The sequence below is a fragment of the Chryseobacterium tongliaonense genome (assembly GCF_041224435.1).
In the GTDB taxonomy this organism is placed as follows: Bacteria; Bacteroidota; Bacteroidia; order Flavobacteriales; family Weeksellaceae; genus Chryseobacterium; species Chryseobacterium tongliaoense.
Genome location: NZ_JBGFFD010000004.1, coordinates 1 through 57,671 on the forward strand (window position 1 = coordinate 1; position 57,671 = coordinate 57,671).

Here is a 57,671-nt window from a genome sequence, read left to right on the forward strand (position 1 = left end):
AGTTCGTTATATAAAAATACCATTACTGATGAAGATGGAAATAAAACCATTGAATTCAAGAACGGACAGGGTCAGGTGGTATTAGTTAGAAAAGTTTTGAGTGCTACAGAAAATGCAATTTCTGCTATCAGTACCGTTATGATGGCAGAAACCGCCTTGTAGAAAAGAAACTTCCTGGAAAAGGTTGGGAATATATGGTGTACGATAAACAGGATAGATTAATTATGACCCAGGATGCCAATATGAAAGTATCCGGAAATTGGCTGTTTACAAAATACGATAAATTCTCAAGAGTGGTTTATACGGGTACAGCTGACATTGGAGCCCAGTTTAATAGAGGGCAGGTTCAGTTTAGTGCAGACTATTATATCGACCAGGGACAGCCTTCTAATGAAGAGCGAAATACAACAGGATTTACAAACAGTGGAATGACTGTATACTATGGTAATGCAGTATACCCAACTACCGTAGCAAAAGTTTTAAGTATCAATTATTATGACACCTACCCAACGGGTACTCCAACAATTCCGACTCAGGTTTTAAATCAGAATGTATTGCCACAGAATGCCCAAAGTTCAAATGTCAGTACCAAAAGTTTACCAGTAGCCTCTTATGTAAAAAACATAGAAGATGATAACTGGACAAAAACCTACACATGGTATGATATGAGAGGCAGGGTAATCGGGACTCATACAGTCAATCATTTGGGCGGGTATACCAAAACAGAAACCGAGCTTGATTTTGCAGGCATTCCACAAAAGGTGAACACTTATCATAAGAGACTGGCAGCAGACACGGAAAAGATCATTAAAGAAGTTTTCACCTATGATAATCAGAACAGGTTTCTAACTCATACCCACCAGATAAACAGTGGTAGTGTTGAGTACCTTGCACAAAATAAATACAATGAGCTTTCTCAATTAGAAAGTAAGAAAGTGGGTGGAACAAGTGCTACAGAACCCTTACAGACGGTTGATTATAAGTACAACATCAGAGGGTGGCTTACACAGATCAACGATCCTGTGACTTTAGGAACTGATTTATTCGGCTATAAAATCAATTATAACCAAGTAGAAGGTTTAGAAACTCCTGATGCTTCAGATACCATGTTAAAAGTCATGCCTAAATACAATGGCAACATTGCCGAAGTATCATGGAAAACCTTAACCCAGGAAAATGAACCCCTGAAAAGATATGGTTATGTTTATGACCCTCTTAACAGGCTTACAGCAGGTTTCTATCAAAAGGCAGGAAGTGAGTCGGGAAGAGAATATTTTGAAAAACTGGAGTATGATCTTAATGGGAATATTACAAGGTTAAAAAGATCTGAAGCCCTTCTTGCTGGAAGTACAACAGCCCTGATGATTGATAATCTTAAATATGATTATACGGGCAACAGGCTTACAAAGGTTACCGAAGAGCAGACAGGGAACAGCAAAGGTTATCCGTCTCTGGCTACCCACAGCACCATTGAATATGATAATGGAAATGCAAACGGTAACGGAAATATGACCAAACATTTGGATAAAGGCATTTCTTCAATTCAATATAATTATTTAAATTTACCTGTACAGATCACCCAAAACTCAGACGTGACCAGTCACATTTACAGGGCAGACGGGGTCAAAGTAAAGAAGCTCTTTAAGGATTTAGAAACCAATTATCTGGATGGGTTCCAGTACAAATCTACATTTTTAGTAGAATCATGGGATGGTAATGGAACTTTCCATCCGGATCCTAGCGAAGTCCCGGAATTGAAACTGAGGATCATTCCTACATCTGAAGGCTATTATGATGCCCTTCTAAATAAGTATGTGTATAATTTTACCGATCATTTGGGAAATGTAAGATTAAGCTATACCGATACAAATGCAGATGGAATCATTCAACCGAGAGATTATAATGTAACTACATGCATGCCTAAATTAGGTTGTTTAGATAATTGGAAGCCCGGGGAGATTGTAGAGAACAATAATTACTACCCATTTGGAATGCTTCACAATTATATAGCAACTACACAGAACGCTTATCAGTACAAGTACAACGGTAAGGAATTACAGGAGACCGGAATGTATGATTATGGTGCAAGGTTTTATATGCCGGATATTGGTAGATGGGGTGTGGTGGATCCTTTAGCAGAAAAAATGCGCCGTCACAGTCCGTATAACTATGCTTTTAATAATCCTTTAAGATTTATTGATCCAGATGGGAGAAAACCTGATCAATTTATGACTATTCATGATTTAATGAATGATAGCTTTACCCCAACTGATGATATTACTGTAAACAGCAAGGGGAAGATTACAAATATTGTACGCAACAATAAGTCTAATCGATTTTTTGATGAAAAAGGAAAACAATTGTTTTTTAATGACCCAAAAGGAGTTGATAAAGATAATTTAAAACCTGGAAAATACTATAAAGGTGAGCAATTGTTTCATTCTATATCTAAAGGACGTTTTGCTCAATTCATGAAAACTGCTGGTTTTGATGCATTGAGATATAATATGAAAGCTCAAGCTTCTTTAAAAGAAGGAGATTCTGATGATGCTATGAATCATAAAATTACAGCTTTGGGTATTGCTAAAAAAGAATCTTATGATAAAGCTGACTTTGCCACATCTGCTTTAGGACCTAGCTACACCTATCCAGAGTACGCAACTGATAGAAGACGACCTTGGCAAGATACTTTAGTTGAAACAACTGACTATTTTAGATTTGGAGAGTCAAATACTTTATATAATTTATACGATGGAGGAAACTATATGTGGGGCGGTTGGATGCATTTAAATGGGTTTGATAAGAATTCAGTTAAATTCGGATCAAATTTAAATGAATTAATGAGAGGAAACATGGGAGATACTGCTGCAGATCAAAAAGCTATTTTTCATGGATTTAATTTCACAGGTTATTAAAATTAAAAAAAATGAAAAATAAAATTCACCATATCCCAATACTATTTTTTTTAGTAAATGTTTTTATTTATTTAATATTTCATTTTCTATTTAATTATGATTTAAATAGAAAATTATATTATGAGTTTCATACTAATATTCTGACAATATTGGTTTTTGTCAATATTGTTGTTTCTATATTGGTTTTTATAATACTTTATATGAAAAGAATATATGAGAAGATGTACTATTCGTTAATTCCTGTTCTTATATATTTAATACTCTTTATTACATCACTTGTTATAGTATTTAAATAGTTGAGATTTTATATCAAAAAAGTTGGTGCGAGCGTCTCGCTCGTGCCTTACAATAAAAATAGTATAAAGATCATTTAGGAAATGTAAGAATAAGCTTTTCAAAAGGTAGCACAGGTGTTCTTGAAATTACAGATGCTAACGATTATTATCCTTTTGGAATGAATCATTTAAAGACAGGAAACTCTTTCTTTAGTCCTTCGGCATATAAAAGTTATAAGTACAACGGTAAAGAATTACAGGAGACAGGAATGTATGACTACGGAGCGAGAATGTATATGGCGGATATTGGTAGATGGGATGGGGTGTTGTGGATCCATTGGCGGAGAAGATGAGAAGATTTAGTCCTTATAATTACGCTTGGGACAATCCGATTAGATTTATTGATCCTGATGGAATGTTTGCTACACCTCCGGATGATTATTTAGATGTTAATGGGAGATATTTAGGAAGTGATGGAGCTGCAACAAAAAATGTAAGAGTAATAAATAGAACCGACTGGAATACTATAAGTTCTGATAACGGGGGATCTTTGTCAGCTACTGCAACAACAGCTTTACAGGCAAGCAGTTCAATTATTACAATAAATAACACTCAAATAAATTCAGATATCAATAATGCCAACAACGAAACAATAGCTGACCAAACTAAAGAAAGACAAGTTTGGATTGGTATTGAGGTCACAAGAGGAGATATTCCAACTGCACAAGTAACTTCTGTAAGAGGTCCTGACGGAACAGATGGTGAAACAGTAATATCTACTCCTTCTCGTTCAGATGCTTCCGGAAATGTTGTAAAAACGAATTTTGATGGAACTAATTTAATTGCTGCATCTCAAGTTCATACTCATAATGTTTCCCAAAAGACAGATACAAAAACTATTCCTGGAACATCACCTCAAGATGCAAATACATCTAAAAGTTATAAAATGCCAATATATGCTGTAGATTCATATACCGGAAGCCAAAAAAGCGGAAATAGAATAAGCAGAGTGATTCTAAATGGGACTACAAATACAGCAGGAACAACAGCTGCTCATAATATAGGTCAGGAAACTTTAAATCAGTTCGTTAATAAACAAAAATATCCATAATGAAAAAGATTATATTAATATTGCTATTCAACTTTTGTTTTTTGAGTTGTTACTCACAGAAAACTAATTCAGATATAATCTACTTCTTGCCACCTCCTGTTACTGAAATTCTTAATAAAGAACTTAAGAAAAGAAATTGGGACGACAAAACTTATATAGTTTTAGATAAAGAAAATACAGATACTTATATTTTATATTTGAGTAGCGTTGATTCTTCTAAAAATTTTTGGGTAGAGCATTCAAACAGATCGGTATTTTTACAAGGCAAATTAATACCTCTTTATTTTTATTCAGATGAATATTTTTCATATGCTGAGAAAGGAGAAACTGTATTAAAGAAATTAGGTACAGAAGAAGGAATTAGAAAAATTATTACTATTAGAGATAATGTTTTCAATGTAAAATTTAAACTTAATGGAGAAGTCGTAAAATAATTCCCCGCTTCCGCACGATTTTATCGTGTGGCAGATAATAAGTGACCTCGTATTTTATGGGGTTATTTATCAATATAAGTACAACGGTAAAGAATTACAGGAGACAGGAATGTATGATTATGGTGCGAGGTTCTATATGCCGGATTTAGGGAGATGGGGAACTCAAGATGATTTGAGTGAGCTACAACTGCATTACAGTCCTTATTCTTATGTATATAATAATCCAATTTTCTTCAATGACCCAACAGGAATGATTGGTGAGTCATGTGAAGGTTGTCCAGATAAAAGTAAAAACCCTGAAATAAATCCAAATGCAAAAGGAGGTGTAAATAATCCGATAAACATTCAAGAAGTAGTAATTACTGGTTATAAGAAAATTCAATCGGTATTTACAAACATTGATTTAAACAAAGTAGCCACTATAATGGCTCCCATAAGACCTGTAACTCCAAATGAACAAGCTCTTATAGATGCAAGGTATGGAAAAGCAGATGGATTCATGGGAAATCTAAATTTAATGTGGAGGCAAATTAAAGATGTTCCAAGCAATTTAGCTGATACATGGGAAAGTCTTAAATCTATTGGAGAAAATGAAGATAAAGAAGAAGTAATAATATCAACAGTAATTTTACTGGTTAGTTTGAAAAAAGGGAAAATTGGTAATATTGCTAAAATGGGTGTTGGTAAAAGCACTTCTGGTTGGGTAATCAGTAAAGTTTTTAATTCTTTAGATACTGCAATACAAACCAAAATTAAAAATGCAATTAGCAAAGGAATAGTTGCTCCAACAGGACAACAAGGGATAATAAAATTAACAGCAACAGAAGCCGCACAAACAGGATACCAATACAAGATAAAAATATTAGGTAAGTGAGGAGATATCAGAATTTATGGTAATCCAAATGCAAGCGGACATATTGTTTTTGAAAAAGTAATGGGGCATTAATCTTAATTTATAAAAAATGTTAGACAAAAATATAGATACAGAAGTTTTCTTCAAGCTTTCATCCGAGTATATAAAAAATATTTTAAAAGATGAAGAAGTTTTACAGGAGTTAAAAGAATCTTGTGAAGATGAAGATTTACAGTTAATAAACAAAAGTGTTACTTATGTTTTATACCACAAGAATGAACTATTTCTAAATAGTTATGAGATTAAAATAAATATAGAATGTAAAAGAAAAGATATTGGTTCTTATGTTTTATATTTAGATAAGGATCAAAATTTTATTGACGAATTCTTTGTTGTAAATTAAATCCCCCCCCGCTGGAGTTGCTATCTTTTTTGAGACAAAATTAATATACTCTTTTACCACTACACAGATCATTTAGGAAATGTGTGGGTAAGCTACTTTAATAACAGCAGCAGCGCAGAAGCTCTTGAAGAAAACAATTATTATCCTTTCGGGATGAATATCCCACGAGAAACCAAGGCAGTCTTTGGAACAGCAAGCATGTATAATTATAAGTACAATGGTAAAGAGCTTCAGCAATCTGGGTTACGAGTTCTGTTGAAGTTGCTGGAGGAGCTAAAGGTTCTGTCGGGGTTGGAGTAACGCTCTCTAATACAAGATTGGGTGTTGGTTTTGATGGAAAAATAAGAGTGGCTGATTATACAGGTGCCGTAACAGGAAAAGGATCATATTAATATGGAGCTAAACAAAAGAAATATTATTATCGTTATAATAATTATTTGTATAAGTGTATTATTTGTATTTTTTTGGAATTTAAATAAGCACAATAAATTTTACAGTTCAGAACTAACCGGTATAATTAAAGAGATAAAATCTAATAGAAAATTCGAAAACTCTAAAGTTGCTAAATTTGTTGGAGATAGTGATTTTAACTATACTTTTTGGATTTATGCTTCTGATGAGAACGACTTAAAAATAGGTGACTCAATTTATAAGGCGAAAAACTCTGAAGATTATCAGATTTATCGACAAGACGGTTCAGGAAATTATAGTTTCTATAAAGTGTTAAAAAACAAACCATAACAAAAAACCGCTACTCATTCGAGTGGCGGTTTTTATTAATTAGGAAAACTCATATAATGTTTTCCCTGCTGACATGAACGTCTCGCTCGTGCCCTAGAATTAAAACAAACCACTGTAGTTTGCAGTGGCTTTTGTTTTATTATTTGCAAAAGTTTTTCTAATTATGCCTCTTATATTTATCCAAACTCAGATATACATTTAGAAAAAGATACAATTTATTTTAGTTTTGTTACCATATTAAGTGCGAGCGTCCCGCTCGTGCCTGAAAATTTATAAATGATATAAGACAGCATTCTTAAATTGAAAATCAGCGGCACCAAAGGTGCCGCCGATTCAAATTAATATTTTCACACTAAAATAATAAGGCCGGAGCAAAAGCTCCGGCCTTATTCCATATTTAAAAAGCAATTCTAAAACTACTTCTCAGTATCATATTTACTGATCACCTTTTGAGTAACCCCTGAACTGCTGAATCCGCCGTCATGGAAAAGATTCTGCATCGTTACTTTCTTGGTAAGATCAGAGAAAAGGGTAACGCAATAATCAGCACATTCAAGAGCTGTAGCATTGCCCAGTGGTGACATATCTTCTGCGTATCCAAGGAAACCTCCGAATCCTTTTACTCCGCTACCTGCAGTTGTCATGGTAGGGGATTGGGAAACGGTATTGACACGTACTTTTCTTTCACCCCAATAGTTTCCGAAAGTTCTTGCGATGCTTTCAAGATAAGCTTTGTTGTCAGACATATCATTGTAATCCGGGAATGTTCTCTGAGCTGCGATATAGGTAAGTGCTAAAATGCTTCCCCATTCATTCATACAGTCTTTCTCCCAGGCTACACGCATTACTTTGTGGAAAGAAACAGCGGAGATATCCCAGCCTTTTTCCAACCAGTCGTAGTTCATTTCTGTATAATGTTTTCCTTTTCTCACGTTTACAGACATTCCTATAGAGTGAAGGATGAAATCGATTTTCCCAAATTTTGCAACAGCGGCATCAAAAAGCTTTTCAAGATCTTCAACTGAAGTGGCATCTGCACCAATTACTTCAGAACCTGTTTTTTCTGCTAAACCGTTTAATTCTCCCATTCTAAGAGCGATAGGAGCATTAGACAAGATAAATTCGGCACCTTCTTCATGACATCTTTCAGCAACCTTCCATGCGATTGATTGTTCATTAAGGGCTCCAAAAATAATTCCCTTCTTGCCTTTAAGTAAACCGTATGACATAATTTTTTAATGTTTATTTATAATACAAATGTAGCAATAATTTTGTGTTTACCACATAATAAAAAAACAGAGCCCTATAAAAAGACCCTGTTTTTCTTGAAAATATTTATAACTGAAATTTTTAGTTGGTTTTCTTATTCCATTCTGCTTTTACATCTTCTGCTGCATCTTTGGTTTTTTCCCACGCTTCATTGGCTTTATCTTTAACGTCATCCCAGGTTTCAGAAATATTGGATTTTACTTTATCAAACCAATCTTCCTGACTGGCTTCCTGATCATTATTTCTTTTTTCATTAATATAATCCCGGGCTTTATCTGCCAATTCATTGATTTTCCATTTTGCCTTATCCGCTGCATTCTCTAAAGAGTTCTCCGTGTTGTTTACTGCATTTTCCGCTTTGTTATATTCTGAATTATTCATAATGTGATATTTTGTGTGTTGCTATGAATTAAACAAGAACTATTCCTAACGGAAAACGATTCTGTTAAACTTTTCATAATCTTTTGTTATCATTTTCTAAATCAGGCCTATCTTTGTTTAAATAACGATCTTATGGAAAAAATACGTTGCGGCTGGTGTGAAAAAGACGACCTGTACAGAAAGTATCATGATGAAGAATGGGGCAGGCCTGTATATGATGACAATACCATTTTTGAATTTTTAATTCTGGAAAGCTTCCAGGCCGGATTGAGCTGGTACACGATCCTATCCAAGAGAGAGAATTTCAGAAAAGCTTTTGACAATTTCAATTATAAGAAGATTGCAAAATACTCCGAACAGAAAGTTGAAGAACTGATGCAGGATACGGGAATCATAAGAAACAGGCTCAAAGTTCTGGCTACCATTACCAATGCACAAAGATTTCAGGAGATTCAGAAAGAATTTGGGAGCTTTTCCAGCTATATCTGGGGATTTGTTGACGGTAAACCGATAGACAATCAACCGGAACATTTAAAAGATGTTCCAGCCACTACGGAAATTTCAGATGCATTGGCAAAAGACCTGAAAAAAAGAGGTTTTAAATTTATGGGATCTACAGTAGTTTATGCCCACATGCAGGCAACGGGAATGGTCAATGATCATCTCAAAGATTGCTTTATCAGATCATAGTGTAATTTCCTTTGATTTGGAGGGTGTTTAAAATATAGAAAGTAAAAAAGGATTCCAAAATTTGAAATCCTTTTTGTTTATTTAATAATTCTTTCCAGTACCCATTCAATAAGGTTCTTTTCAGAAGCATGGTGATCGGCGGAGAATTCCCCTCGTCTTCTGTTGGCAATAACGTTGTTTACCGTAATGGCTTTGTGTCCCAGCAACTTTGAAAGTGCATAGATCGCAGAAGTTTCCATTTCAAAATTGGTGATTCCCAGATCATTCAATGTTTCAAGGAATTTATCATCTACAGCTTTCAGACGGAGTTGTCTTCCCTGTGGTGCATAAAACCCCGGGAAAGTAGCTGTGTTACCGTGATATTTTGCATCTTTATAATAGTCTGCCATTTCTTCAGCCCATTCAGCAAAATAGAGCATCGGTTTTATTTTTTCATAAGGGAATTTCTCTGAAAAGTTTTTAGAAAATTCATTTTCAAAATGATAATCCTGGTAAAAGTGCATTAACCCGTCTAAACCTACAACATTTTGGGTGACAAGCATATTGTCAACCTGCACATCAGGGTTTACACTTCCACAGGTTCCCATACGGAAAAGTTCCAGTGCTGTATGTTCCGTTTTAAACTCTTTATTTTTCAGATCGATGTTCACCAGGGCATCCAGCTCATTCATTACAATATCAATATTCTCCGTACCGATTCCTGTAGACATTACGGAAATCCTTTCACCACGCAATGTTCCGGTATGGGTATAAAATTCCCTCTTGTTTTTTTTAACCTCTACTTTGTCAAAGTACTGTGAAACTTTGGGAACCCTGTCCGGATCTCCTACTAGGATTATTTTTTCTGCAATATCTTCAGGTAAAAGATTTAAGTGATATACACTTCCGTCATCATTCAGAACAAGCTCTGAAGCTGCAAGTTTATTGATCATAAATTATTTTTTTAGTTAATAAAAATAGCGTCTTTATAAGGAGAAGAGATAAGATCAAACAAAGAACCGTATTCTTCAACAATTCTCTTTTGTCCTTTGAACACCTCGTAAACGGTTACCGTTGTTTTTTCAATATTGTTCGGGTCTTTTCTCTGGGAAGTGATCTCATAAAAATGATCACCCTTTTTTAATACGGAAATAAGCTCTTCTTTAGTTGAAGTGTTGGCTTCCATCATTCCCGGAAAATCCATCACAACATCTTTAAGCTCTGTGTAATTTTTGTAAGGTTTTGTAACTCCGTCAGAATAAACGTAAACTTTAGGTACCTGTTTGTCTTTTACAAGGCGTATCAGATAATAATTGTTGTCTTTCTTTTCTGCATACACAGCCATTTCACTGGCTTCCTGCGAAAATGCGGACAGTGAAAAGAGACTTACCACAAAGGCAAGCAATAATTTTGTTTTCATAATTAATATTTTAGTTTAAGATGTGAAAAAATCCTTTAAAATCCTCTGCCAATAATCGTTCATCATCATTTTAAAGAGCCTTGGAATTTCAATGGCTTTTCAGTATAATGAATTTGGTTTCGGGGTTTAAAATTAATAAAAAATCCTTTATCTAAAATATAAACATTATTTAATCTAAATTTAAAACTGCGATAACTTCGGAATGATACTTTTGCAGCTAAAAATTAATGAGATATTCCTCTTTGTGTATTATCGTTGTACTGATCGGTTTTGCCGTAATGTCTTTTAATCCTCCTTACAAAGGCATAGTCAATGAAAATACAGTTGTTAATAAAGGATTAACTGATTTTAAAAACAAACTGGAACAGCTGAAAACAAACGTTGATCAGTTTGCAGAAGATAAAATACCTCTTGAAGAATTACAGAAATCATTACGCAATACAAGGAATTCTTACAAAGAAATTGAATTCTATATTGCTTACCACTATCCGGAATTTACAAAAACCCATCTGAATGCAGCTCCGTTGTTTCACATAGAAGCGGCAGGAACGTCAGCCTACACACTTCCGCCTGAAGGATTACAGGTTTTAGACGAACTGATCTTTTCTGAAGAAGCCAGTGAAGAGAAAAAAAAGATAAAAGAAATCACTGTTTTTTTATACAACAATTACTCGAAGTTTTATTTAAGTACCCTTAAAAACGGCTTGAGCAAAGGAAATAATAAAACATTACCGCTGCGGATTGAGCTGATAAGAATCTATAGCTTAGGAGTCACGGGTTTTGATACTCCCGGTTCCCTGAATATTTCCGAAGAAGCTTCTTATGCATTTTCAGGAATTCAAAAATACATCAATGATGATGCTTATTTTAAAAATTTCAATCTTCAGAAAGCCAATGCTATTTTATCCAACAGCTTAGATTATCTGTCAAAAAATAAAGATTTTGAAACTTTTGACCGTATAGAATTTTATAAGGATTTTATCCAGCCGTTATATGAAGAATTCGGAAACTGGGATGGTAAACCGGATGATCTTAAAGAATTCTCCGGATGGAATGTCAGTAATAAAAACTTTTTCAGCAGCGATTTTTTAGATCCGTACTTTTATACTTTATTAAAGTCTTCCGAAGATAATCCGGATCTCAGGAAATTAGGAAAAGATATTTTTTATGATCAGAATTTAAGTGATAATGCCAGAATGAGCTGTGCAACCTGCCATTTACCCGAAAATGCATTCACCGATTTAAAAACAAAATCCCAAAGCAATGTAGAAGGAAAAACGGTATTGAGGAATTCGCCGTCACTGTACAACGCAGTATTTGCCAAAAGATTCTTTTATGATATGCGTGCATTTTATATTGAACAACAGGCAGAACATGTCATTTACAATAAAGACGAATTTAATACCAGCTACGAAAGCATTATCAAAAAACTGAAGACAAAGCCTGAATATAAAAAAGCCTTCCGTGCCGCTTTTAAAGATGGTAAAATAAACAGGGAAAATTTTTCCAAAGCATTAAGTTCTTATGTTGCTTCATTGTATTCTTTCGAAAGTGATTTTGATAAATTTATGAGAAATGAGAAAAATATTTCCGAGGCTGCTAAAAAAGGTTTTAACCTGTTTATGGGAAAAGCCAATTGTGCAACCTGTCACTTTGCGCCACATTTTTCAGGATTGGTTCCGCCTTTTTATAATGAAAATGAATCTGAAGTTTTAGGAGTAACCAAAAAGCCTTTAAACCAATTGTCGATAGAATTAGATTCAGATAAAGGAAGAGTAAACAGTCCCGTAAAGAAAGAAAACTCATGGATTTATGAAAATTCTTTCAAAACAATGACCGTAAGAAATATAGCCCTTACCAAACCTTATTTCCACAACGGAGCTTTCAGTACTTTAGAAGAAGTTCTGGATTTTTACAACGAAGGTGGAGGAGAAGGAGCCGGCCTGAAAATGAACAACCAGACTTTACCACCGGATAAATTGAACCTTACCCCAACAGAAATAAAGCAGGTCATTGCTTTTTTAAATTCTTTGACAGATGTAAGTAAGAAGTAGTTGAGATATTAATTAGTTATTGAGATAAAAAATAATAAAATGTTAATGTAAACTATGATTCCGAACTCTCAACTCTCAACTGTCAACTCTAACTCATTCTTAACAATATCTTAACTCCCTTAATATTGAGTTTTTAATTTTGTAATATTAGTTCGTGTTTATTTAAAACTCAATTAATAGAGTGCTCGCAATTAAAAAATAGTTTTGCTACATCTAATAAATCAAATTTAAAATGAAGAAAAAACTACTCACAGTTGCAGCTCTTGCACTTATGACAAGTTCTGTATTCCATGCACAGACTTTTGTGTTCAACAAAAACTCCACATGGAGGTACAAAGACAACAACCAGGCACAGGTAGATCAATGGAAGGATGCTAATTTTGACATTTCAACATGGTCTACAGGAGACGGTCCGCTTGGATATGGTGATCCTGTAACAACAAGTACAAACACAGGGCTTACAACGGCTTATTTTGCTAAAGATTTTACGGTAAACTTGGCAAGTCTTAGTGACAACATGGAATTGGGTGTGATGAGAGATGACGGTATCGTAGTATACCTGAACGGTCAGGAAGTGTTAAGAGATAATATGCCTGCAGGGGCTATTACATTCAGCACTGCATCCAGTACGACAATCGATGGGGCTGCAGAAAGTGTATATAATGTTTTTACAATTCCAAAATCAAAATTCGTAAACGGAAACAACAGAATTTCTATCGAATTGCACAACAGATCAGGACAAAGCTCTGATTTAAGAATCGATGCTTATCTTAAAACAATAAACAATACAACGGTGCCTTGTAATGCTGCCCATATCAGCTGCTTTACTTCAATTATTCCGACGGCACAAACCAACAAATTAATCATTCCTGCAGAACATAAATATCAGCTTATCTTAAAAGAAGGTGACAGCTATACTGAAGGTGGCGGACTTGTAGGAGGACAGAATGACTTTACCGCTTATGTCCCTAAAAATGCAAGCGCAGTAAACGGTTATCTTTCCGTAAACCATGAAACAAACCCGGGTGGAGTTACCATGGCGGAAATCAATTATAATGCTGCTACAAAACTTTGGCAGTTAACGAGATCCAGAGCAGTAGATTTTTCAACACCAAGCTTGGTACAGACGATCAGAAACTGTTCAGGTGGAGTTACGCCTTGGGGAACGGTAGTTACGGCTGAAGAGCAGGTAACTTCTAATGATACCAATGTTGACGGCTACAAAGATTACGGCTGGCTGGTAGAAATTGATCCGGCTACAGCACAGGTTATTTCTCACAACACAGACGGTTCTAAAGGGAAATTATGGCAGATGGGAATTATGAATCACGAAAACGTAGTGATAAATAATGCAGGAACTACTGCGTATTATGGAGAAGACGGCGGAACTCATCTTGTTTATAAATATGTGATGGATACTCCGAATGACCTTTCCTCAGGAAACCTTTATGTATTGAAATTAGACCAGGGATTAAGCAGTGGAGATCCTGTTGCAACAACCGCTACATGGATCCAGGTTCCTAATAAATTAAAAGCAGACCAGAACAATACGGCATCTTTGGCATCATCATTAGGCGGAACTTCTTTCAACGGAATAGAAGATGTGGATATCAGCCCGATCGACGGTAAAATTTACTTTACGGCAAAAGGTCTTAATAAAGTATATCGTTTAAAAGATGACGGTGCTACGGCTTCACAGGTTGAAACTTTCGTAGGAGGCCTTAACACGACTTATTCTTTCGATACTGCTCAGGGAGTAAAATCTGAAGCATGGGGTGATGGGAATGATAACCTTACTTTTGATGAATTAGGAAATCTTTGGGTATTACAGGATGGTGGTAAAAACTACATCTGGGTAGTAGCTCCGGATCATACACAGGCAAATCCGAAAGTGAAACTTTTTGCTTCAATGCCGGCAGGATCTGAGCCTACTGGGCTTACCTTTACTCCGGATCATAAATTTGGTTTCTTCTCTATACAGCATCCGGATGCGACGATCTCTACAGATACCGACGCTACAGGAAATGTCATAGATTACAGAGGGAAATCAGCTACAATTGTTGTTGCCTTAAAAAATAACCTTGGATCAGATGCTACGTTAGGAATTATCGATCATCAGGCGGAAAACACCGTTACTGTTGCTCCAAACCCTACTTCAGGAATGGTAAAGATCAACTCTGTAAAAGGATTAAAAGACCTTTCTGTAACAGCATACAGCATGGACGGTAAAATTGTTTACAGCAAGAAGTTTACAGGCTCAAACTCTTCATTGGATTTAGACCTTACTTCACAGCTTGATGCATCCCGTGTATTGGTTTTAAATATTGAAGCGGATGGTTTCCAGAAAACAGTGAAACTTCTGAAAAAATAATAATTAATAACTTTCTGCTGCCGGTGGTTTTTATCGCCGGCAGCTTTTCTTTATCTATGAAAAAGCTGGTTCTACTGATTGTTTTATTATCCCTCAATTTTGTTAAAGCACAGATTGACCCTGTAAAATACCCAACGTATACCAATGTTGACGAAGCCTTAAAAAGCGGAACAACGGTTTACAGCGTGAGTTTCAGGGATAAAGGGCTTTTTAACCTTCCCCCGGAAATAAAAAAACTGAATTCTTTATTCTTTCTGAATCTGATGGGAAACAATCTGGAGAAGATGGATGCCGAAATTTTCTCTTTGAAAGAATTGGAAACCCTGAACATCAACAAAAACAGCATTAAATTTATTCCTGATGAAATTGCTGAGCTTAAAAAACTGAAATCATTCTCAATCAATCTGAACGGTTTAACCTCTGTAAACCCTAATGTTGCAAAGCTTCAGAATTTAAAAGTAATTCATCTTGATGCCAACAGCCTGAGTGTTTTTCCGGAAGCACTGACCCAGATTGCCACCTTGGAAGAAATTAACCTTCAGGGAAATCAGATCAGTTTCATCTCTGAAAATATCGACAAGATTAAAAACCTGAAATTCCTTAATCTTTCGGCCAACCAGATCAATGACCTTGGAAGTCTGGAATTTCCTAAAAACCTGACTTATCTTGAGCTGCAGCAAAATGCGATTTCCGTATTGCCGGAAACATTATTCAGATCAAAAAAACTTGAATTCCTAAACCTGAGCCAGAACAATATCAGGGAAATTTCACCTGAAATTAAAGGACTGAAAAATGTAGTGAGTATGAATTTAGCCAACAACGGGTTAAAAGATCTGCCATCAGAAATTTCACAAATGAAAAATCTTAAAACATTGATTCTCACAGGAAACCCTATTGAAAAAACAACTTTAGAAAAAATAAAAAAATTACTGCCCGGCACGCAAGTTTATTTCTAATTATCCGCCGACTCTTTTGGTTTTATAACCCATTTCTTTAAGGATATCCATTATTTTGTCGCGGTTATCCCCCTGAATAATGATCGTTCCGTCCTTTTCAGAACCGCCTATTCCTAAGGTGGTTTTTATTTTTTTTGAAATTTTTTTCAGCTCTTCCTCGCTGCCTTCCCAGCCTTCAACAATCGTTACAGGCTTGCCATTTCTTCCTTTCTTTTCAAATTTGCATACCAGAGGTTCCTTTTGCTTGAATTGCTCTTCAGGCATTTCAAAATCCTGTTCTTCATGCTCAGGAAAAAGGTTCTTAAGTTGATCTCGTAAATCCATAGGACAAAATTAAATAATAATTGATAAAACTGTTACAATCGGTTGGAAAATTCTCAGACAGCTCTTGAGAAAACTATTTAACCTGAGTTTGGGATAAGAAGTTAAGATTAAAAGGCTGGAAGCTGGAAGATAGAGGCTGGAAGTTACTGTTAGGCAATAATATTAAACAGCTGCCTTTAAATTTGATGAAGCGGATTAACGAAGCTAATAAAACCGTGGTGTATTTCTGCCTTTGGATTTCAATAACTTCCTTCTTCCAGCTTCAAACTTCCTGACCCTATTATGCAAACGAAAATGCCCTATCCCGGACTCAGATTATTTAGTATAAAATTAAAATAAGAAAGTAAAGAGGCGTAATATTTTCTTAATTTGGACGTTAAAATTCAAAATACTTATAACTTAAGCATGAAATTCAAAATAAGTTTTATTCTGGCTGCTGCTCTTTTATCTTTTGGAACAGCCAAAGCACAGTCCGGTTTTTCCAGTGATCCTTTAAATGCTGTTTTTGAAACAAAAGATACAGACAGTTTCTGGAAAGCTTTTGATAAAATGGAAACGTCTGCAGAAAATCCTTTTACTGAATACATGAAAAACGGTTCGCCGGGAGTAAAAGGTTTTACGGAATTCAGGATCATTAATGCAGATTCTTTATATTCAAAAGTGAAAAAAAGAAAGGCAGATTATCTTCTGAGCCGTAATGTACTGGCAGGGATAGGGCAGAAAGAGAAAAAAACAAAAGCCATCTACAGTGCTTTGAAATACTGGTATCCGGATGCCAAATATCCTCCGGTATATTTTGTTTATGGCAGATTTAATTCAGGAGGAACTGTTTCCGGAGATGGCATTATTATAGGAACCGAAATGCTTAAAAACCTTGACGGTGTTACAGGACTTATTGCCCACGAACTGATCCATTTCCAGCAAAACGAAAAAGGTAACAATACTTTACTGAAGCAGTCTTTACATGAAGGAAGTGCAGATTTTATCGGTGAACTGATCTCCGGTGAGAATATCAATACAAAAGCTTTCACTTATGGTGAGGCTCATTCCGATAAGCTGTACAGAGAATTTGTGACCAGACTTAAAGATGAAAGTTATACAGACTGGCTCTATGAAACCAGTAAGAAAGATGACAGGCCGAATGACCTTGGGTACTGGATGGGTTACAAGATTGCAGAAGCGTATTTTAAGAAACAGACAGACAAGCATAAAGCAGTCTATACGATTCTTAACTTCGAAGATCCTTTTCAACTTCTGAGAGAAAGTGGCTTTCTAGATTCGTACATTAAAGAATATGCAGAGAACAAAAAAATAACATATGATGACTTTTTTAAAGAATATTCGGATGATGTGCATGAAGTAACCTTTGTTGTAAGCACTCCGGATAAAAATGATGAGGTTTACATTACAGGCAACCAATCTGAATTAGGAAGCTGGAATCCTTCTTCCATTAAAATGAATAAAAAAAATGCCAGGGAGAGAAGCATCACACTTAAGGTTCATCTTCCGGCACAGTTTAAATTTACCCTGGGAAACTGGGAAAAAGAGGCAGATGTGAAAGGAAGTACAAAAGGTCAGAATATTAAAATAGAATCCCAGCCTTCCAAACCGCTCCGTTACGAGATCATAAGCTGGTTCAAAAACTGACGCCATTCAAAACCTGATTAATCAGTTGAGCTTAAAACATACAGATTCTTCACCTTAAAAATCTGCTCTATCCGCTAAATCTGCGAACAAAAATAAAAAGAGTTATAGAAATCTGAATCATCTGCAAAATCTTTTTTGACTTATAAAAGGACTGCAGCTTAAAATTAAACAGTTCAAATTTCTTCCGTTCATAGGAAATTAGGTAAATTTGTATGATAAAAGTTATAAAAAATGTCGAAAAAAGCAATACTAGCAATACTTGACGGTTGGGGACTGGGTATGAATCCGGACGTTTCAGCAATAGATAAAGCAAACACACCATTTATAGATAGTTGTTATAAAAAATTTCCACACAGTACTCTTGAAGCAAGCGGCCTGGCTGTTGGTCTTCCGGCAGGACAGATGGGAAATTCCGAAGTAGGACATATGAATCTGGGAGCCGGAAGAGTGGTGTTCCAGAATCTTGTGAAACTCAATATGGCTGTGGAAAATGGTACCCTGGGTCAGGAAAAAGTAATCCAGGAAGCTTTTGAATATGCCAAAAGAGAAAATAAAAAAGTACATTTCATCGGTTTGGTTTCCAACGGTGGGGTACACTCCCATATCAATCACCTGAAAGGCTTATTAACAGCTGCAAAAGAATTCGGATTGAACGAAAATGTTTTTGTTCATGCCTTCACAGACGGCAGAGACTGTGATCCGCACTCTGGATTAGGCTTTATCAAAGAACTTCAGGATCATATGCTTGCAACGACAGGAAAGCTTGCTACGATTGTGGGGAGATATTATGCGATGGACAGGGATAAAAGATGGGAACGTGTAAAATTGGCTTACGATGCATTAACAGAAGGAGTTGGTCTTCAGACTACAGATGCTCTGGAAGCTATTAAAACTTCATATGACAATAATGTTACCGATGAATTTTTAAAGCCGATTATTTTAATGAATACAACGGCAACCGGAAATGTTGTGCCTGTTGCTAAAATTGTGGATAATGATGTGGTGATCTGCTTCAATTTCCGTACAGACAGAGGCAGGGAAATCACAGAAGTACTTTCCCAGCAGGATTTCCCGGAATTCTTCATGCGTAAGCTGAACCTGTATTATGTTACCTTAACCAATTATGATAAGACATTCCAGAATGTAAAAGTAGTTTTTGATGAGGAAGTATTGAAAGATACAATGGGAGAGATCCTTGAAAAAAATGGGAAAACCCAGATCAGAATTGCAGAAACGGAAAAATATCCACATGTTACTTTTTTCTTTTCAGGAGGAAGAGAAGAAGAATTTCAAGGCGAAAGAAGATTGCTTTGCCCGAGCCCGAAAGATGTGCCTACCTATGATTTAAAGCCGGAAATGTCTGCTTATGATATTACCAATGCCATTGTTCCTGAATTGGAAAATGAAACGGCAGACTTTATCTGTTTAAATTTCGCCAATACAGATATGGTAGGGCATACAGGCGTTTTTTCAGCAGCCGTAAAAGCAGCGGAAACCGTAGACAAATGCATCGAAAAAGTAGCAACGACAGCTTATGAGCATGGTTATGCCGTATTTATCCTTGCCGATCACGGAAATTCAGATGTGATGATCAACCCGGACGGAACCCCGAACACCCAGCATTCAACCAATCTAGTTCCATTTATTGTAATGGATAAAGACCATACATGGAATTTAAAATCCGGAAAATTAGGTGATGTTGCGCTAACCATTTTAAAAGTAATGGGGATAGAAATTCCACCTGCAATGTCAGGCGAGATTTTGGTTAATTAAACGTTAAAAATACTTATAAATGAATGCCGATATCTCAGAAATACCGGCATTTCTTTTATGATTTATGTCAGAGATATTATGACTTACATACGTTATTATGCTCCAAATAATAAATAAGTTATATCTTTGCAGTATAAAAAATATTTTAGAAGAATGTATCAAAAGCTTGTAAGGAAAGAAGTAATGGGAATATTGGAAAAGGAAGTAGGTTCTTTTCTGGATAAATTTTTGACGCCGATTGAAAAGATCTGGCAGCCCTCAGACTACCTTCCTGATCCGTCAAGCTCAGACTTCAAATACGATCTGGAAGAAATTCAGACTTTTGCACGTGAAATGCCTTATGACCTTTTCGTTACCCTTATCGGAGACTGTATCACGGAAGAAGCCCTTCCGTCTTACGAATCCTGGTTAATGGGAGTTGAAGGGATCGATCAGGAACAAAAATTAGGCTGGGCCAACTGGGTGAGAGCCTGGACAGCAGAAGAAAACAGACACGGGGATTTGTTGAATAAATACCTTTACCTGTGCGGAAGAGTCAATATGAGAGAAGTTGAAATTACCACTCAATACCTTATCAATGACGGTTTCGATTTGGGAACCAGCATGGATCCTTACAGAAACTTTATCTATACAAGTTTCCAGGAAACGGCAACCAATATCTCTCACAGAAGAGTAGGAACCCTTGCCAAGCAATCCGGAAACGGTAAACTGGCTAAAATGTGTGGTGTTATTGCAGCAGATGAAGCAAGACACGCAAAAGCCTATAAACATTTCGTAGCAAAAATCCTTGAAATAGACCCATCTGAATTAATTTTGGCTTTCGAAGATATGATGCGTAAAAAAATCGTAATGCCTGCGCATTTGATGAGACAATCCGGTCAGAAAGCAGGAGAACTTTGGGGACATTTCTCAGATGCTGCCCAAAGATGTATGGTGTACACAGGCCAGGATTATATCAATATCATGAAAGACCTGTTGGATGAATGGAAAATAGAGCACGTAAAAGGCCTTACCGAAAAAGCGGAAAAAGCTCAGGAATACTTAATGAAACTTCCTGCGAGATTGCAGAAAATCACAGACAGGGTTTCCACTCCTGATTTACAGTTTCAGTTTAACTGGGTAAAAAGTTAATAGCTTAACAGCATAATTTATAAAACAAGAGTGTCGGATTTTTCGGCACTCTTTTTATTTCGTATCTTTGCCCAGCTAAAAATATACAAAGATGTTAAGTAATAAAAAAATTGCTGTAGATTTTGACGGAACCATTGTGGATGATGCTTATCCGGGAATTGGAAAGCCGAAAATTTTTGCTTTCGAAACCCTTAAAAAACTTCAGGCTGAAGGCTACAGATTAATACTTTGGACATACAGACACGGAAAAACGTTGGATGAAGCAGTAGAATTCTGCAGAAAAAACGGAGTTGAGTTCTATGCCGTTAACTCAAGCTTTGAAGGCGAGGTTTTCGATTGCGATACACAATCCAGAAAATTAGATGCAGACTGGTTTATTGATGACAGAAATTTAGGCGGTTTTCCGGGATGGGGAGAAATCTATAACATCATTCAGGAAAGAATAGAATTCCGTGTAGAAGGAAAAGAAGTTTTAGCATATTCCAAACTTAAAAAAGAAAAGAAAAAAGGATTATTCTGGTAGGGTAGAATTTAAAATAGAGGCTAGAAGCTAGAGATTAGAAATTAGTTTTAAAGCTGTGATATTTCATTTTAAAAACTTACCGGAAAAATATAGAGACTCAGGTGATTTAAATTTTCAGATAGTAATATACATAAACTATTAAATCTAGCATCTAACATCTCATATCTAACATCTAAACAAGAATGATTCAATTAAAAACAATAGAAGAGCTTCGTTTAATGAAGCAAAGCGCGCAGCTGGTTTCTAAAACATTAGGAATGCTGGCGAAAGAAATCAAACCCGGAATTACCACCTTATATTTAGATAAATTAGCTCACGATTTCATTAAAGATCATGGCGGCGAGCCTGCATTTCTGGGCTACGGAGGTTTCCCGAACTCTCTGTGTATTTCCCCGAACGAGCAGGTAGTACACGGCTTTCCAAACAATGACATTATTAAAGAAGGTGATGTGCTTTCTGTAGATTGCGGCGCTATTTTAAACGGTTTTGTAGGTGATCATGCCTATACATTCGAAATCGGAGAAGTGAATCCTGAAACCAAAAAACTGCTACAGGTAACAAAAGAATCCCTTTACAAAGGAATCGAGCAGTGTATCAGAGGAAAGAGGATAGGAGATATTTCCCATGCTATTCAGGCTCATTGTGAAAAAGAAGGATACGGTGTGGTAAGAGAGCTTGTAGGACATGGTTTGGGAAGAAAAATGCACGAAGATCCTCAGGTTCCTAATTACGGAAGACAGGGAAGCGGAAAAGTAATCAAAGACGGCTTGGCCATTGCTATCGAACCGATGGTGAACCTGGGTACGGAAAAAGTAAAATTCCATAATGATGGCTGGACGGTAACCACTCTTGATAATCAACCTTCAGCTCATTTTGAACATGATGTGGCAGTAATCAACGGGAAACCCGTACTGCTTTCCACATTCAAATATGTTTACGAAGCTTTAGGAATCGAAAGTGATGAAGAGAAGCCTTTCCAAATGGACTTTTAATGAAAAAAGTAACGAAACTTTTACTGAATAAAATCCCGCGTCCGGTGCTTATTAAAATGAGTATCTGGGCGAGACCACTTATCTACCAGTTTTTCAAAGGCGATAAATTCTTTGATCCTATTGACGGAAAATCTTACCGGAAGTTTCTCCCTTACGGATACGGAAAGCAGAGAGAAAATGCATTGTCTCCGGGAACTTTAAGCCTGGAGAGGCACCGTCAGATGTGGCTGTATCTTCAGAATGAAACCGATTTCTTCATTAAAAACTATAAGGTTTTACATATTGCTCCCGAACAGGAGTTTTTAAGGAAATTTAAGAAGATGAGAAACCTGGATTATATTTCAGCAGACTTATTTTCTCCGATTGTGGATATTAAAGCGGATATTCTGGATTTACCCTTTGCTGATGAAAGTTTTGACATTATCTTTTGCAATCACGTTCTGGAACATATTGAAGATGATGCCAAAGCAATCAGTGAGCTTTACAGGGTGATGAGACCTGGCGGATGGGGAATTTTCCAGGTTCCGATGAAAAATTCTCTGGAAAAAACCTATGAAGATTTCACGATTAAAGATCCGAAAGAACGTCAGAAACATTTCGGGCAGTATGATCACGTTCGCTGGTACGGAATGGACTATTTCGACCGTTTAAGAAAGGCAGGTTTTGAAGCAGAACCCAATTTTTATTCTCAGAAATTCACAGAAGAAGAAATCAATAAATACGGATTAAGACACAATGAAATCTTACCGGTAGTTTACAAAAAATAACAACACCGCTCTCAGTCTGAGAGCGGTTATTATTTTACAGATATTTGATTTTAGTGAGAAACCGATTTTAATCCGATCACGGAACCGATCAATGTTGCAATAAAAAATATTCTCCAGAAAGTTACCGGATCTTTAAAAAATACAATTCCTACTAAAGCGGTTCCTACCGCTCCGATTCCTGTCCATACAGCATAAGCGGTTCCAATAGGTAAGGTTTGGGTTGCTTTGATCAGTAACAGCATACTTATCGTCATGGTAACCAGAAATCCGGCAAACCAGTAGTACATTTCAGAGCCTGATGTTTCCTTAGCTTTTCCCAAACAAGATGCAAAGGCCACTTCAAATAATCCCGCGATAATTAAGATAATCCAGTTCATTTTTAATTATTTTTCTGTTGCAAATTTCCGTATTTATAACGACTTAAAATTTTACAATTGTTAAAAAATAAAGCAAATTTCCAACATCTTTAACCACTTTCAGCTGGCAACTCTCTACCAAAAAAATCACCTGATTTCCGCCCGTATTCTGCTCAGGCTCACCTGCGTAATACCCAGATAAGAAGCAATATGTCCCAGCTGAACCCTTCTCAAAAGATCAGGCTTGTCCCGCATAAGATCTTTGTAGCGTTCTGAGGCTGTTTTAAACTGCCTCGAAATGATTAACTCTTCTGTTTTTACCAATTCCTTTTCGGCAAATTTCCTGCCCCAATTAGCAATATGAATATCTTCATTAAAAAGTTTTCTTAAGTTCTCGGTTTCCAGTTTGTAGAGCTCGCAGTCTTCCAGAAGCTCAATGCTTTCGTAGCCGGGCAGGTCTTCCACATAACTTTTCATGGAGATCACGGTCTGTCCTTCACTTCCAAACCAGAAAGTGATGTCATTTTCACCGGTAGAAGCATACGCACGGATGATTCCTTTCTTTATAAAGTAAATATAAGGGATTACCTTATCGGCTTCCATCAGACAAAAGTGCCTTGGATACCGGATTTCCGTGATATGTTTTTTCAGGTGTAATCTGGAATTTTCAGGAAGAACGGATATAGAATCAATAATTTCGTCGATACTCATAAAACAGTATTGCAATAATCAAAAATATCAGTTTTTTAGATTCAATAAAAGAATAATATAATCAATTTATCATTTAATTTAAATTTTATTAAAATAATTTTAGATAAACGTTTAACCATAATTTATCTGTAATGTATAGCCAAGCTTAATATTTAATTAATGTTAAATTAATGCGACGTAAATATTTATTTATATTTATTTGATTATCAATTGTTTGGATGGTTTTTGTTTTAAATTTCAAAAAGTCGCGAAAATACAATTAATTTCCAGATGACCAAAAAATTAGACCTATTGTTTTATTAATAATTTATGAAATATTTTTGCAGGGTAAAAAACTGATCCTTTGAAAAGAGCTTCCATAAAAGATATTGCGAGAATTGCAGGTGTTTCCGTTGCAACGGTATCTTATGTCCTGAACAAAAAGGAAGGAAGCAGGATAAGTGAAGCAACCAGGAAAAAAATTCTTGAAGTTGCTGAAACGATTAATTACACGCCGAATAAAATTGCAAAAAGCCTGAAAATGAGTAAGAGTAAGCTTTTGGGACTTATCCTTGCCGATATTTCAAATGATTTTTATTCCAGTATTGCCCGCTGCATAGAAGACGAAGCGATGAAATTAGGCTATACACTGTTAATCGGAAGCTCAGATGAAACGCCTGAAAAGTTTAAAAAACTGACAGAACTGTTTTCTGAACAGCAGGTCGACGGAATGATTGTAGCGCCTGTCGTAAATTCAGATGATGCGATCAATAAACTGATCAGGGAAGAATATCCCATCGTAACGATTGACCGTTACCTTAAAAATGTCAACATCCCCGGAGTAATGATCAATAATGCAGATATCTCGGAATACATTTGCACTTATTTAACGGAAAAAAACTTCGAAGAGATTATTTATGTGGGCTATGATACAAAACTTCCCCATTTATTAGACCGGCAGGAAGGTTTTGATAAGCGTATTTCTTCAACAGTTAACTATAAAAAGGTCTTAACAGGGCTGCATAATATAGCTGAAGAAGTAGAGGACGGGCTTAAACATAATTTAGATCTTTCTAAGAAAACGGCTTTATATTTTTCGAGCAATAAACTGGGAATTGCCGGGTTAAGGTATCTTTTAAAGCAGGGAATAAAAGTTCCTGAAGATGTATCCGTAATTGCTTTCGATGAAACGGAGGCTTACCGTCTTTTTCCAACGGAAATAAGCTTTGTTCAGCAACCTCTAATGGATATGGCTAAAGAAGCGGTACGACTTATAGACAGCCAGATTAATAACTATATTAACGATGGGAAAAAAGTAACTTTTCCTGCCCGATTAATTACTAAGAATTCAGTCAGATAAAAATTTTTTAATAATTTAATTAAACGTTTAACCGATGATAAATAAAAAACCATATATCGTTTGTTTCGGAGAAGTGCTTTGGGATCTTTTCCCTGAAGGAGCCAAAGCCGGAGGTGCCCCATTCAATGTTGCTTATCACGTATACAAAACAGGAACTGATGTGAAAATGCTCAGCAGGGTAGGAAATGATGAATTAGGAAAGAAGTTAACCGATCAGATTAAAGACTGGGGAATTACAGCAGATTATATCCAGATTGATCAGGAACATCCTACCAGTACTGTTATAGCCAAAATTGACGAACATAATGAAGCCAGCTATGAAATTATCAATCATGTAGCCTGGGATTATATCGATTTTTTACCGGAACATGAGGCTCTGGTTGCTGAAGCCGAAGCTTTTGTTTTCGGAAGTCTGTCTGCAAGAAATCCTAAAACAAGGGAAACACTTCTGAAGCTTCTCGAATTCTCAAAACTCAGAATATTTGATGTTAATTTCAGGCCACCTTTCATTGATATTGAGTTGATCAAAGAACTTTTACATAAAGCTGACATCGTAAAAATGAATAAGGCGGAAATGCGCATGATCATGGAATTTTTGAGTGAAGAATATATAACTGAAGATGAAAGTGCTGCCTTTATTCAGAATCATTTTGGTATCAAAGAAATTGTTCTGACCAAAGGAAGCAAAGGAGCCAGATATTTTACAGGCAACAGGAACTACGGCCTTTCTGCTGTTTCTATTCAGATAGCTGATACGGTAGGAAGCGGAGATGCATTTTTATCAGGATTCCTTTCCAAAAGAATTCAGGGGAAAAGTGCGGAAGAGATCATGAATGAGGCCACAGCACTTGGCGCATTTATTACTTCAAAACCGGGAGCCTGTCCCGATTATGATGATGAAGAATTCCAGCAATTTAAAACTCAGAATATTGAATCATATTAAAAACACATCCTATGAAATCAGTAAAATTTACCGAAAAAAAGTACCTGGTTGTACTTGCATTTGTCATCTCATTGTTTTTCTTTTGGGCCATCGCCCTCACCATGGGTGATGTTCTGAATAAGCACTTTCAGAATGTCCTTCATATTTCCAAGTCAAAATCCGGGCTTGTGCAGCTTTCAATCTTCGGGGCATATGCCCTGATGGGAATTCCGGCAGGACTTTTTATGAAAAAGTTTGGTTATAAAATGGGCGTTATTTTAGGTCTGGCTTTATTTGCGGGCGGATGTTTTCTTTTCGTTCCGGCTGCAGACCAGGCGTCTTTCGGATTTTTCAGAATTGCACTTTTCATTCTTGCATTGGGGATGGCAACTCTTGAGACTGTAGCCCATCCTTTTGTTGCCGCACTTGGAGACGAAAGAACCAGCGATCAGAGAGTTAATTTCGCCCAGTCTTTCAATGGTTTAGGTGCGATCATGGGACCTTTATTGGGTGGATTCTTTATTTTTGGTGGCGCTGCCGAAGATAACTCATTAGATTCCGTGAAAAATCTTTATACCTGGATTGGTGTTGTTGTGCTTGTTCTAGCCATTATTTTTACATTCATTAAAGTTCCGGATTTAAAAGATCCACACGCTGAAGAAATGGAACTGCTTGAACATACTGCCGGAGACGGTGGTGCGGAAACCGTCAATATAAATGCTCCGCTCTGGAAACAGAGACACTTTATTTTTGCTGTGATAGCCCAGTTTTTTAACGTAGCGGCACAAGGCGGAACATGGGCGTTCTTTATCAATTACGGAGTTGAAAAAATGCACCTGCAGGAAACCCAGGCTTCCTATTATTTCTCCTTAAGCATGGCCATGATGATGGTCGGGAGATTTATCGGGACTTTCCTGATGAGATATATCGCACCCAATAAAGTCCTTGCTATTTTTACGGTCTGTAATATTATTCTTTGCTTAATTATTTCACAAAGTTTTGGCTGGGTATCTTTTATCAGTTTAATACTGTTAAATCTGTTCTTAAGCGTAATGTACCCTACCATTTTCAGTCTGGGTCTGAAAAAACTGGGCGGAAAAGTTCAGCAGGCTTCCTCATTTCTCGTGATGGCTATGTTTGGCGGGGCTTTCTTCACTCCGATTATGGGTAAGATTGCAGAAAAAGATGTGGCTCATTCCTATCTGTTGCCGATCATCTGCTACGTTATAATTGTTCTGTTTGCGGTGAAATTTTATAAGCCTAAAAACCATTAAGTAACAATGAAACGCTTACTATTAAAAGGCTGTTTATGGGTGTTATTCATATTCAGCCAGGTTACCTATGCCCAGATTGTAATTACCAATAAAGACTTTTCATTCGGGACAACAGGGAGAATCGGTGCCGCTTATTCACCCAATGCAGACGGGAGAACGGGCAGACAGTTGAATCTCAATAACCAGGGATCTTTAGGGGGAAGAATGGATCAGGGGGATTATGTTGATTTTTTACCGGCTTTTCATTTTACACCGGTTGTAGGAGGTGACAGCACAAAAAGTACAAAAATTGACATGCAGGCCAGGCTGAGCTTTTACTCCGGCGGAACTTTCCTGGGAAATGTAGATTCAAAATCAAACCAGGGAATGATCATAGCATTGCCCGAAGTATTTGTGGAAGCCAGAAATATAATGGGAAGCGACTGGGATGTCTGGGCCGGATCAAGATGGTTGAGATATGATGACATACATATTGCAGATTACTTCTATTTTGACGACCATTCTGCGACAGGATGGGGGGTAAGACATAAAAATACAAGGTTTTCCATGTTTTTTCCGGCAGCAATTGATACTGTTGCCAGTAATTCAACACCGTATTCCTATACCAATGTCATCAGCGGAGTGAAAAACCTTATATACAGACAAAGAGAAGTATTTGTTCTGGAACAAACAATTCCTTTTAAAAGTGACCATAAACTTAAAATTTTAGCAGAGTTCCATACGGTAAACAAATCAGGAAAGAATTCTGTAGAACAATATCCATCAGATAAAGGCTGGGTTTTTGGAGCAAAATTAAATACCGGTCTGCATACAAAACTTCCGGGATCATTTAATCAGTTTTCATTAAGATATGGATCAGGAATTGCCAACGGAGGCGACAGCGGAAATACGCAGACCTGGAGAACCTACGGAGCTCCGGATGAAGTCACCCAAACCTACAAAGGAGCATATTCTTTAACAGCGGTTGAACATATCCTGTTAAACCTTTCCAACAGATGGTCTTTAAATGCTTATGCGGTCTATACAAAAAGTAAAGGCGGATCAGACAGCAATGATAAAGCTTCTGATTATTATAAAAGGAATATTTTCAACAGGAAATCTGAATTTAACACCGGCTTACGGGCAACCTATTATTTTAATAACTGGTTTCATATTGTTTCGGAGCTGCATTATGCTTCCAGGAAAGACGGAACCCAGGATCCGGCATCAATGGTTAAACTGGTTTTGGCTCCGACTATTGTTCCCACAGCGGAAAGAAGTGTCTGGGCAAGGCCTCATATCCGGTTAATTGCCGAAGTTTCAAGATATAATGATCAGGCGATGACCAGTTTGTATTCACCATTTTTACAACAATCCGGAGCAAAAAGATTCGGAACTTATTTTGGAGTAAGAACAGAATGGTGGATTTTCTAATAAAAATAAATTAAAATGAATATAAAATTGGGAGCTTCCCTTCTTTCATGGATCACACCGGTCTGGAATGCCGAAGCCGGAAAATATGCCATAGAAAAAACAGCAAAAGCAGGTTTTGATCTGATTGAAATTTTATTGCCTGCTTCAATGGATTTTAATGCTAAAGAAGTTAAAAAACAACTTCAGGATAATAGCCTGGATGCAGTCTGCTCTTTCAACCTTCCGAAAGAAGCACACATTGCATTCTATCCTGAGATAGCAGAACAATTAATTAAAAAAGCGATTGATAAAACTTCAGACCTGGAAACTGATTTTCTCGGGGGTGTTTTGCATGGTGGAATTGGAGTTTTTTCCGGGAATCCGTTGACAGAAAGTGAAGCAAATATTATTACGGAAGTCTGGGTCACCATTGCAGATTATGCCAAAGTAAGAGGAGTAAACATAGGCATTGAACCTATCAACAGGTATGAAACTTATGTCTGCAATACGGCAAAAAATGTCCTGGATATGATTGAAAAAACAGGAAAAGACAATCTGTTTCTGCATCTGGATACTTTCCATATGAATATAGAAGAAAATAATTTTTATGATCCTGTCATTTTAGCGGGAAAAAAGCTCAAACATGTTCATATCACAGAATCACACCGCGGAATGCCGGGCGAAGGAACTATCAACTGGGATGAATTTTTCCGGGCTTTAAAAGAAATTGATTTTGAAGGAAACCTGGTCCTGGAGAATTTTTCATCTTCAGTTCCCGGTATGCAGCAGATGGTTTCCCTATGGCAGAAATCACCGCATGATGCAGAAGAGCTCGCTGCGGGCAGTTTACAATTTATGAAAAACCATATCTGTTAAATCCTATGGAGCCTTTCTTGATCGGAAAGGCTTTTTATTTAAATCTTTTGACATTACCCTTAAAGACCGATTTTGTTTTAGTAACTTTGCAGTCCGTAATATTTTTTTTATGCACAAAGCAGGATTTGTCAATATCGTTGGAAAGCCTAATGCCGGAAAATCTACCTTGCTCAATCAGTTGATGGGGGAGAAGCTGGCTATTGTAACTCAAAAGGCCCAGACAACACGTCACAGAATTTTTGGAATTTATAATGAAGAAGACCTACAGATCGTATTTTCTGATACTCCCGGAGTGTTAGATCCCAAATACGGTTTACAGGAAAAAATGATGGAATTTGTAAAGGATTCTTTACAGGATGCCGATGTTTTTTTATTCATTGTAGATGTTACCGATAAAGCAGAGCCTTCCGAATTTTTAATTGAGAAACTGAATAAAATACCGGTTCCCGTATTGCTTCTGTTGAATAAAGTCGATCAGACCGATCAGGCCGGACTGGAAAAACTGGTTGAAGACTGGCACAACAGGATTCCGAAGGCAGAAATTCTTCCGATCTCAGCTTTGAATGCCTTCAATACAGAGGTTATTCTTCCAAAACTTAAATCAATGCTTCCTGAAAACCCGCCTTACTATGATAAGGACATGTACACTGATAAGCCGGAAAGATTTTTTGTGAATGAGGCTATCCGTGAAAAAATTCTTTTGAATTATGACAAAGAAATTCCTTATTCCGTGGAAGTGGTAACAGAGCAATTCAAGGAAAAAGAAGGAATTATCTTTATAGATTCGATCATTTATGTAGAAAGAGATACCCAGAAAGGAATTATTATCGGACATAAAGGAGAGGCGATCAAAAAAGTGGGGACGGAAGCAAGGCTTGATCTTGAGAAATTCTTTGCCAAAAAAATCCATCTGAACTTATTCGTAAAAGTGAAAAAAGACTGGCGTAAAAATGACAGGGATCTAAAGAATTTCGGTTATAGATAAACGAAATCATTCATAATCAGTATTGATTTTAAAGATTTTTATTATCTTTAGTCTAAATTTTCATTACATGAATTATTTTAACTCAAATTCTAACTCTGTGATCAGAGATATTATTCTGTTAATTGTAAGAGTTTTTATTGGATTTGCTATGCTTTCTCACGGATATCCTAAACTTCAGATGCTGCTGGAAGGCGGTGATATCAAATTCTTTGACTTTCTCGGATTAGGGGCGAAGATCTCGTTAATCCTTGCTGTTTTTGCCGAGTTTGTATGCTCTATCCTTCTTATTTTGGGATTGTTTACAAGAGTTGCACTGGGATTTTTAATTTTTACAATGATTATTGCCGTTACAATGGTGCATGGTGCCGATCCTTTTGATAAAATGGAATTAGGGCTAACTTATTTATCAATATATCTTCTTTTAATCGCTTTCGGAGCCGGAAAAGTTTCCGTAGATCATATGATTGAGAAAAGAAAACGGGCTTCAGACTGGTAATTATAATACTATATATTAAGTAAAGAGCGTGAATTCACGCTCTTTTTTATGCTTGTATATTAAGGGTTACATGAAAGAGTAGCCCATATGCAAGTCCATTTTAACTGATCATTGTCATCAATGGTCAGACAAGGTTTGTATCCTGCAGGACATTCAGGGGCACCGCCACCATTAATTTTTCTCAGATCTTTTTTTGATAATTTTTTAAAATTTTTCATAATAATTTTAATTGATTGATTTAACGAATATAATATTATTTTATAAAATCACCCTATAGTGTATTAAAATTTATAAATTTTTTTAATGCATTTTAATTCATTAAATTCGTGAAAAATGAAATATAATGAAGTTAAAGCTGACTATCTGCCTTCTTGCGTTTCTTAATTTTTATGAAGCACAGGAGAGCATTACGTATCAAAAGCCATCTGCAGAAATTCTTAAACTGGCAGATTATGAGAGACCTCCAAGTGTTCTGATGAACAGCAAAAAAGATTGGGTTGTATTTACATACCGCCCGACGTATAAAACACTGGAAGATCTTAGCCAGCAGGAAATGAAGCTGGGCGGGTTAAGAATTAATCCGGTAACCAATATTTCAAGCACTGCCACCTATTCCAATAACCTCAAGGTGAGAAAAATGAGCGATAAAAATGAAGTGCAGGTGAAAAACCTTCCCGCAAATCCTAAAATCACCTTTACTTCCTTTTCACCGGATGAAAAAAAGCTGGCTTTTACCAATACTACTGCGAAAGGAGTTGAGCTTTGGATTGTAGATCTTGAAACGGCTACAGCAAAGAAAATCACGGCAGATAATTTAAATGCCAATTTAGGAAGCCCTTATATCTGGTATAAAGATTCCCAGAACCTTTTGATCAAAACACTTCCACAAAACAGGGCGTCATTAATAGATTCAAGCAAAGATCTGCCAACCGGGCCGATTGTTTCGACGGCAGACGGAAAAGTTTCCCAAAACAGAACGTATCAGGATCTTCTTAAAAATCCACAGGATGAAAAGAATTTTGAAATTCTTACCGCTTCCGATATTTATAATGTTGACATCAACGGAAACCTTAAAAAAGTAAAAGATCAGGATATGTATTCCGGGCTGAGCTTTTCACCGGATGGAAATTATTTAATGGCAACCACCATCAAAAAGCCGTTTTCTTATATTGTGCCTTTAAACAGGTTTCCAATGACAACCACAGTTTATGACGCTGGCGGAAATGCTGTAAAAGTTGTCAATGAAATTCCGTTAAATGAGATTATGCCTAAAGGTTTCTCTTCAGTAAGAACAGGAAAAAGAGATATGGGCTGGAGAAGTGATCTACCTGCTACCTTGGTTTATGCTGAAGCTCTGGATGGCGGTGATCAGTCGAAAACGGCAGATTACCGAGATGAAATTTTCACATGGGAAGCTCCGTTTAATGCTGCTCCGAAATCATTCTTTAAAACAAAGCAAAGGTATGAAGGGGTAAGCTGGACCAACGATCATTATGCTATTGTTTCAGAAGGCTGGTATGATACCAGAAACACGAAATCTTTCTTAGTGGATTTGAAGAACGGCGAATCTAAAGTGATTGATGACAGAAATTACCAGGATGTTTACAGCGATCCGGGAAATTTCAATACGACAAAAAACCAGTTCGGAAGAACGGTTCTTGATATGAAAGGTGAAAAAGCATATCTTATCGGGGCCGGGTTTACGAAAGACGGACAGCATCCTTTCATCGATGAAATGGATATGAAAACATTGAAAAAGAAAAGGCTTTATACTTCAAATTTAAAGAACGCGAAAGAAGATATTATCGATATCATTAATCCTTCAAAAGGGGAAGTTCTTACCATTCAGCAGTCTGCCAGCCAATATCCGAACTACTTTAAGAAAAATATCAAATCCAATAAAGCAGAAGCGGTTACCAGTTTTGCCAATCCTTTTGAAAGCATCAAAGATGTTTATAAAGAAGTAATCACCTATAAAAGAAACGATGGGGTAACTTTAACAGGAACATTATATCTTCCTGCAAATTATGACAGAAAAGCAAAGAAAGAAAAGCTTCCTTTACTGATCTGGGCCTATCCGACAGAATATAAAGATAAAAATACAGCAGGACAGAATACCCAAAACCCGAATGACTTTACCTTCCCGTATTACGGTTCTTTTGTTTACTGGACAACGAAAGGCTATGCCGTTTTGGATGATGCTGCTTTCCCGATCATTGGTGAAGGAAAAACAGAGCCGAACGATACCTTTATTCCACAATTAGTTGCTAACGGAAAAGCAGCGATTGATGCTGTAGACCAGTTAGGATACATTGACAGAACTAAAGTAGCGGTAGGCGGGCATTCTTATGGTGCATTTATGACGGCCAATCTTCTGACTCATTCTAAAGATTATGCATGCGGAATTGCAAGAAGTGGGGCATATAACAGAACTTTGACGCCATTCGGATTCCAGAGTGAGCAGAGAAATTACTGGGATGTTCCGGAGATCTACAATACCATGTCTCCGTTTATGAATGCAGATAAAATGAAAACTCCGCTGCTTCTGATTCACGGTGATGCAGACAACAATCCGGGGACCTTTACTCTGCAGACGGAAAGATACTTCCAGGCACTGAAAAACCTTGGAGCCCCTGTGAAAATGGTACTTTTGCCAAAAGAAGCCCACGGTTACCAGGCTAAAGAAAATATTCTTCATCTTCTTTGGGAGCAGGATCAGTTCCTGGAGAAATGCCTGAAAAAATAAACCCTAATAAAAACTTGTTCTTTTAGAACGAGTTTTTTTATGTCATTGTGAGGAGCAAAGAGACGAAGCAATCTCATAGAAGTCAAAGCTAATATGAAAATTTTAATCAGATGTTAATTAGAAAGAATAAATACCCATCGTATCTTTGCTAAAACAACCTAAAATGGAAGAACTGAAATTCAGGAATGCCAACCTGAAAGATTTGGAAAAAATAGTTGAAATCTATAACTCAACGATTCCTTCAAGAATGGTGACTGCCGATACGGAAAATGTCTCTGTGGAAAGCAGACAACAATGGTTTGATGAGCATAACCCTGAAACAAGACCACTTTGGGTGGTTGAAGATCATGATGGGCAGATCATAGGATGGGTGAGTTTTAGTTCGTTCCATGAGAGAGCTGCTTACAGCGGAACCGTAGAGGTAAGCATTTATCTGGATGAAAACTGCAGAGGAAAAGGATACGGTAAGACAATTCTTAAATACTGTATTGATAATGCCGGGAAATTTGGGGTAAATAACATGGTGGCTCTTATTTTCCTTCATAATGAAGCCAGCCTGAAGCTTTTCAGGAATTTCGGATTTGAAGATTGGGGAACGTTGCCTGATGTAGCCATTTTAGATGGAGTAGAAAGAAGTCTGAAGATACTGGGAAGAAAAGTCGGATAAACCGTCATTGCGAGGAGCGAAGCGACGAAGCAATCTCAAGATATTTATTTACTTATTGTGTATTTAAATGAGTTGCGCGAAGTCGGAGACTTCGCGTAACTCATTTATAATATATTAAAAACTGGGCTGATCTATTATTAGGCTTTGCTTATATTTTGCTTAATTCTTTTCGCAGACATATTTAAAAACCGTTTTACAAGGAAAATCGCCGAGATGGTTAATCCCAATCCTAAAGCGATCCACATTCCGAAAGCACCCATTTTTAAGGTAACACAGAAAAAATAGCCCAAAGGAATCGTGATCACCCAATACGCAATAAAAGTATAAATTGACGGGATTTTAACATCCTGTAAACCTCTCAGCATCCCTAAAGCTGTAACCTGTATTCCGTCTGAAAGCTGGAACAAGGCAGCAATGATCATCAGTTTTGAAGCTAATGTAATCACTTCAATTTCCTCTTTTTTTGTAAAGAAGGTAGGCAGGATGTTTCGGCCTAAGATAAAGACCAAACCACAGATGCACATGAAAATAAATGCAATTTTCAGGTTGTTGATTCCTACCTTTCTTAATTCCGTAAAATTCTGTTCGCCAAGCTTTCTTCCGATCATTACTGTTGAAGCCACACTGAATCCCACACATAAATTGAAAGTAAAGGAAGCCATACTTAAAGCGATCTGGTGGGAAGCAATATCGTGCGCTGAAATCAATCCGCAGATAAAAGCTGCTCCCGCAAATGCCGTTACTTCAAAGAACATCTGTAAAGCGGTGGGCAACCCTAATTTTACCATTTTATCAAACATCTTTTTGGAAAAAACCTGTGCTTTTAAAGAGAAGTCTTTGATATAACGCTGGGTTTTCTTTTCATATTTAAGAACAAAATAAAGGAAAACCACCATGAAAATCCGGGCAATCAAACTCGCTAATGCCGATCCTTTGACACCCATTGGCGGTATTCCGAACATCCCTTTGATAAAGACATAATTTAAAACAATATTAATCACATTGGCAATAATCGTTGCTTTCGTTACCCCGATTGTATAGGAAAGGCCTTCAGAAACCTCTCTCAAAGTCTGGAATGCCATAAAAGGAACAATACTTATCGCCATGATTCCTAAGAAATCGACCGTATCCGGAATAATTTTTTCCGGTTGCCCCGAATGATAGAGCAGAGGCATTCCTAAAAATAGAATCCCCATCAGAATAATTCCGACAGACATATTAATAATAAATCCATGACTGAATACAGAATTAATCGTCTGATGATCATGTCTGGAGTGCGCCTCAGAAACCAAAGGCGGGATAGCAAAAGAAAATCCCAATGCCAGAACAAACATTGAGAAGAAGACCGCATTCCCTAAAGAAACGGAAGCCAGGGCATCTGCACCAAGCATTTTGCCGACAATGATATTGTCGAATAAATTCACCGAGACCTGTCCCACCTGCGTAAGCATGACAGGAAGAGCCAGTGTCAGGCATTCTTTCGTATAGTTTTTATTTAAAAAGTTCATAGTTTATGTATAAAAAAAATTTGCAGTAAGTCATACTGCAAATTGTTATAATGTATTCGTTATAATTAAATTACTTTCTTACAAAATTTGCAACATCCTCTTTGGAAACAGTGTTTCCACCAAGAATAATTAATCTTTCAACAACATTTCTCAACTCTCTGATATTTCCTGTCCAGGAAAGCGCTTTCAGAGCCTCAATAGCATCATCATCAAATTTTTTCACGGCAGTACCATGCTCATCAGCAATCATTCCTGAAAAATGCTCTACCAATAATTTGATATCCTCTTTTCTTTCGTCCAATGGCGGAACATAGATTTCAATAACGGAAAGCCTGTGATAAAGGTCTTCTCTGAATTTTCCTTCCTCGATTTCTTTCTGCATATTTTTATTTGTTGCAGCAAGCACCCTTACGTCAACCTTTATTTCCTTATCGCTCCCTACCGGTGAAACCTTACTTTCCTGCAATGCCCTTAAAACCTTTGCCTGGGCAATAAGACTCATATCTCCGATTTCGTCCAGGAAAATCGTACCACCTGTAGCCTGCTCAAATTTTCCCTGTTTATCCTTGATTGCTCCTGTAAAAGACCCTTTAACATGTCCGAAAAGCTCAGATTCAATAAGTTCGGAAGGAATAGCAGCACAGTTTACTTCAATCATCGGACCTCTTGCACGTTCACTTTGGTTATGGATGGCGTGAGCTACCAGTTCTTTTCCGGCACCGTTTGGCCCTGTAATCAAAACTCTGGCGTCAGAAACGGCTACCTTTTCAATCATATCCTGAATTTTCTGCAATGCAGGAGATTCACCGATCATCTGGTACTTTTTATTGACCTTCTTTTTTAATGTTTTATTTTCAGACTGAAGATTTTTATTTTCTTTCTTCAGGGTTTCTTTTACTAAAGCATTTTTTACGCTTGTAATCAGCCTGTTGATGTCAATAGGCTTGGAGATAAAGTCGTATGCACCTTCCTTTAAACAAGATACGGCAGAATCAATATCCGCATGTCCTGAAATCATGATAAAAGTGGTTTCAGGTTTCAGAGCCAGACTCTGTTTCAAAAGTTCGGTTCCTGAAAGTTTCGGCATTTTTATATCCGAAATCACCAATGCGAAATCTTCTTTTTCTACTTGCTTGTAGCCTTCTAAACCGTCTTCGGCGATAACAAATTCATAATTGGTAAGTTCGTCAGAAAGAATACTATGGAGTACTCCTGAGATTGCTTTTTCGTCTTCTACGATAAGGATTTTTTGCATAGTTGCAAATTTAATTTTTTTGATTGAATTATTAGCAAAAATTATACCTAAATGGGTTAATTTGAATAATCTCTTCTCCCGAAAATAGCAGATCCAACCCTTACAGAATTAGCTCCGCATTCAATGGCAACGGGGAAATCATCACTCATACCCATTGATAAGGTGTCTATTTCTTTTAATGTATTTAATTCATCAAAAACTTTTTTCAGGTTCAAAAACTCCTTTTTTATCTGTTCCCGGTTATCCGTAAAAGTAGCCATTCCCATTAAGCCGGTGATATCAATATGAGGAAAGTCACCATTAATGTATTTTTGGTACAGATCTTTTGCTTCTGAAATTTCAAGTCCGAACTTACTTTCTTCTTCCGCAATTTTTACCTGAAGTAAAACTTTAATTTTCCGCTGATGTTTTCCGGCTTCTTTATTGATTTCCAGAAGCAGCTTCTCAGAATCCACACTTTGAATGGTATCGATAAATTCAGCAATATATTTGACCTTATTGGTTTGCAGGTGCCCGATCAGATGCCATTGGATATCTTTCGGAAGGAGAGGATATTTCTCCATTAATTCCTGAACCTTATTTTCACCAAAAACTTTCTGTCCCAGGTCATAAACTTCCTGAATCGCTGAAACAGGATGTGTTTTGGAAACTGCAACCAGTTGTACATTTTCCGGAAGCCGGCTTTTTATATTGCTGTAGTTTTCTTTAATACTCATAACTGCAAATTTCTGAATTCTAAAAGCAAAAAACTAATCAATTGATACATTTTTATTTTTTTATGAATATATTTTACAGAAAATATTAATTCAAAATTTCATTAATCTTAGGATACTCGGATATTTTTTTGAAAACAAACCTGTTGCTTTTCTGAAGCTTTTCAATAAACTGATCCAGCTCATCAATTGAGTCGGCATCCGTTAAATACTGATCATGGGTCAGGAAAACCAGATGTCTTGACGTTTTTTCCAGATCATTAAAGAAAATGCTGTCTACTTTTTTCAGCATGGCTTCATGATTTCCTTTTAATGACATGGTGTTGTCGGGTTTCCATTCAAGGTCCCAGCCAATTACTTTATATCCTGCTTTTTGTAAACTGTTTGCTGCAAGTGCAGAGCTTTTTATGTCTGTTGCCGTAATATTGTTAAGTCTCCAGATATTTCTACCGGGAGTTCTTGCGATTTTATCATTCAATCTTAAGCTGTCTTTTGCAACATCAAAATCATGTACAACAGCATCCGGATTCTTATAAAAATCGGTGTATTTATTATGAGCGTGAGTATAGCTGTGGTTGGCCAGTTCGATCAAAGGATCTTTTCTCAAGAGTTCAAGGCCTTCTTTCTGTTTTTTACTTCCATACGCGTGCTGGCCGACAAGGAAAGCGGTTGCACAAACATTTCTTTTATTTAAAATTTTTAAAAGATTTTCGGTACCGCGGTTGGGACCATCATCAAAAGTGAGATAAATAACTCTTTTGTCTGACGGAACATTTTCATCATCGATTTTTGGGACTGTTTTTGCGACGGGATGCTGATTCGGAATTATCTTTTCAGATTCTTTCCGTTCTTTTTTCTGGTTGCAGCTGTTAAATAAGATTGAAGTTGCACTCATCAATGCAAACATCCCTAGAAAAGTCTTGTTTCGAGACTTTTCCGCAAAAAAGTTTTTCATAAAGGTATTGGAAATTAAATGTTAAAAATTGTTAATTTTTGTAAATTAATGTTAACAATTTACATGCCAAATTTTATCGAAATTCCCTTTTTAAGGATATTTTAAGGTATTAATTTTCAGCAGATTTTCATTCTAAGATTTTCTTCAGATATAAAGAATTCTTAATGGCCGCAGTTCCCCATGTATTATTGAAAAATATAAATGTTTTTTTCTTTGATCTTTTAATTTTTTCCGCCAATTGATTAAGAAATTCTTCATCATATTCCGATTTGTAGAGCACCGGTTTTCCGTGGAGCCTGTAATATAAAATTTCGGGATGATTGATAATTACATCTTCAGGAAGGTTTCCGGGAAAGCTAACGCCGGAAAAAACGATGTTCTTATCTTTCAGCGCGTCAAAAATTTCATTCCGCCACCAGGATTCGTGCCGGAATTCAATCACATTTAAAAATCCGGAGTCAAGGTTATTTAAAATCTCATCAATATTTTCCGGGGTGTTTTTAAAAGAAGGTGCAAACTGGTATAAAAAGCCGGCGAGCTTCTCTTTTAATCCGTCCTGAATATGACTACAAAATTCTGAAATTTCTTCCTGACAGTCTTTGAGCCGTTTTTCATGGGAGATGGGTTTGGGGATTTTAATAAAGAATCTGAAATCTTCCGGTGTTTCATCATGCCATTTTACCAGAGTTTTGAGAGTAGGTTTCCGGTAAAATGTTGAGTTGATTTCAACTGAATTATAGGTTTGAGAATATAGGATAAGGAAATCTTTACTTTTGGTATCTTCGGGATACAGAGATCCTTTCCAATCGTTATTGTAAAAACCTGAACATCCGATATAAAGGCTTCCTTTTTCCATAATATTTTTGAATTATTCTCCCGCAGATAAACAATCTGGTTCATCTGCAGGAAGTAATTTTAACTATTTTCGGATCTCCAGATCAACGGCATTCAATCTCAAAGAATTCAATATTACAGATAATGAACTGACACTCATTGCTGCGGCTGCGATCATGGGAGATAATAAGATTCCAAAAAATGGATACAATAATCCTGCCGCAACCGGAATTCCCAGAACATTGTAAATAAAAGCAAAGAAGAGGTTTTCTTTAATATTTTTCAAAAGCTTTTCACTCAACAGCCTGGCTTTTGCCACCCCAATGATATCACCTTTTAATAAAGTGATCTCTGCGCTTTCGATAGCCACATCGGTACCTGTTCCCATAGCAATTCCAATGTCTGATTGAGCCAGGGCAGGGGAATCATTGATGCCGTCTCCGGTCATTGCTACGATCTTTCCTTCCTGCTGCAGTTTTTTTACTTCATTCAGTTTATCTTCCGGAAGACAGTTGGCTTTAAAATGTCTGATGCCCAATTCATCGGCAACAGCTTTGGCGGTATGCTCATTATCACCTGTCATCATGACGATATCAATTCCTTCGTTCATCAGATGCTGAATTGCTTTTTTAGAGCTTTCTTTAATTTTATCAGTGAAGCTGATGAATCCTAAAACGGTGTTTTCTTCTGCGATATAAGAAATGGTATGAGCTTTTGACTGTACTTCTACCGCTTTCTGTTTCAGGGTTTCAGGAATGTTGATCTGATGGGAAGTCATCAGGCTTTCATTTCCTAAATAAGCTGTTTTTCCGTTGATATTTCCTTTCACTCCTTTTCCGGAAATGTTTTCAAATTTTTCTACTTTTTCGGCAGAGATATTTCCTTCTTTGGCTTTTTTTATGACTGCATTGGATAACGGATGCTCTGAATTCCGGTTTAATGAAAAAGCCAGTTTTAAAATTCTGTTCTGATCTTCATTACCGGTAGTTTCGATATGTTCTACCGATGGTTTTCCTTCCGTTAAAGTTCCCGTTTTATCGGTAATTAAAACGTTGATCTTATTCATTTGCTCAAGTGCTTCTGCATTTTTAATCAGGATACCGTTTTTTGCTCCTTTTCCGATTCCTACCATTAAAGACATGGGAGTTGCCAGACCGAGAGCACAGGGACAGGCTACGATTAAAACGGCTACGGCATTAACGAAGGCAAACAGACTTCTTTTACCTTCCGGACCGAAGAACTGCCATGCAATAAAAGTGAGAACGGCAATAAGAATAACGACAGGAACGAAAACTTTAGATACCTTATCCGTCAGTTTCTGGATTGGCGCTTTGCTTCTGCTGGCTTCATTCACCATTTTTATAATTTGGGAAAGCAGTGTTTCATCACCTACTTTTTCGGCTTTCATGATGAAAACCTGATTTCCGTTGATAGTTCCTGAAGATACTTTATCATCTGTATTTTTTTCAACAGGAATGGGCTCTCCGGTAATCATACTTTCATCAACAACAGAGCTTCCCTCAACAATTTTCCCGTCAACCGGAATTTTTTCGCCCGGTTTTACTTTTAGCATGTCGCCTGCTTTTACCTGAGAAAGGAGGACTCTTTTTTCTTCTCCGTTGATGATAAGATTGGCTTCATCGGGAGAAAGATTCATCAGTTCGCGGATTGCATTTCCGGTTTTTTTATGGGCTGCAGCTTCCATGAGCTGTCCTAAAATAACTAAGGTTAAAATCACACAGACCGCTTCAAAGTATAATGGAATTTCATGATTATGTCCACGGATCTCATGGGGAATAATATCCGGAAATGCCAATGCCACAATACTGAAGATAAAAGCTGCTGCAACACCCAGAGCAATTAGGCTGAACATATTCAGATTCCATGTTTTAAATGAAATCCAGCCCCTTTTGATCAGGAACCAGCCTGAATAAAATAATACGGGAAGCGTTAAAATAAGCTCTATAATCCCCTGAACGGAATGTGAAAACGGGAAGTTGATAAACATTCCACCCATCGAAAGAATAAAAACAGGAATGGTAAAAGCCAGTGAAATAATAAATTTTCTTTTCAGAATATTATACGTTTCATCTTCTTCTTCACCTTCGCTATCCGGCATTCTTACCAGATCCATTCCGCAGATCGGGCAGCTTCCGGGCTCATCCCTGATGATTTCAGGATGCATCGGACAGGTGTATTTTGCTGTTTTCTTTTCGGGATATTTTACCAGATCCATTCCGCAAACAGGGCAGCCAACATTGCTGTCATAGGTTTTGTCGCCTTCACAATACATCGGACAGTAGTATTTTCCTGCCATTTCATCTGTAACTTTCGGAGCTTCATGATGATGATGATTACCGTGCTCATGGGAATGATGATGATGGGTATTGTGAGGAACTGATTTGTTTACCAGACCTTCTGTGATTTCCTCCAGATGCATATGGCAGACAGGGCAGTTTCCCTTTTCATCATAAACCTTGTCTCCTTCACAGAACATCGGGCAATAATATTTTCCAATATCATCTTTAAAGTTTTCCGGCAGGTTACCGGAAGAATAAGCAGGTTTATGGTGAGGGTCTTTAGCCAGTTTTTCTTCTATAGGAACAAGGTACATATTGCAGACAGGACATCTTTCTCCCTGTTTGAAATATACTTTATCACCCTCGCATTCCATTGGACAATAATAAACGGAAGAAGGAGATACGCGATCCTGTGGCTTTATGAATGTTTTTTCAGGTTGATTCGGATCTTCCAATGCATAATTTCCGATTTCACCTAAAGCTTTATTTAAAGTATTGAGCGCAATTTCCTGATCTGAACTGATCGTTGCAGTGTTTTCTTTCAGATTAATATCAGCCTTTACACCTTCGATGCTGTTAAGCTTTTCTGAAATTTTTTTCTGACAACCGGAGCAGGTCATCCCAAGTATTTTATAATGTCGTTCCATGATCCTGTAATTTATAGTACAAATTTCCATAATGAGAATGGAAAGGTGTTATAAATTTAAGGATAATAGTTATAGAATTTGGTTTTATGTAAAAGAGTAGGGTGTTTGGGTCTTAGAATAGGAAAAATCTGTTTTTGCTCTCACAGATTTAGCAGATGATTGTGTTTAATTTTGATAACATTAAATTTCTTAAAACTACTATTAATTTATATTAAAAAATCGGCGAGAGTAAAACCAGATCTATCTGATTTGGGTGAAATTTTCAAACCAGATCCAACGGTTTTCTATTGTGAACTTTCAATTTTTTGAATTCAGTAGGAGTGAAGCCGGTACTGTTTTTGAACTGGGAAGATAAATGCTGTACACTTTTATAACCCAATTTTCCGGCAATTTCCGTTAAAGTAAATTCATCATACAGAAGCAGTTCTTTCACTTTTTCAATTTTTTGAAGGATAAAGAATTGTTCCAGTGTAATATTTTCATTCTGTGAAAATGTTTTTGAAAGCGAACTGTAATCCTTGTGAAGTTTTGAGCTTAAAAACTCAGATAATAAAAAGTCTTCATCAACGTCTAGTTCACCGATCTTTATAATAATAAAATTTTTAATTTTTTCGATAAGCTGATGTGCAGAGTCTTTAATTCTTTCAAATCCGGTTTCTTCCAGGTGTTTTTCGATGGACTGTAAATCTTTGTCTGAAATTTCAGATTCGGTTTCCACTTCACCCAGATTAATTGATTTAATTTTTACAGCAGCGTTGTCAAAAATACTTTCAACAGCAGAAATACATCTGCCGCAAACCATATTTTTTATAAAAATTTTCATAATCGATTGTTTAATCTATCCTTTACAAACTCTACCTGCGTTTTGCCGTGGGGAGCTGGGTTTCCGTCTTCGCCAAGGTTTACCATCACGATTTTGTCGACGGTGATAATGGTTTGGTGGGTCATTTTATTTCTCACCTCACATTTTAAAGCAAGCGAAGTAGAGCCAAACGCTGAAACCTCAATGCCGATCTCGACAATATCTCCCTGTTTTGCAGAGCTTACAAAATTAATTTCTGAAATAAATTTAGTGACCACTTTGGTGTTTTCCAGTTGGATAATGGCATAAAGAGCCGCTTCCTCATCAATCCATTGTAATAATCTTCCGCCAAAAAGTGAATGATTGGGATTTAAGTCTTCAGGCTTTACCCATTTTCTTGTATGGTAATTCATATTTGCTAATAATTTGCAGGACAAATTTAAGGTTAAAAACCGGCTTTATCCAAAGAATGAGATTTAGTTATCCAAAGAGAATTATTTATTTTCTCAATTACTTTTTAAAATGTAATTAAAATTATAAATTATGTTTTTAATCTTTATATTCCAAAAGGTCACCGGGCTGGCAATCCAGGGCTTTACAAATAGCTTCAAGAGTGCTGAAACGGATTGCTTTTGCTTTCCCTGTCTTTAAAATGGAAAGATTGGATATGGTAAGATCTACTTTTCCGGAAAGCTCATTTAAAGACATTTTTCTTTGAGCCATTATGACATCTAAATTTACGATAATAGGCATATGAAATGGAGATTTAAGTTATGTTAAATATTGCTTAAAATTAATACAAATATCAATGAAAATTAATTAATTATCAATAAATATTATCTGTTTTTTAATGAATTTTATTTTCAAATTCAACATAATGTGAGAAATAATTTCAAAAATGTTTTGATTTGAAATTTTTAATTGTATCTTGCGATAGTTTATATTTGGAATCAATATTTGTTCATTACGTTATGTTGTTTTTCTTTTATATACCAAATTTTATTAATTTTTTAATTTTATTCAAATGAACATTTTTGTTTCTAACATCAATTACGCAACTAAAGAATATGAGTTGCAAGACCTATTTGCAGAATTTGGAGAAGTATCTTCTGCTAAAATTATTACAGACAAAGAAACTGGTCGTTCAAGAGGTTTCGGTTTTATCGAAATGAACGACGAAGAAGGACAACAAGCTATTGATTCTCTTAATCAAAAAGAATTCAACGGAAAAGTATTAAACGTATCTGAAGCTAAACCAAGAGAAGAAAAACCAAGAAAAACTTTCAATAACACTAGAAGTGGAGGAGGTTATGGAAATGGTGGTGGAAACAATCGTGGTGGTGGCTACGGAGGTGGAAACAATCGTGGTAACGGTGGTGGAAATCGTTGGTAAGAAATAGTAAGCGGCTTAAGCCGCTTTTTTTATAAAACAAAAGCATCACAATCTGTGATGCTTTTTCTATAGTATGATGTTTTAATCTTTTTTCTTCTTCTTTTTCCTGTCTTTCCCTTTTTTATCTTTCTTGGGATTCAGGATTTCATTCGCAATTTCAAGTTTAGGAGCTTTTGATTTAACGGGATTCTGATCAAAATTATCGAAATAGTCTTTTAAATCTTCTTTTGAAATTAAATTTTCATGAAATAAAAGTTCAAAAATTTCTTTCCCCGAATCATTAAAAAAATGGTGTGAAAGCTCTTTTACTAAGAATTTTTTATAGCTCCCTAAAGGAACCAATACCTTGTATTTAAATATCCTGCCTTCTTTTTGGGTAGAAAGGTAGCCTTTTTCAACAAGTATTTTCAGATAAGTGGAGACGGTGTTCTGGTGCGGTTTCGGCTCCGGATGCTGTTCCATAACGTCCTTTAGATAAAAGGAATCCAACTTCCAGAATAGCTTCATTAAATTCTCTTCGGCCGCAGTGAGATGATTTATTTTCATATAATATTCTTAATGTTGAAACTGTATATTGCAATAAAGATAAAGAAAAGATACCAGAAATGCTATTCCGGCCCCCATAAATACCTCTTTTACAGTATGTCTTTTTAATATGACTCTTGTAACTCCTACTAAAACAGCAATTCCCAGCCAGATAATACCCATTTTCCAGTTTAATGCAAAAAACAGAGCTGCCACAAAAACATTAAAGGCGGTGTGCATGGAACTTTTAATAAATAAATTACTGATCTGTAATGCAAAGAGAAGAATTAATATAAACAGCATGACAAAATCTATATATCCGTTTCTGAAATAATTATAAGTAATATAGATGATAACACACGCTGCTATAAAAATATATAACGTCTTTCTCTGGACGCGGTTGGAGACATCCATATTGGTATATCTTCCGGTCTTTACATTCCATACGATCCAGATGATAACGGGAAGCATGATCATTAATAATATAGGAAGAAAATAGAACAGAGAATCTTTTAATGTATATTCCTGTACACTCATGTAAACAAAAAATATAAATAAAGAAACCAGAGGATTAAAAAAATCGGAAATTACTTTCGAGATTTTATTGATTAGGGATGGCTGTTTTTCTTCCATGAATAAGTTTAAAAATCAAATATAACACTATAACTAAAAAAACAATTGGTATGTATACAATAAAAACAAAGTTTTTTTTATAATTTTGCTCAACTATTTCATAATAAATAAGCAAGAGCTAACACATGAAAGAATTTTCTAAAGAGGTATACCTGAAGTGGTATGAAGATATGACAATGTGGAGAAGGTTTGAAGACAAATGCCGTTCTCTTTATCTAAAACAAAAAATCAGAGGTTTTTTACATTTGTATAATGGTCAGGAAGCGATACCTGCGGGTTTCACGCATGCAATGGATTTAACAAAAGACAGTATGATCACTGCTTACAGATGTCATATTCATCCAATGGCAATGGGAGTAGACCCTAAAAGAATCATGGCGGAACTTTGTGGCAAAGCTACAGGAACGTCGGGAGGTATGGGTGGATCTATGCATATTTTCAGCAAAGAGCACCGTTTCTATGGAGGTCATGGTATTGTAGGAGGTCAGATTCCTTTAGGTGCCGGTATTGCTTTTGCAGATAAATATTTTGACAGAAAAGCGGTAAATATCTGTTTCTTCGGAGACGGAGCAGCCAGACAGGGTTCATTACATGAAACGTTTAACATGGCGATGAACTGGAAATTACCTGTTGTATTTGTTGTAGAAAACAACCAGTATGCAATGGGGACTTCTGTAAAAAGAACCGCTAATCACGAAGATATCTATAAACTAGGATTAGGATACGAAATGCCTTGTCTTGCTGTAGACGCAATGGATCCTGAAAAAGTGGCGGAAGCAGCTTATGAGGCTATTGAAAGAGCAAGAAGAGGAGACGGGCCTACGTTTATCGAAGCAAGAACTTACCGTTACAGAGGTCACTCAATGTCTGATGCTGAACCATACAGATCAAAAGAAGAAGTAGCACTTCATAAAAATGATGACCCTATCGAATTGATTAAACACAGAATTTTAACAAACAACTGGGCTACAGAAGGAGAATTGGAAGCTATCGATAACAAATCAAGAGATTTCGTTGAAGAATGTATCGAATTCATGGAGAACTCTCCATATCCGGATGCTGAAAAAGTTTATGAGTATGTATATGCTCAGGAAAACTATCCGTTTATAGACAAATTTGAAAACTAAAAAATAATATGAGATAATGTAGTGATGTGCTAATTAGTTAATTAACATGTTCCTTTTCATTATCAAATTATCAATTAACTCATTATCATATTAAAATAAATTATGGCAGAAGTAATTACAATGCCCCGTCTTTCCGATACTATGACGGAAGGAAAAGTGGCGAAATGGCATAAAAAAGTAGGCGATAAAGTAAAAGAAGGAGATATTTTAGCTGAAATTGAAACAGATAAAGCTGTTCAGGATTTCGAATCTGAAGTAGAAGGAACTCTTTTATACGTAGGTGTAGAAGAAGGTGCCGCTGCTGCTGTAGATTCAGTTTTAGCAATTATTGGTAATGAAGGAGAAGATATTTCCGGATTAACAGGCGGAAGTGCTCCTGCAGCAGAAAGCTCTGAAGAGAAAAAATCTGAGGAAGAATCTAAAACAGAAAATAACGGAACAAGTGTTGAGCAAACCACAGCAGAAATTCCGGCTGGAGTAGAAGTGATTACAATGCCAAGACTTTCTGATACAATGACGGAAGGAAAAGTTGCAAAATGGCATAAAAATGTTGGCGATACAGTAAAAGAAGGAGATCTTCTAGCTGAGATTGAAACAGATAAAGCCGTTCAGGATTTTGAGTCTGAATTTAACGGGGTATTATTGAAGCAAGGTGTTGAAGAAGGTGGTGCTGCTCCCGTTGATACGGTATTAGCTATCATAGGCCCTGAAGGAACTGATGTTTCCGGAGTAGGTGCTGCAAAACCGGCTGCCCAGTCTGCAGAAAAACCTGCTGAACAAAAAACAGAAGCTAAAGCTGAAGAGAAAACTGCTGCCCCGGCTGCAAGTTCTTCATCTTCAGACAGAGTGGCAATTTCTCCGTTAGCTAAGAAAATGGCTCAGGATAAAGGTGTAGATATCAATGGTATCCACGGTTCAGGAGAAAACGGAAGAATCGTTAAAAAAGACATTGAAAACTATCAGCCGTCTCAGGCAGCTTCTACAGCATCTGCTCCGGCAGCAAATGCGGCAGCTCAGGTTGCAGTGAACTTTGTTCAGGGTCAGGATACGGAAACTCCGAACTCTCAGGTAAGAAATATCATTGCAAAACGTCTTGCTGAAAGTAAGTTCTCTGCTCCGCATTACTACCTGATGGTAGAAATCAATATGGATAAGGCAATTGAAGCGAGAAAGGAAATCAATTCTTTACCGGATACCAAAATTTCTTTCAATGATATGATCATTAAGGCGACAGCTGTTGCTCTAAGAAAACATCCGCAGGTAAATTCAAGTTGGGCCGGAGATAAAATCATCCACAGAGGAAACATCAACGTTGGAGTAGCGGTTGCAATTCCTGACGGATTGGTAGTTCCTGTTCTTAAGAATACGGATCAGATGAATTATACCCAGATTTCTGCTGCAGTAAAAGACATGGCTTCAAGAGCGAAGTCCAAAGGTCTTAAAGCAAACGAAATGGAAGGATCTACATTCTCAATCTCAAACCTTGGAATGTTCGGAATTGAAACCTTTACAAGTATCATCAATCAGCCAAACTCTGCCATCCTTTCAGTAGGAGCAATTATTGAGAAACCTATTGTTAAAGACGGTCAGATTGTAGTTGGAAACATCATGAAGCTTTCATTAGCTTGTGATCACAGAGTGGTAGACGGTGCTACAGGTGCTCAGTTCTTACAAACATTAAAAACATATCTGGAAAGTCCTTTAACTTTGTTATTGTAACAAATCCAGTCTGTAAAATATTTAAAACCTCTCATTCGGGAGGTTTTTTTATGAACATGTAAGCAATGAATTATTAGTCTGAAAAAAATCGGCAGACGTATCAAATTGACCATTTACGATTGACCTTATTTAAAATCTATTTACTATTTTTGAATCATGATTAAAGCAAGGAATATCCATAAATCTTATGGGAATTTAGAAGTATTAAAAGGAGTTGATATTCACATCAAAACAGGTGAGGTTGTTTCTATCGTAGGAGAATCGGGAGCGGGAAAATCTACCCTTCTGCAGATTCTGGGAACACTGGATTCACCAACGAGCTCTAAAAATTATGATACTGAAATCACAATTGCCGGTGAATCATTTATTAATATGAATGATAAACAGCTTTCCAAGTTCAGAAACCAGAATATTGGTTTCGTATTTCAGTTTCACCAATTGCTTCCTGAATTCACAGCTATGGAAAATGTGCTGCTTCCGACAAAAATTGCTAAAGCCAATGAGAAAGAGGCGATAGAAAAGGCATATGCGCTTTTTGAAGACCTGAAAATTGAACAGAGACTTCATCATAAACCCAATCAGTTATCCGGTGGAGAAGCACAAAGGGTAGCGGTTGCCAGAGCTCTTATCAATTCCCCTAAAATCATATTTGCAGATGAGCCTACAGGAAATCTGGATTCAAAGAATGCAGATGATTTACACAGGTTGTTTTTTGATTTAAGAGATAAATATAACCAGACATTTGTTATTGTAACGCATAACCCGAATCTTGCTGAAATTACAGACCGTAAATTGATCATGAAAGATGGGATGATTATTGAATAAACACAGCTTTTGATGATAAAAAAAATTATTTTCTCTTTTTTATTCCTGATTCTTTTTTGTGGTCTGAAGTCACAAAATGCTTCAATTTTACCGGAATCCAGAGTTACTGAGATCAAAAATTTTCTGAAAGGAAAAAGCTATAATCAGAATCTGGCGGTATTTATCAATTTTAAAATTCATTCCGGAAATTACCGATACTTTGTATACGATCTGAAAAATAATAAGGTATTGCAGAAAGCTATTGTTTCTCATGGTTCCGGATCCGTATTAAAAAATTCAAACAAGCTTGTATTCAGCAATACAGAGGGATCATACCAGTCTTCTTTAGGAAAATTTGAGATCCGTGAAAGCTATATAGGAAAATTTGGAAAATCTTACCGTTTAAACGGTCTGGAAATGAGTAACAGTAACGCTATGCAGAGAGCTATTGTTCTTCATTCTTACGGTTGTATCCCTGATAAAGAATCTCAAAACCCGGCTTGTTTAAGCTTAGGTTGTCCGATGCTTTCTTTCAATGCCTTTAATCAGACAGCGAAGTATATTGATCAATCTCAAAAACCGATTATTTTGTATGCCTTCTATTAAAAATTCTTATCTTTTAGCCTTTAACTTATAATTCAAAATTCATGTCTATAAAGTTTCTTGCCAAAGATGACAGACCTCGGGAAAAATTTTTATCAAAAGGTAAGAACTCACTTTCTGATTCTGAACTTTTAGCCATTGTAATGGGAAGCGGTAACAAAGAAGAATCTGCTTTAGAGCTGGCAAGAAGGATTTTAGCTTCTGTGGATCATAACTGGAATGAGCTGAGCTTACTTTCAATAAAAGAATTAATGAAATTTAAAGGAGTAGGGAAAGTAAAAGCTCTCTCTATTGCAACAGCCCTGGAAATAGGACGGAGAAGGATCGGACAGGATATTCCCGATAAAATTGTGATTTCAAACAGTAATGATGCCTATAAAATACTTGAAGGCCAGTTGTCTGATCTGAGAACAGAAGAATTTTGGGGAGTTTTTCTTAATCAGAGTAATAAAGTTATTCTTATTTCCCAGCTTACCCATGGCGGAATCAGTCAGTCTATTGTTGACATCCGTATCCTTTTTAAAACCGCTTTGGATCACTTTGCAACGGGAATCATTATTGCACACAATCATCCTTCAGGAAGCCTTAAACCGAGCCGTGAAGATATGTCTGTCACCCAAAGAATTAAAGAAGCAGGTAAGCTGATGAACATTCAGCTTTTAGACCACTTGATTATAACACAGAACTCATACCTGAGTTTTTCGGATGAAGGATTAATATGATTAGGAGATTACAATACAACGAGATTGACTTTAAAAAATATACGGAATGCCTGGAGAAATCTGAACAAAGGAAATATTCGGCATCCAGGTCTTTTTTAGATGTGACTTCAAACAAACACTGGGAATTATTGGTTTACAATGATTATGAAGCGGTAATGCCGGTTCCGTATGTGAAAAAATATGGTTTTAAAATTGTTCACAGCCCGATGTTGTGTCAGCAATTGGGTATATTTTCAGAAAAAGATGATCCAGGAATCAATGAAATCTTTTTAGAATTTCTGCAAAAAAATTATCTGATAAGGGTCTACAAGTTTAATGATGCGAATCAATTTCAGTCATCTTTACCACAAAGAAAGAATTTTCTTATTTTCCTTGGTTCCTATGAAAAAGTATCAGCAAGATATTCACCGAAAAGAAAACGAAAACTAAGGCTTAACCAAGACGTTATTAAAAACTCAGAGATCAAAAGCATAAGTTTCAGTGAAGCCAAAGGTTTTATAGAAGCAAATATTCTGGGGGCTGACAAAGATGATGATATTGAAGGTTTTATTCATATTTTTGAAAAATTTTATGAACTTAAAAGTCTTGAATTTTTAGCCTTTTATTATCAGAATACCCTAATCAATCTTATTGTCACTTACAATGATAGTCGGACAGTCGCCTTATTGGGCACATTCAACGATAAAGAATATGTGAAAATTTCCGGAGCTTCAGCTCTTATCGATCGTTCTATTAAAGAAAATATAGAAACAAAAATCTTTGATTTTGAAGGTGGGGAATTGCCGAATATTGAAGAATTTTTCAGAGGTTTTCGTCCGGAACTGAAGCCCTATGCAGTCTTGGAAAATTCTATGAAAATACTGATACAAAACTTTGTACGGTTTATTATAAAAGGGAAAATTCAATCATTAAGATAACTTTTGGTTAATATTGTTTAGATTAATTCTAATCAGAATATTATTTCATAAATTTATAAAGTCATTTATTAATGTAATCAAGCTATGCTAAAGCAAATCCGTAATTATAAATTGCCTTATATGGTTTATAATTTTTTCAACAGGAAAAAGTTAAAACACAATATTCCGTTGTATAAAAAATTAGGAATCAATAAAAGTTATTTTTCAAGTATTTCAAGTAAGGATTTTTCACACCTTCCGTATACAGAACGAACGATAGATGAAAGTAAGCTTGCAAATACAGCCTTTTATAAAAATTTATCCGAAGAAAACAGAGAAAGCGTCATCAACTACAATGATAACGGATATCTGATTTTAAAAAACTATCTGGATGATGATACTGTAGATAGCATCAATAGTGAAATTCATACATTAATGACTGACGGCACTTTAAAATTCCGTTACAATGGAAAACTGATGTTTGCCATTCACCATTCCGAAATTATTAAAAGTATAGGGGACGATAAAAATCTGCTGGAATTTCTTTCCATATTGCTGGACGGGCAGGCCAAACTTTTCCAAAGTATTAACTTTATCAATGGAAGCCAGCAAAAAACACATTCCGACAGTATTCATATGACTACTTATCCTTTAGGCGGACTTCTAGGAGTTTGGATTGCCTTAGAAGATGTAGATGAAAATAACGGAGCCCTTCATTACATTCCCGGAAGCCATAAGCTGCCTTATTTTTTAAACTCAGATTATGATAATGAAGGAGATGCTTTAAGAATAGGCAAGAAAAGCTATAAAGCCTATGAGGAGTTTCTCGAAAATAAAGTAAAAGAACTGGGATTGAAAAAGGAAATTTTCAAAGCCAGAAAAGGAGATCTTTTGATCTGGCATGCCAATATCCTGCATGGCGGAGAGCCACATCTTGATAAAAACAGGACAAGAAAAAGCCTCGTATACCATTTCTTTGATGAAAACAGTATTTGTTATCATGAAGTTACCCAAAGACCTGCTCTTTTTGAACTGTAAAAATAAAAAGCTACGAAATTCTCGTAGCTTTTCTGTTTATTCTTTTCCGGCAAATAAAACATCACCTTCTTCCTGTTTTATTTTCAATTGAAAAGGCTCCAGATCCCGGCTCAGCTTTTTTGAATCATATGGAGCATGTATTTCAATAATTATATTTTCAATATTTTGAAGCCACGAATTATTTTTGCTAAGAAGATCTGCTTCTGCGCCTTCAATATCGATTTTCAGCAAATCTATCTGTTGAATATGGTTATTTTTCATAAATGTTTCAACGGATAATGCCTGTACAGGAGTTCCCGATTCAGATACTTTCTGGTTGTAAGACAGCTCCTGTGTACCAAAATTTACACTTCCATCTTCAAAATGGGCCGCTGCATGGAAGCAGGTAATATTTTTAAAAGAAGCCGTATTGGCTTTCAGAAGTTCAAAATTTTCCGGGGAAGCTTCTATGGAATATATTTTTACATCGGGATATTTCAACGCAAAATAAATCGATGTCATGCCGATATGAGCTCCGAGGTCTACAATGATTTCCGGATTCTTTTTTAAAAGCTTCAGATGTTTATCATAGGCATTCTTCCAGAATATTTCATAAAAAATATCAATGTCACCTTTAAATGTTCTTAAATAAAGATCAAATTTTCTTTTTGCCTTTTTAAACTGATAAACGAAAGTTTCCCTATTATTGAGGTCAAGATTGTTTTTTTTAAACCTTGAACTGTATCTTTTTGTATTAACGATAAATGCTGTGAAAGTTTTCAGATTAGCACTCATTTCGGAACTGAAAGACAGTTTTGACAGATAGTTTTTTAAAGACATTATTTTCTTTTGCACAGATTAATACTGCAAATTAATAGTATTTATATGGAAAAGCCAGGTTTCTGTAAAAAAATAAAAATTAAAACTTCAAACGTGCACAGTGAATAGCAAATTATTAGTAATTTTGCACATCGAATTATGACTAGTTTTTCAGGATATTTACCCTATGCTTTTGCATTAATAATTGCAATTCCCTTTTTGGTTTTGCTGAGACAGTTTGTACATACCTACATTAAACTTAAGAATAAGGAAATAAATCTTCTTTCCGTAAAATCAAATTCTGAAAACAAGACTCATTCTTACGAAAGAATGACCCTTTTTCTGGAAAGGATAAAGCCTTCAAACCTTATTCTGAAATTTGACAAAAATCTGGCTGCTCACGAGTTTATTTTCCTGACTGAAAAAACGATCAATGAAGAGTTTGAATATAATTCTTCCCAACAACTTTATTTAACAAAAAATTCATGGAAAAATATTGTTGATTCCAAGAATGCTGTTATAGATTTGCTGCATACAACATATGAAAGTTTTAGCAACAGCCCCGAGCTGGATGAGTTTAAAACGGTTTTCATCATGAATTATATGAATGGAGAAGACTATATCGCTATAACGATAGAAGACCTGAGAAGAGAAATTTTAATAATAGCTTAACTAAAAATAAAAAATAAATAATGATTCCAAATTTTAAAGCACATCCATGGCATGGAATTTCTGCAGGAGAAGATGCGCCAAATGTTGTCAATGTATTTGTGGAAATCGTTCCTTCAGATACTATTAAATATGAAGTGGATAAAGAAACTGGATATTTAAAGGTGGACAGACCTCAAAAATTCTCAAATATTATTCCCGCACTATACGGATTCGTTCCGAGAACATATTGTCATAATGAAGTGATGAAACTGGCTATAGAAAGAGGTGCAGATGACGTTACGATGGGAGATCATGACCCATTGGATATCTGTGTTTTAAGCTCACATAATATTCATTCGGGTGGTATGCTGATGGAAGCTATTCCAATCGGTGGTTTCAAGATGATTGACGGTGGTGAAGCTGATGATAAAATCGTTGCCGTAATGGTGGGTGACCATGCTTTCGGACATTTCAGAGATATTACAGAATTGCCTGAAGCAGAAGTAAAAAGATTGATGCACTACTTTTTAACCTATAAAAACTTACCGGACGAGCCTGCAAAATGCAGAATTCAGGAAGTTTATGGTGTTGAACATGCTAAAAAAGTGATCAAGGCGGCACAAAAAGATTACGCTGAAAAGTTCGGCGGATAAAATGCTTCCATCAATGATAAATAAAGGATAAATGAGATTTCATTTATCCTTTTTGTTTAGAATAAACGGTGATTGATGAAGATTGATTTCGTAAGGGTGTAATTTTTTTAATATTTTGATGAGAATTATTTATTATATTTAGTTCTCTATTATCAAAAAAATATTAAACTATGGACCTATTTGTGTTAGTACCAATTTTCGGGGTTGTAGCTTTATTGTATACCTTTTTGCAAAGTAACTGGGTAAATAAGCAGAACGCCGGAAATGAAAAAATGAAAACGATCAGCGGACATATTGCTGACGGTGCAATGGCTTTTCTAAAGGCCGAGTACAAGGTTTTAGCCTATTTTGTAGTTATTGTAGCCATTTTATTGGCTGTAATGGGAATGAGTAATTCAAACTCGCATTGGAGTATAGGGATTGCGTTCGCTGTAGGAGCTGTATTTTCAGCATTGGCCGGCTTTATAGGAATGAAAATTGCCACGAAAGCCAATGTAAGAACTGCCGAAGCAGCCAGAACATCTCTTTCAAAAGCACTGAAAGTTTCCTTTACAGGTGGTACCGTAATGGGAATGGGAGTTGCCGGATTAGCGGTTTTAGGATTAGGAACTCTTTTTATTGTTCTGAAGCAGATTTTTGCTCCCGATGCTACAGTAGATTCCCATGAAATGGAAAGAACTATCGAGATTCTGACAGGATTTTCCCTTGGGGCCGAATCTATTGCCTTATTTGCAAGAGTAGGAGGTGGTATTTACACAAAAGCAGCTGACGTGGGAGCAGACCTTGTAGGAAAAGTGGAAGCGGGAATTCCTGAGGATGATCCAAGAAATCCGGCTACGATTGCTGATAATGTAGGAGATAATGTAGGAGATGTAGCAGGAATGGGAGCCGACCTTTTCGGATCTTATGTAGCTACTGTCTTAGCAACCATGGTTTTAGGACGGGAAACAGTCTCTGTAGATTCATTCGGTGGGTTTGCACCGATCCTTTTACCAATGCTTATTGCAGGAACAGGAATTATCTTTTCAATTATAGGAACTTTATTTGTTAGAATCAATGATAACGAAGGCAGCTCGACTTCAAGCGTTCAGAATGCTTTAAACCTTGGAAACTGGGGCAGTATCGTGATCACTGCGATCGCATCTTATTTTCTGGTCACTTATATTCTTCCGGATAAAATGGTTTTAAGAGGCCATGAATTCTCTAAAATGGGTGTTTTCGGAGCCATTATGGTTGGTTTGGTTGTAGGTACCCTGATGAGTATTATTACGGAATATTATACAGCGATGGGGAAAAGACCGGTTTCAAGTATTGTGAGACAGTCTTCTACAGGCCATGCAACAAATATTATCGGCGGTCTTGCCGTTGGGATGGAATCTACCTTGCTTCCGATTATTGTTTTAGCAGGCGGAATTTACGGATCTTACTTATGTGCCGGATTATACGGAGTGGCTATTGCAGCTGCAGGAATGATGGCAACTACCGCCATGCAGCTTGCCATTGATGCTTTCGGGCCGATTGCAGATAATGCCGGTGGAATTGCAGAAATGAGTGAACTTCCGAAAGAAGTTCGTGAAAAAACAGATATCCTGGATGCAGTAGGAAATACAACAGCAGCTACCGGAAAAGGGTTTGCCATTGCCTCTGCAGCTTTAACTGCCTTAGCATTATTTGCAGCTTTCGTAGGAATTGCAGGCATTGATGGTATTGATATTTACAGAGCCGATGTTTTAGCCGGTCTGTTTGTAGGTGGAATGATCCCGTTTATCTTCTCATCTTTAGCGATTACCGCTGTAGGACAGGCTGCGATGGCAATGGTAGAGGAAGTAAGAAGGCAGTTCCGTGAAATCCCGGGAATTTTAGAAGGAAAAGCAGAGCCGGAATATGAAAAATGTGTAGCCATTTCTACTGATGCATCCATAAAAAAAATGATGCTTCCTGGAGCTATTGCCATTATTTCACCGCTTCTGATCGGATTTATCTTCGGACCGGAAGTATTGGGTGGATTTTTAGCAGGAGCTACCGTAAGTGGTGTTTTAATGGGAATGTTCCAGAATAACGCCGGCGGAGCCTGGGACAACGCTAAAAAATCCTTTGAAAAAGGAGTAGATATCAACGGAAAAACCTATTATAAAGGATCTGAACCTCACAAAGCATCGGTCACAGGTGATACGGTGGGAGATCCGTTTAAAGATACTTCGGGGCCATCAATGAATATTCTTATTAAGCTGATGTCAATTGTTTCTTTGGTTATTGCGCCTACTCTGGCTACTTTACATAAAGATAAAATTGATGCCAATAGAAAAGCTAAAATTGAAAGCC

The 57,671-nt window shown here is 36.5% G+C and carries 58 protein-coding genes (1 of these 58 running past the window's edge); 38 read left to right on the forward strand and 20 right to left on the reverse strand.

Features of this window, described 5'->3' with window-relative positions; genetic code table 11:
- Positions 1–194 precede the first annotated feature (194 nt).
- From AB8P06_RS09910 to AB8P06_RS09945, 8 genes are all read left to right on the forward strand, one after another.
- On the forward strand, positions 195–2,915 hold the full coding sequence (locus AB8P06_RS09910; RefSeq protein WP_369840993.1) for an RHS repeat-associated core domain-containing protein: 2,721 nt from the start codon (positions 195–197) through the stop codon (positions 2,913–2,915).
- A gap of 454 nt (positions 2,916–3,369) precedes the next feature.
- Positions 3,370–3,543, forward strand: coding sequence for an RHS repeat-associated core domain-containing protein (locus AB8P06_RS09915; RefSeq protein WP_369840995.1), 174 nt, complete (start codon positions 3,370–3,372; stop codon positions 3,541–3,543).
- A complete protein-coding gene (locus tag AB8P06_RS09920; RefSeq protein ID WP_369840998.1) occupies positions 3,504–4,301 on the forward strand; it encodes an RHS repeat-associated core domain-containing protein in 798 nt (265 codons plus the stop codon). The genes AB8P06_RS09915 and AB8P06_RS09920 overlap by 40 nt, the downstream gene beginning before the upstream one ends.
- On the forward strand, positions 4,301–4,735 hold the full coding sequence (locus AB8P06_RS09925) for a hypothetical protein (RefSeq protein ID WP_369841000.1): 435 nt from the start codon (positions 4,301–4,303) through the stop codon (positions 4,733–4,735). The genes AB8P06_RS09920 and AB8P06_RS09925 overlap by 1 nt, the downstream gene beginning before the upstream one ends.
- Before the next feature lie 25 nt (positions 4,736–4,760).
- Complete coding sequence (locus tag AB8P06_RS09930; protein ID WP_369841002.1) at positions 4,761–5,609, forward strand: RHS repeat domain-containing protein; 849 nt, start codon at positions 4,761–4,763, stop codon at positions 5,607–5,609.
- A gap of 88 nt (positions 5,610–5,697) precedes the next feature.
- A complete protein-coding gene (locus tag AB8P06_RS09935; protein ID WP_369841004.1) occupies positions 5,698–5,991 on the forward strand; it encodes a hypothetical protein in 294 nt (97 codons plus the stop codon).
- Positions 5,992–6,072: 81 nt separating this feature from the next.
- Positions 6,073–6,291 (forward strand): hypothetical protein, encoded by a 219-nt coding sequence (locus tag AB8P06_RS09940; protein ID WP_369841006.1) that lies wholly within the window; start codon positions 6,073–6,075, stop codon positions 6,289–6,291.
- Positions 6,292–6,384: 93 nt separating this feature from the next.
- Complete coding sequence (locus tag AB8P06_RS09945; RefSeq protein WP_369841008.1) at positions 6,385–6,732, forward strand: hypothetical protein; 348 nt, start codon at positions 6,385–6,387, stop codon at positions 6,730–6,732.
- A gap of 416 nt (positions 6,733–7,148) precedes the next feature.
- On the opposite strand, the gene AB8P06_RS09950 is transcribed toward AB8P06_RS09945, so the two are convergent.
- Both AB8P06_RS09950 and AB8P06_RS09955 read right to left on the reverse strand, forming a co-directional pair.
- Complete coding sequence (locus tag AB8P06_RS09950) at positions 7,149–7,961, reverse strand: enoyl-ACP reductase FabI (RefSeq protein ID WP_369841010.1); 813 nt, start codon at positions 7,959–7,961, stop codon at positions 7,149–7,151.
- A 121-nt stretch (positions 7,962–8,082) separates the two neighbouring features.
- Positions 8,083–8,382 carry a hypothetical protein gene (locus AB8P06_RS09955; protein WP_369841012.1) on the reverse strand — a complete coding sequence of 100 codons (300 nt, stop codon included), beginning with the start codon at positions 8,380–8,382 and terminating at the stop codon, positions 8,083–8,085.
- A gap of 132 nt (positions 8,383–8,514) precedes the next feature.
- On the opposite strand from AB8P06_RS09955, the gene AB8P06_RS09960 reads away from it, so the two are divergent.
- A complete protein-coding gene (locus tag AB8P06_RS09960; protein WP_369841014.1) occupies positions 8,515–9,072 on the forward strand; it encodes a DNA-3-methyladenine glycosylase I in 558 nt (185 codons plus the stop codon).
- Positions 9,073–9,149: 77 nt separating this feature from the next.
- On the opposite strand, the gene AB8P06_RS09965 is transcribed toward AB8P06_RS09960, so the two are convergent.
- Positions 9,150–10,004 (reverse strand): nucleoside phosphorylase, encoded by an 855-nt coding sequence (locus AB8P06_RS09965; RefSeq protein WP_369841016.1) that lies wholly within the window; start codon positions 10,002–10,004, stop codon positions 9,150–9,152.
- Between the two features lie 11 nt (positions 10,005–10,015).
- Positions 10,016–10,471: a hypothetical protein gene (locus AB8P06_RS09970; RefSeq protein ID WP_369841018.1), complete on the reverse strand. Its 456-nt coding sequence runs from the start codon at positions 10,469–10,471 to the stop codon at positions 10,016–10,018.
- A gap of 227 nt (positions 10,472–10,698) precedes the next feature.
- Between AB8P06_RS09970 and AB8P06_RS09975 the strand changes: the two genes are divergently transcribed.
- The 3 genes from AB8P06_RS09975 to AB8P06_RS09985 all read left to right on the forward strand — a co-directional run bounded on the left by AB8P06_RS09975 (position 10,699) and on the right by AB8P06_RS09985 (position 15,852).
- Positions 10,699–12,525, forward strand: coding sequence for a cytochrome-c peroxidase (locus AB8P06_RS09975; RefSeq protein WP_369841020.1), 1,827 nt, complete (start codon positions 10,699–10,701; stop codon positions 12,523–12,525).
- A gap of 232 nt (positions 12,526–12,757) precedes the next feature.
- Positions 12,758–14,896: an alkaline phosphatase PhoX gene (locus tag AB8P06_RS09980; protein WP_369841022.1), complete on the forward strand. Its 2,139-nt coding sequence runs from the start codon at positions 12,758–12,760 to the stop codon at positions 14,894–14,896.
- Between the two features lie 56 nt (positions 14,897–14,952).
- Positions 14,953–15,852 carry a leucine-rich repeat domain-containing protein gene (locus tag AB8P06_RS09985; protein WP_369841024.1) on the forward strand — a complete coding sequence of 300 codons (900 nt, stop codon included), beginning with the start codon at positions 14,953–14,955 and terminating at the stop codon, positions 15,850–15,852.
- Here AB8P06_RS09985 and AB8P06_RS09990 read toward each other — a convergent pair whose 3' ends face one another.
- Complete coding sequence (locus tag AB8P06_RS09990) at positions 15,853–16,176, reverse strand: translation initiation factor (RefSeq protein WP_369841026.1); 324 nt, start codon at positions 16,174–16,176, stop codon at positions 15,853–15,855.
- 405 nt (positions 16,177–16,581) lie between these two features.
- On the opposite strand from AB8P06_RS09990, the gene AB8P06_RS09995 reads away from it, so the two are divergent.
- The 6 genes from AB8P06_RS09995 (at position 16,582) to AB8P06_RS10020 (ending at position 23,009) form a co-directional block, all read left to right on the forward strand.
- A complete protein-coding gene (locus AB8P06_RS09995) occupies positions 16,582–17,823 on the forward strand; it encodes a carbohydrate-binding module family 20 domain-containing protein (protein WP_369841028.1) in 1,242 nt (413 codons plus the stop codon).
- A 231-nt stretch (positions 17,824–18,054) separates the two neighbouring features.
- A complete protein-coding gene (gpmI, locus tag AB8P06_RS10000) occupies positions 18,055–19,596 on the forward strand; it encodes a 2,3-bisphosphoglycerate-independent phosphoglycerate mutase (RefSeq protein ID WP_369841029.1) in 1,542 nt (513 codons plus the stop codon).
- A gap of 153 nt (positions 19,597–19,749) precedes the next feature.
- Positions 19,750–20,727, forward strand: coding sequence for an acyl-ACP desaturase (locus AB8P06_RS10005; RefSeq protein ID WP_369841031.1), 978 nt, complete (start codon positions 19,750–19,752; stop codon positions 20,725–20,727).
- A gap of 91 nt (positions 20,728–20,818) precedes the next feature.
- Positions 20,819–21,250: a BT0820 family HAD-type phosphatase gene (locus AB8P06_RS10010; RefSeq protein WP_369841033.1), complete on the forward strand. Its 432-nt coding sequence runs from the start codon at positions 20,819–20,821 to the stop codon at positions 21,248–21,250.
- A 182-nt stretch (positions 21,251–21,432) separates the two neighbouring features.
- Positions 21,433–22,242: a type I methionyl aminopeptidase gene (gene map / locus AB8P06_RS10015; RefSeq protein ID WP_369841035.1), complete on the forward strand. Its 810-nt coding sequence runs from the start codon at positions 21,433–21,435 to the stop codon at positions 22,240–22,242.
- Entirely contained in the window at positions 22,242–23,009 is a 768-nt protein-coding gene (locus tag AB8P06_RS10020; protein WP_369841037.1) for a class I SAM-dependent methyltransferase, read from the forward strand. Before map ends, AB8P06_RS10020 begins: the two co-directional genes overlap by 1 nt.
- Positions 23,010–23,059: 50 nt before the next feature.
- On the opposite strand, the gene AB8P06_RS10025 is transcribed toward AB8P06_RS10020, so the two are convergent.
- Positions 23,060–23,386 carry a DMT family transporter gene (locus tag AB8P06_RS10025; protein ID WP_369841039.1) on the reverse strand — a complete coding sequence of 109 codons (327 nt, stop codon included), beginning with the start codon at positions 23,384–23,386 and terminating at the stop codon, positions 23,060–23,062.
- A 126-nt stretch (positions 23,387–23,512) separates the two neighbouring features.
- On the reverse strand, positions 23,513–24,076 hold the full coding sequence (locus tag AB8P06_RS10030) for a Crp/Fnr family transcriptional regulator (protein ID WP_369841041.1): 564 nt from the start codon (positions 24,074–24,076) through the stop codon (positions 23,513–23,515).
- Positions 24,077–24,419: 343 nt separating this feature from the next.
- Here AB8P06_RS10030 and AB8P06_RS10035 point away from each other — a divergent pair, with 343 nt between their 5' ends.
- The 7 genes from AB8P06_RS10035 (at position 24,420) to AB8P06_RS10065 (ending at position 31,360) form a co-directional block, all read left to right on the forward strand.
- Positions 24,420–25,415 carry a LacI family DNA-binding transcriptional regulator gene (locus tag AB8P06_RS10035; RefSeq protein WP_369841043.1) on the forward strand — a complete coding sequence of 332 codons (996 nt, stop codon included), beginning with the start codon at positions 24,420–24,422 and terminating at the stop codon, positions 25,413–25,415.
- A gap of 34 nt (positions 25,416–25,449) precedes the next feature.
- Entirely contained in the window at positions 25,450–26,358 is a 909-nt protein-coding gene (locus AB8P06_RS10040; protein ID WP_369841045.1) for a carbohydrate kinase family protein, read from the forward strand.
- An 11-nt stretch (positions 26,359–26,369) separates the two neighbouring features.
- A complete protein-coding gene (locus tag AB8P06_RS10045; protein WP_369841047.1) occupies positions 26,370–27,611 on the forward strand; it encodes a sugar MFS transporter in 1,242 nt (413 codons plus the stop codon).
- Positions 27,612–27,617: 6 nt separating this feature from the next.
- Positions 27,618–29,024 (forward strand): carbohydrate porin, encoded by a 1,407-nt coding sequence (locus tag AB8P06_RS10050; RefSeq protein ID WP_369841049.1) that lies wholly within the window; start codon positions 27,618–27,620, stop codon positions 29,022–29,024.
- A 15-nt stretch (positions 29,025–29,039) separates the two neighbouring features.
- On the forward strand, positions 29,040–29,879 hold the full coding sequence (locus AB8P06_RS10055; protein ID WP_369841051.1) for a sugar phosphate isomerase/epimerase family protein: 840 nt from the start codon (positions 29,040–29,042) through the stop codon (positions 29,877–29,879).
- Positions 29,880–29,988: 109 nt separating this feature from the next.
- Positions 29,989–30,864 carry a GTPase Era gene (gene era, locus AB8P06_RS10060; RefSeq protein ID WP_369841053.1) on the forward strand — a complete coding sequence of 292 codons (876 nt, stop codon included), beginning with the start codon at positions 29,989–29,991 and terminating at the stop codon, positions 30,862–30,864.
- A 67-nt stretch (positions 30,865–30,931) separates the two neighbouring features.
- Positions 30,932–31,360 (forward strand): DoxX family protein, encoded by a 429-nt coding sequence (locus tag AB8P06_RS10065; protein WP_369841055.1) that lies wholly within the window; start codon positions 30,932–30,934, stop codon positions 31,358–31,360.
- Between the two features lie 59 nt (positions 31,361–31,419).
- On the opposite strand, the gene AB8P06_RS10070 is transcribed toward AB8P06_RS10065, so the two are convergent.
- Complete coding sequence (locus tag AB8P06_RS10070) at positions 31,420–31,578, reverse strand: bacteriocin-like protein (protein ID WP_369841057.1); 159 nt, start codon at positions 31,576–31,578, stop codon at positions 31,420–31,422.
- Between the two features lie 125 nt (positions 31,579–31,703).
- Between AB8P06_RS10070 and AB8P06_RS10075 the strand changes: the two genes are divergently transcribed.
- Together AB8P06_RS10075 and AB8P06_RS10080 are read left to right on the forward strand one after the other, a co-directional pair.
- Entirely contained in the window at positions 31,704–34,106 is a 2,403-nt protein-coding gene (locus tag AB8P06_RS10075; RefSeq protein ID WP_369841058.1) for an alpha/beta hydrolase family protein, read from the forward strand.
- Positions 34,107–34,269: 163 nt separating this feature from the next.
- A complete protein-coding gene (locus AB8P06_RS10080) occupies positions 34,270–34,773 on the forward strand; it encodes a GNAT family N-acetyltransferase (RefSeq protein WP_369841060.1) in 504 nt (167 codons plus the stop codon).
- Between the two features lie 137 nt (positions 34,774–34,910).
- Here the strand turns inward: AB8P06_RS10080 and AB8P06_RS10085 are convergent, their stop codons facing one another.
- From AB8P06_RS10085 to AB8P06_RS10125, 9 genes are all read right to left on the reverse strand, one after another.
- Positions 34,911–36,281, reverse strand: a complete 1,371-nt coding sequence (locus AB8P06_RS10085; protein WP_369841062.1) for an MATE family efflux transporter — start codon at positions 36,279–36,281, stop codon at positions 34,911–34,913.
- Between the two features lie 70 nt (positions 36,282–36,351).
- Positions 36,352–37,536, reverse strand: coding sequence for a sigma-54-dependent transcriptional regulator (locus AB8P06_RS10090; protein ID WP_369841064.1), 1,185 nt, complete (start codon positions 37,534–37,536; stop codon positions 36,352–36,354).
- A gap of 56 nt (positions 37,537–37,592) precedes the next feature.
- Positions 37,593–38,252, reverse strand: coding sequence for a YggS family pyridoxal phosphate-dependent enzyme (locus tag AB8P06_RS10095; RefSeq protein ID WP_369841066.1), 660 nt, complete (start codon positions 38,250–38,252; stop codon positions 37,593–37,595).
- 85 nt (positions 38,253–38,337) lie between these two features.
- Positions 38,338–39,204 carry a polysaccharide deacetylase family protein gene (locus tag AB8P06_RS10100; RefSeq protein WP_369841068.1) on the reverse strand — a complete coding sequence of 289 codons (867 nt, stop codon included), beginning with the start codon at positions 39,202–39,204 and terminating at the stop codon, positions 38,338–38,340.
- A 127-nt stretch (positions 39,205–39,331) separates the two neighbouring features.
- Positions 39,332–40,060 (reverse strand): DUF72 domain-containing protein, encoded by a 729-nt coding sequence (locus AB8P06_RS10105; RefSeq protein ID WP_369841070.1) that lies wholly within the window; start codon positions 40,058–40,060, stop codon positions 39,332–39,334.
- Positions 40,061–40,123: 63 nt separating this feature from the next.
- On the reverse strand, positions 40,124–42,985 hold the full coding sequence (locus AB8P06_RS10110; RefSeq protein ID WP_369841072.1) for a heavy metal translocating P-type ATPase: 2,862 nt from the start codon (positions 42,983–42,985) through the stop codon (positions 40,124–40,126).
- Between the two features lie 262 nt (positions 42,986–43,247).
- On the reverse strand, positions 43,248–43,808 hold the full coding sequence (locus AB8P06_RS10115) for a helix-turn-helix domain-containing protein (protein ID WP_369841074.1): 561 nt from the start codon (positions 43,806–43,808) through the stop codon (positions 43,248–43,250).
- The gene (locus AB8P06_RS10120; RefSeq protein ID WP_369841077.1) at positions 43,805–44,200 is read right to left on the reverse strand and encodes an acyl-CoA thioesterase; all 396 of its coding nucleotides are present in this window, start codon (positions 44,198–44,200) and stop codon (positions 43,805–43,807) included. Before AB8P06_RS10120 ends, AB8P06_RS10115 begins: the two co-directional genes overlap by 4 nt.
- A gap of 136 nt (positions 44,201–44,336) precedes the next feature.
- Positions 44,337–44,540: a helix-turn-helix domain-containing protein gene (locus tag AB8P06_RS10125; protein WP_369841080.1), complete on the reverse strand. Its 204-nt coding sequence runs from the start codon at positions 44,538–44,540 to the stop codon at positions 44,337–44,339.
- A 271-nt stretch (positions 44,541–44,811) separates the two neighbouring features.
- Here AB8P06_RS10125 and rbp point away from each other — a divergent pair, with 271 nt between their 5' ends.
- Positions 44,812–45,180 carry an RNA-binding regulator gene (rbp, locus tag AB8P06_RS10130; protein WP_369841082.1) on the forward strand — a complete coding sequence of 123 codons (369 nt, stop codon included), beginning with the start codon at positions 44,812–44,814 and terminating at the stop codon, positions 45,178–45,180.
- Positions 45,181–45,261: 81 nt separating this feature from the next.
- On the opposite strand, the gene AB8P06_RS10135 is transcribed toward rbp, so the two are convergent.
- Entirely contained in the window at positions 45,262–45,726 is a 465-nt protein-coding gene (locus AB8P06_RS10135) for a BlaI/MecI/CopY family transcriptional regulator (protein WP_369841085.1), read from the reverse strand.
- Positions 45,727–45,735: 9 nt separating this feature from the next.
- A complete protein-coding gene (locus AB8P06_RS10140) occupies positions 45,736–46,338 on the reverse strand; it encodes a phosphatase PAP2 family protein (protein ID WP_369841087.1) in 603 nt (200 codons plus the stop codon).
- 125 nt (positions 46,339–46,463) lie between these two features.
- Here AB8P06_RS10140 and pdhA point away from each other — a divergent pair, with 125 nt between their 5' ends.
- The 7 genes from pdhA (at position 46,464) to AB8P06_RS10175 (ending at position 53,247) form a co-directional block, all read left to right on the forward strand.
- Positions 46,464–47,465, forward strand: a complete 1,002-nt coding sequence (gene pdhA / locus AB8P06_RS10145; protein ID WP_369841090.1) for a pyruvate dehydrogenase (acetyl-transferring) E1 component subunit alpha — start codon at positions 46,464–46,466, stop codon at positions 47,463–47,465.
- Between the two features lie 102 nt (positions 47,466–47,567).
- On the forward strand, positions 47,568–49,184 hold the full coding sequence (locus tag AB8P06_RS10150) for a dihydrolipoyl dehydrogenase family protein (RefSeq protein ID WP_369841093.1): 1,617 nt from the start codon (positions 47,568–47,570) through the stop codon (positions 49,182–49,184).
- A gap of 156 nt (positions 49,185–49,340) precedes the next feature.
- Positions 49,341–50,009, forward strand: a complete 669-nt coding sequence (locus AB8P06_RS10155) for an ABC transporter ATP-binding protein (protein WP_369841095.1) — start codon at positions 49,341–49,343, stop codon at positions 50,007–50,009.
- A 12-nt stretch (positions 50,010–50,021) separates the two neighbouring features.
- On the forward strand, positions 50,022–50,594 hold the full coding sequence (locus AB8P06_RS10160; protein ID WP_369841098.1) for a murein L,D-transpeptidase catalytic domain-containing protein: 573 nt from the start codon (positions 50,022–50,024) through the stop codon (positions 50,592–50,594).
- 41 nt (positions 50,595–50,635) lie between these two features.
- On the forward strand, positions 50,636–51,313 hold the full coding sequence (gene radC, locus AB8P06_RS10165) for a RadC family protein (RefSeq protein WP_369841100.1): 678 nt from the start codon (positions 50,636–50,638) through the stop codon (positions 51,311–51,313).
- Complete coding sequence (locus tag AB8P06_RS10170) at positions 51,310–52,230, forward strand: hypothetical protein (RefSeq protein WP_369841103.1); 921 nt, start codon at positions 51,310–51,312, stop codon at positions 52,228–52,230. Before radC ends, AB8P06_RS10170 begins: the two co-directional genes overlap by 4 nt.
- Positions 52,231–52,350: 120 nt before the next feature.
- Positions 52,351–53,247 (forward strand): phytanoyl-CoA dioxygenase family protein, encoded by an 897-nt coding sequence (locus AB8P06_RS10175; RefSeq protein WP_369841106.1) that lies wholly within the window; start codon positions 52,351–52,353, stop codon positions 53,245–53,247.
- Positions 53,248–53,283: 36 nt separating this feature from the next.
- On the opposite strand, the gene AB8P06_RS10180 is transcribed toward AB8P06_RS10175, so the two are convergent.
- The gene (locus AB8P06_RS10180) at positions 53,284–54,066 is read right to left on the reverse strand and encodes an FkbM family methyltransferase (protein WP_369841109.1); all 783 of its coding nucleotides are present in this window, start codon (positions 54,064–54,066) and stop codon (positions 53,284–53,286) included.
- 138 nt (positions 54,067–54,204) lie between these two features.
- Between AB8P06_RS10180 and AB8P06_RS10185 the strand changes: the two genes are divergently transcribed.
- From AB8P06_RS10185 to AB8P06_RS10195, 3 genes are all read left to right on the forward strand, one after another.
- Positions 54,205–54,717, forward strand: coding sequence for a DUF7935 family protein (locus AB8P06_RS10185; RefSeq protein WP_369841111.1), 513 nt, complete (start codon positions 54,205–54,207; stop codon positions 54,715–54,717).
- Between the two features lie 20 nt (positions 54,718–54,737).
- On the forward strand, positions 54,738–55,349 hold the full coding sequence (locus AB8P06_RS10190) for an inorganic pyrophosphatase (RefSeq protein WP_007846438.1): 612 nt from the start codon (positions 54,738–54,740) through the stop codon (positions 55,347–55,349).
- 170 nt (positions 55,350–55,519) lie between these two features.
- On the forward strand, positions 55,520–57,671 hold the 5' portion of the coding sequence (locus AB8P06_RS10195) for a sodium-translocating pyrophosphatase (protein WP_369841114.1). 581 nt of this gene lie beyond the right edge of the window; 2,152 of the gene's 2,733 nt are visible here — the first part of the coding sequence; its start codon is at positions 55,520–55,522; its stop codon lies beyond the right edge, outside the window.

Bases quoted from the DNA above. Each gene is read 5' to 3' on its own strand.
- AB8P06_RS09995 (WP_369841028.1), top strand. From the start codon at position 16,582: ATGAAATTCAAAATAAGTTTTATTCTGGCTGCTGCTCTTTTATCTTTT.
- AB8P06_RS09945 (WP_369841008.1), top strand. From the start codon at position 6,385: ATGGAGCTAAACAAAAGAAATATTATTATCGTTATAATAATTATTTGT.
- AB8P06_RS10120 (WP_369841077.1), bottom strand. From the start codon at position 44,200: ATGAATTACCATACAAGAAAATGGGTAAAGCCTGAAGACTTAAATCCC.
- AB8P06_RS09965 (WP_369841016.1), bottom strand. From the start codon at position 10,004: ATGATCAATAAACTTGCAGCTTCAGAGCTTGTTCTGAATGATGACGGA.
- AB8P06_RS10025 (WP_369841039.1), bottom strand. From the start codon at position 23,386: ATGAACTGGATTATCTTAATTATCGCGGGATTATTTGAAGTGGCCTTT.
- AB8P06_RS10180 (WP_369841109.1), bottom strand. From the start codon at position 54,066: ATGTCTTTAAAAAACTATCTGTCAAAACTGTCTTTCAGTTCCGAAATG.
- AB8P06_RS10080 (WP_369841060.1), top strand. From the start codon at position 34,270: ATGGAAGAACTGAAATTCAGGAATGCCAACCTGAAAGATTTGGAAAAA.
- AB8P06_RS10140 (WP_369841087.1), bottom strand. From the start codon at position 46,338: ATGGAAGAAAAACAGCCATCCCTAATCAATAAAATCTCGAAAGTAATT.
- AB8P06_RS10170 (WP_369841103.1), top strand. From the start codon at position 51,310: ATGATTAGGAGATTACAATACAACGAGATTGACTTTAAAAAATATACG.
- AB8P06_RS10100 (WP_369841068.1), bottom strand. From the start codon at position 39,204: ATGAAAAACTTTTTTGCGGAAAAGTCTCGAAACAAGACTTTTCTAGGG.
- AB8P06_RS10085 (WP_369841062.1), bottom strand. From the start codon at position 36,281: ATGAACTTTTTAAATAAAAACTATACGAAAGAATGCCTGACACTGGCT.
- AB8P06_RS10175 (WP_369841106.1), top strand. From the start codon at position 52,351: ATGGTTTATAATTTTTTCAACAGGAAAAAGTTAAAACACAATATTCCG.
- map (WP_369841035.1), top strand. From the start codon at position 21,433: ATGATTCAATTAAAAACAATAGAAGAGCTTCGTTTAATGAAGCAAAGC.
- AB8P06_RS10150 (WP_369841093.1), top strand. From the start codon at position 47,568: ATGGCAGAAGTAATTACAATGCCCCGTCTTTCCGATACTATGACGGAA.
- AB8P06_RS09975 (WP_369841020.1), top strand. From the start codon at position 10,699: ATGAGATATTCCTCTTTGTGTATTATCGTTGTACTGATCGGTTTTGCC.
- AB8P06_RS10050 (WP_369841049.1), top strand. From the start codon at position 27,618: ATGAAACGCTTACTATTAAAAGGCTGTTTATGGGTGTTATTCATATTC.
- AB8P06_RS10020 (WP_369841037.1), top strand. From the start codon at position 22,242: ATGAAAAAAGTAACGAAACTTTTACTGAATAAAATCCCGCGTCCGGTG.
- AB8P06_RS09990 (WP_369841026.1), bottom strand. From the start codon at position 16,176: ATGGATTTACGAGATCAACTTAAGAACCTTTTTCCTGAGCATGAAGAA.
- AB8P06_RS09980 (WP_369841022.1), top strand. From the start codon at position 12,758: ATGAAGAAAAAACTACTCACAGTTGCAGCTCTTGCACTTATGACAAGT.
- AB8P06_RS10185 (WP_369841111.1), top strand. From the start codon at position 54,205: ATGACTAGTTTTTCAGGATATTTACCCTATGCTTTTGCATTAATAATT.
- radC (WP_369841100.1), top strand. From the start codon at position 50,636: ATGTCTATAAAGTTTCTTGCCAAAGATGACAGACCTCGGGAAAAATTT.
- AB8P06_RS10135 (WP_369841085.1), bottom strand. From the start codon at position 45,726: ATGAAAATAAATCATCTCACTGCGGCCGAAGAGAATTTAATGAAGCTA.
- AB8P06_RS10005 (WP_369841031.1), top strand. From the start codon at position 19,750: ATGTATCAAAAGCTTGTAAGGAAAGAAGTAATGGGAATATTGGAAAAG.
- AB8P06_RS09985 (WP_369841024.1), top strand. From the start codon at position 14,953: ATGAAAAAGCTGGTTCTACTGATTGTTTTATTATCCCTCAATTTTGTT.
- AB8P06_RS10075 (WP_369841058.1), top strand. From the start codon at position 31,704: ATGAAGTTAAAGCTGACTATCTGCCTTCTTGCGTTTCTTAATTTTTAT.
- AB8P06_RS10105 (WP_369841070.1), bottom strand. From the start codon at position 40,060: ATGGAAAAAGGAAGCCTTTATATCGGATGTTCAGGTTTTTACAATAAC.
- rbp (WP_369841082.1), top strand. From the start codon at position 44,812: ATGAACATTTTTGTTTCTAACATCAATTACGCAACTAAAGAATATGAG.
- AB8P06_RS10110 (WP_369841072.1), bottom strand. From the start codon at position 42,985: ATGGAACGACATTATAAAATACTTGGGATGACCTGCTCCGGTTGTCAG.
- AB8P06_RS10090 (WP_369841064.1), bottom strand. From the start codon at position 37,536: ATGCAAAAAATCCTTATCGTAGAAGACGAAAAAGCAATCTCAGGAGTA.
- AB8P06_RS10190 (WP_007846438.1), top strand. From the start codon at position 54,738: ATGATTCCAAATTTTAAAGCACATCCATGGCATGGAATTTCTGCAGGA.
- AB8P06_RS09915 (WP_369840995.1), top strand. From the start codon at position 3,370: ATGAATCATTTAAAGACAGGAAACTCTTTCTTTAGTCCTTCGGCATAT.
- AB8P06_RS09950 (WP_369841010.1), bottom strand. From the start codon at position 7,961: ATGTCATACGGTTTACTTAAAGGCAAGAAGGGAATTATTTTTGGAGCC.
- era (WP_369841053.1), top strand. From the start codon at position 29,989: ATGCACAAAGCAGGATTTGTCAATATCGTTGGAAAGCCTAATGCCGGA.
- AB8P06_RS09955 (WP_369841012.1), bottom strand. From the start codon at position 8,382: ATGAATAATTCAGAATATAACAAAGCGGAAAATGCAGTAAACAACACG.
- AB8P06_RS10070 (WP_369841057.1), bottom strand. From the start codon at position 31,578: ATGAAAAATTTTAAAAAATTATCAAAAAAAGATCTGAGAAAAATTAAT.
- AB8P06_RS09960 (WP_369841014.1), top strand. From the start codon at position 8,515: ATGGAAAAAATACGTTGCGGCTGGTGTGAAAAAGACGACCTGTACAGA.
- AB8P06_RS10030 (WP_369841041.1), bottom strand. From the start codon at position 24,076: ATGAGTATCGACGAAATTATTGATTCTATATCCGTTCTTCCTGAAAAT.
- AB8P06_RS09970 (WP_369841018.1), bottom strand. From the start codon at position 10,471: ATGAAAACAAAATTATTGCTTGCCTTTGTGGTAAGTCTCTTTTCACTG.
- AB8P06_RS10115 (WP_369841074.1), bottom strand. From the start codon at position 43,808: ATGAAAATTTTTATAAAAAATATGGTTTGCGGCAGATGTATTTCTGCT.
- AB8P06_RS09920 (WP_369840998.1), top strand. From the start codon at position 3,504: ATGGGATGGGGTGTTGTGGATCCATTGGCGGAGAAGATGAGAAGATTT.
- AB8P06_RS10095 (WP_369841066.1), bottom strand. From the start codon at position 38,252: ATGAGTATTAAAGAAAACTACAGCAATATAAAAAGCCGGCTTCCGGAA.
- gpmI (WP_369841029.1), top strand. From the start codon at position 18,055: ATGTCGAAAAAAGCAATACTAGCAATACTTGACGGTTGGGGACTGGGT.
- AB8P06_RS10065 (WP_369841055.1), top strand. From the start codon at position 30,932: ATGAATTATTTTAACTCAAATTCTAACTCTGTGATCAGAGATATTATT.
- AB8P06_RS09935 (WP_369841004.1), top strand. From the start codon at position 5,698: ATGTTAGACAAAAATATAGATACAGAAGTTTTCTTCAAGCTTTCATCC.
- AB8P06_RS10040 (WP_369841045.1), top strand. From the start codon at position 25,450: ATGATAAATAAAAAACCATATATCGTTTGTTTCGGAGAAGTGCTTTGG.
- AB8P06_RS10155 (WP_369841095.1), top strand. From the start codon at position 49,341: ATGATTAAAGCAAGGAATATCCATAAATCTTATGGGAATTTAGAAGTA.
- AB8P06_RS10125 (WP_369841080.1), bottom strand. From the start codon at position 44,540: ATGCCTATTATCGTAAATTTAGATGTCATAATGGCTCAAAGAAAAATG.
- AB8P06_RS10010 (WP_369841033.1), top strand. From the start codon at position 20,819: ATGTTAAGTAATAAAAAAATTGCTGTAGATTTTGACGGAACCATTGTG.
- AB8P06_RS09925 (WP_369841000.1), top strand. From the start codon at position 4,301: ATGAAAAAGATTATATTAATATTGCTATTCAACTTTTGTTTTTTGAGT.
- AB8P06_RS09910 (WP_369840993.1), top strand. From the start codon at position 195: ATGGTGTACGATAAACAGGATAGATTAATTATGACCCAGGATGCCAAT.
- pdhA (WP_369841090.1), top strand. From the start codon at position 46,464: ATGAAAGAATTTTCTAAAGAGGTATACCTGAAGTGGTATGAAGATATG.
- AB8P06_RS10045 (WP_369841047.1), top strand. From the start codon at position 26,370: ATGAAATCAGTAAAATTTACCGAAAAAAAGTACCTGGTTGTACTTGCA.
- AB8P06_RS10055 (WP_369841051.1), top strand. From the start codon at position 29,040: ATGAATATAAAATTGGGAGCTTCCCTTCTTTCATGGATCACACCGGTC.
- AB8P06_RS10160 (WP_369841098.1), top strand. From the start codon at position 50,022: ATGATAAAAAAAATTATTTTCTCTTTTTTATTCCTGATTCTTTTTTGT.